This window comes from Streptomyces sp. NPDC058637 (assembly GCF_042717325.1).
GTDB lineage: Bacteria > Actinomycetota > Actinomycetes > Streptomycetales > Streptomycetaceae > Streptomyces.
On record NZ_JBHXRD010000009.1, the window covers coordinates 1 to 57,671 of the forward strand.

A 57,671-nucleotide genomic window follows, 5' to 3' on the forward strand; every position below is an offset into this window, starting at 1 on the left:
GCGCCGTGCGGCCGACGACGGCGGGTGCGGGCTGCCGGTACGCCGACGGGGCGATCAGGGACACCGGCAGGAGGAAGAACAGTCCACCTGCCGGAAACTCACGCGCATTGCTTAGGATTTTGAGTGATCCAGTCAATATTTTGCAGTGCCGAGGTGACAGGTTTCTAGCAGGTGACGCTTTTGTCAACGGTCCTCACACGGGCACCACCTGTGCGCCCGGTGTCCGCGCAGCTCAGCGCCGCCGACCGCGTCGCGGGACGGGACCGCGGGGCACGAGGGGCCCGCGTCCGGAGGCCGCAGGCCCGAGTCCGAGGCCACGGGCTCCGCGACCTCTACGAATCGGTCTCGATCCCGGCCGCCGACCGGGCGGTGGCGGCGGCCGGGTCATCATGAGGCCATGCACAGGCCGCCCCGCCCGCCCTCCCCCGACTGGTTCACAGCCGACGACTCGACCGTGAACGTCGCTCTCGTCTACCCGATGCGGGGCCCCCGGGATCTTCGGTCCCACCTGCCAGTCGTGCGCGCGGCCGGCCGCCGGGGAGGTCAACAGGGCGGGTGGCGTCCTGGGCAGGGAGCTGCGGCTCCTGGAGGTCGACGGTGGCGGTGGCACGGGACGTGGAGGCGCTCGTCTCGACGGGAACCGTGCACGCTGTCACCGGCTGGCACATCTCCTCCGTACGGGAGGCGCTGGCACCACGGATCGCGCACCGGGTGCCGTACGTGTACACAGCCCTGTACGAGGGCGGCGAGCGCACCGAGCTGGAGATCGACACCGTCCGGTCGGGCTACGACCGCGCCACCGTGCTGCACGGAGTCACCCTGACCGTCCCGGGGAACGGCGTCGCGGCCGTCCTCGGCCACAACGGCGCCGGCAAGAGCACGCTCCTGCGCACCGTGATGGGCCTGATCAAGCCCAGGAGCGGGAGCGTCCTGCTGGACGGCGAGGACATCACCCGCCTCGCCCCGCACCGGCGGGTGGCCCGTGGGATGGCGTACGTACCGCAGGGCCAGCAGTCCTTCCCGCACCTCACGACCGCCGAGAACCTGCGACTCGTCGCCGACGGCCGCCCCTACGGCAAGGAGGCCGTCGCGGAGGCGCTCGACCTCTTCCCCGTACTGCGCGAGCTGTCCGGCCGCCGTGCGGGACTGCTCTCCGGTGGCCAGCGCCAGCAACTGGCCATCGCGCGCGCCCTGGTCACGCGTCCGCGCCTGCTGCTGCTCGACGAGCCGACCGAGGGTATCCAGCCGTCCGTCGTCGCCGAGATCGAGGAGACGGTCCTGTCCCTCGCCCGGCGCGGCGGAATGTCCGTGCTCCTGGTCGAGCAGCACGTCGGCTTCGCCATGCGCGCCGCACAGCACTACCACGTGCTGGAGGCGGGCCGTGTGACGTCGTCCGGCGAGGGCGGGACGGGAGCGGAACGCACGGTCCGGGAGGCGCTCAGCGTGTGAGGGCGTGTGCCGTCGGCCGGCGCGCCCGGTTCCCGCGACGCCGGTTCCGCGCGGTGCGGGGAGGGCCGATCGCTTACGTTCCCGTGACGTGCCGCCGCGGAAGCGGGCGGGGCGCCTCCGAGCGGCCTACCGTGTGCCGCATGCGTGTACTGGTCACCGGCGGCGCCGGATTCATCGGTTCGGAAATCGTGCGGGCCCTCGTGTCGGCCGGCCACGAGGCGGTGGTGCTGGACGCCCTGCTCCCCTCGGCGCACGGCAGCGGCGCGGTACCGCACCGCGGCGACGGACTGATCGTGGCGGACGTGCGCGACCGGAAGGCAGTGGACGGTGCGCTGGCCGGCATCGACGCGGTGTGCCATCAGGCGGCGATGGTCGGTCTCGGCAAGGACTTCGCGGACGCCCCGGACTACGTGGGGTGCAACGACGTCGGGACGGCGGTGCTGCTCGCCGCGATGGCCTCGGCGGGGGTGCGGAGTCTGGTCCTCGCCGGATCGATGGTGGTCTACGGGGAGGGCCGGTACGACTGCCGGGACCACGGCCGGGTGAGGCCGGGGCCGCGCGCGGAGTCCGATCTCGCAGCGGGCAGGTTCGAGCCCCGCTGCCCCTCCTGCGACACGGCGCTGGTTCCCGGCCTCGTCGGTGAGGACGCCCCGGTGGACCCGCGCAACGTCTACGCGACGACGAAGCTCGCGCAGGAGCACCTCGCCTCGTCCTGGGCGCGCGCGACGGGCGGCCGCACGGTATCGCTGCGCTACCACAACGTGTACGGGCCGGGGATGCCCCGCGACACCCCGTACGCCGGAGTGGCCTCCTTCTTCCGTTCGGCCCTGGCCAGGGGCGAGTCGCCGCGGGTGTTCGAGGACGGGGGCCAGCGGCGCGACTTCGTCCACGTACGGGACGTGGCCGCCGCGAACGTCATGGCGCTGGAGGCGGTGGCCGGGCGTGGTCCGGGCACCTTCACCGCGTACAACACCGGGAGCGGACAGCCGCACACCATCGGGGAGATGGCCACCGCCCTGGCCGTGGCGCACGGCGGGAAGGCACCGGTGGTCACCGGCGAGTACCGGCTCGGGGACGTACGCCACGTCACGGCGGACTCGCGGCGGCTGCGCGAGGACCTGGGCTGGAGGCCCGGGGTGGGCTTCGCCGAGGGGATGGCGGAGTTCGCCCGGGCCCCGCTGCGGGATTCGTCCGCCGGCCTGCCCGTCTGAGGCTCAGACCGCCGGAAGGGTCACCTCGAAGCAGCAGCCGCCGGTGACGTTGCGGACCTCCGCCCGGCCGGAGTGCGCCTCGACGATCCCGCGCACGATGGCGAGTCCGAGACCGGCGCCCGCCGGGGGCGTACGCGCGTGGCTGCCCCGCCAGCCCGTGTCGAAGACCCTGGGCAGGTCCTCCTCGGGGATGCCGCCGCAGCCGTCGGTCACCGAGAGCACCACCCCGCCGTCCGCACGGTGTGCGGCCACCGCGACCGTGCCGTCGGCCGGGGTGCGGCGGATCGCGTTGATCAGGAGGTTGCCCAGGACCCGGCTCATCTCCTTGCCGTCGACCTCCACGGGCACGGCCTCGATCCGGTCGCCGACCAGCCGCACGCCGTGCTCACGGGCCAGTGGGTCGGCGACCGCGAGCGCGTCCCCCACCAGGTCGTACACGGAGATCCGGGTGGGGATGAGGGGGAGCGAACCCGCGTGGATGCGGGAGAGCTCGAAGAGATCGCCGACCATGTCGTTCATCCGCTCCACCTCGGTGCGTATCTGCCGCAGGTAGCGCCGCGAGTCGACGGCCATGCCGTCCTCCAGGGCCTCGGACATGGCCCGCAGACCGGCGAGCGGGGTCCGCAGGTCGTGCGAGATCCAGGCGACGAGCTCACGCCGCGAGGCCTCCAGGGCGCGCTCCCGCTCGCGTGAACTGTCGAGCTTGGCGCTGGTGACGGCCAGTTCGCGGGTGAGCGCGGCGAGTTCGGCGTTGGCCGGGGTCTCGGGGGCCGCGAAGCTGCCCCCGTCACCGAAGGACCGGGCGGCGAGCGTCAGCTCGCGGCTCCGTGCCGCCACCCAGCGACCGAGCAGCATCGCGGTGGCGAGCGAGACGACGGCGGCCATGGCGACCACGGTCGTGACCACCGTCAGGTCGTGCGGCGACAGGAACATCGCCCAGGCCACGGCCAGTGTCCCGGCGAGCATCGCGGTGACGGCCACGGCGGCCACGACGGTCACCGAGACGACGAGCGAGCGGTGCCGGGAGAGCCGGAGCACCAGTGCGCCGAGCAGTCCGGCCGCGGCGGCGCCCAGGAAGGCGAGGAGCGCGATGAGGAGGGTGTCGGTCATGACGGCGTTCCCGATCCGGCGTCGTGGGGCGCCGTCGTGCCCGCGCCGCGTTCCGGGGGGAGGTCCAGTCGGTAGCCGACGCCCCACACCGTGCGGATCAGCTCCGGGTGGGCCGGGTCGGCCTCCACCTTCCCGCGCAGGCGACGGATGTGGACGGTCACCGTCGACAGGTCTCCGAAATCCCAGCCCCAGACCTCGCGCATCAGTTCCTCCCGGGTGAAGACCCGGCCCGGACGGCCCAGGAAGAAGGCGAGCAGGTCGAACTCCCTGAGGGTGAGGGCCAGCACACCGCCCTGGCACGTCGCGCGCCTGGCCGCGAGGTCGAGGGTGATCCCGCCGCCTGCCAACGGGGCCGGACGGTCGGTGGGTACGGCGGCGGACCTGGCGCGGCGCAGTACGGAGCCGACGCGCAGGACGAGTTCGCGCGGGCTGAACGGCTTGGTGACGTAGTCGTCCGCCCCCGTCTCCAGACCGAGGACGCGGTCGTTCTCGTCGCCGCGCGCGGTCAGCATGATGACCGCCACCGGTCCGTGTGCCCGCATGCGGCGGCAGACCTCGAAGCCGTCCATGCCGGGGAGCATCAGGTCCAGGATTGCCAGGTCCGGGCGGCGGGCGGCGTACCGTTCCAGTGCGTCGGGGCCGTTCGTCGCCTGTGCCACGTCGTATCCGGCGCTGGTCAGGTATGTGGTGACCACCTCCGCGACGGTCGGGTCGTCGTCCACGACGAGGACGTGGCCCCGGGCGGGGCCGCCCGGACGCGTGCCGCGGGCCGAGGGCTCGCCGTGGGCAGTGGACTTCCCGGGGGCCGGGTCCGTGCCGTGTGCCGGGGACCGCCCCGGGGCCGGGGTCCCGGTTCCCCGGCGGTCGGCTCCACGTGCCGGGCGGGCCGGACGGTCGGGTCCGGCCGATGGCGCCCCGTCGGCGGAGGGCGAGGGGTCCGGGGTCATCTGCATGTCACCACCTTGGCACCAGCGGCGCCGCACGGCGGACCCACCTGTGCCGCCACCCGGCGACGTCCATATTTCGTAAGAACCCGGTACCCGAATTGTCGGTTTTCGCTCCGTAGGGTGAGCCGGGTGATCTCTCCTTCCGATACTTCCGCCCCCCGTGCCGACGTCGTCCTTCCGTGTCTGGACGAGGCCGCCGCACTGCCGGGTGTGCTGGCCTCGGTCCCCCGCGGCTGGCGTGCGATCGTCGTGGACAACGGCTCGACCGACGGCTCGGCGGAACTGGCGCGTTCCCTCGGCGCGACCGTGGTCCCCGAACCGCGGCGCGGCTTCGGAGCGGCCTGTCAGGCCGGGCTGCTCGCCTGCGAGGCGGATTTCGTGTGCTTCTGCGACTGTGACGGCTCCCTGGATCCCGGGCTGCTGCCCGGCTTCGTCCGCCGGGTCGCCGACGGCGAGACCGATCTGCTGCTCGGCCGCCGCCGTCCCGAGGGGCGTGGTGCCTGGCCGCTCCACGCGCGGGCGGGCAATGCGGCACTGGCCCGCATGCTGCGCCGCCGTACAGGACTGCGCCTGCACGACCTCGGGCCCATGCGGGCCGCGCGCCGGTCCGACCTGATGGCGCTCGATCTCACCGACCGGCGCAGCGGGTACCCGTTGCAGATGGTGGTGCGCGCGGCCGACGCGGGGCTGCGGGTCACGGAGACGGACGTCCCGTACCTCGCGCGGACCGGAAGGTCGAAGGTCACGGGCACATGGCTGGGAACCTGGCACGCGGTGCGCGACATGCGTGCCGTGCTCGGTGAGCCGCCTGTCCGGGCGGGGGCCTCGCTGTGAGTTCGCCCGGATCCGGCTGCGACCGGTCGGCCCCGACGGGCGCGACGGCGTTGCTCGTGATCGCCAAGGAGCCGCTGCCCGGCCGCGTCAAGACCCGGCTCACTCCGCCCTTCTCCCCCCGCGAGGCCGCACGACTGGCGGAGGCGGCCCTCGGCGACACCTTGCGGACCGTCCGCTCGCTGCCGGCCACCCGGCGCACGGTCGTCCTGGAGGGGGCGCCCGGGCCGTGGCTGCCGCCCGGCATCGAGGTGGTGGAGCAGGGCACGGGAGGTCTCGACGAGAGGCTCGCCGCCGCGTTCGGCGCCTGTTCGGGGCCGACGCTCCTCATCGGCATGGACACCCCGCAGGTCACCGCGGCCGACCTGGCCCCCGCCCTCTCCCCGGACGCCTGGGACGGCTGCGACGCCTGGTTCGGTCCCGCCGAGGACGGCGGCTTCTGGGCGCTGGGACTGGCCGACCCCGACCCGGAACTCCTGCGCGGCGTACCGATGTCCGTGCCGGAGACCGGCGCGGTGCAGCGACGGCGGCTGGTCGACGCGGGACTGACCGTGCGCGATCTGCCACGGCTGCGGGACGTGGACACGGCGGCGGACGCGGCGCATGTCGCCGCTCTCGCGCCGCACGGGCTGTTCGCCGCCGTTCTCGCCGGGCTGACCCGGGCGGCGGCTGCCCGGTGAGCCGAACGGTTCCGGAGCACGGGATGACAGGCTCCACGCAGGGGGACGCCTCTCCCTGGGGCACCGACCCGTACGCCGACGCCCTGCACAACGGGCACGGTCCGCTCTTCCTTCGCCGTACGGACGGCTGGCTGCTGCCACTGGACGTCGAGCGCTGGTGCGCCGGTGCGGACGCGACGGACCTGGCGGCGCTGCGCCGTTGCAGGGGATCCGTCCTGGACGTCGGGTGCGGGCCGGGTCGGCTGGTCGCCGCGCTGGCGGCCCGCGGTCACCGCGCGCTCGGCATCGACGTCAGTCGGGCGGCGGTCACCCGCACGCTGCGCCTCGGGGCTTCGGCCCTGCACCGTTCGGTCTTCGAGCCGCTTCCGGGCGAGGGGCGTTGGGGCACCGTCCTGCTCGTCGACGGCAACATCGGCATCGGCGGCGACCCGGGCCGGCTCCTTCGCCGCACAGCTGCCCTGGTCGCCCCCGGCGGGCTGCTCATCGCCGAGACCGCGCCCCAGGACATCGACGAACGCGCGGAGGTACGGCTGGACGACGGGCGGGCCGCCCCCGGGACCGATCCCACCCCTCATTTCCCCTGGGCGCGCCTCGGCACCCCGGCACTGCTGCGGTACGCGCAGCCGCTGGGCTGGCAGCCGGCCGATCAGTGGGAGGCCGGCGGGCGTCCGTTCGTGTCCCTGCGACGCGGCCGGGTCTCCCTGACCACCAGCGCGATTCCCGACACCGTGAACAGCACGGCCGTGATCAGCAGCCAGTTCCCGAGGAACACGTCCGGGGACAGCCCGCCGGACGGCTCGTAGCGCTCGGCCCGCCGGGTGATCAGCGGAAACCACACGAGCAGCAGGAGCCCGGAGAGGAAGGCGGGCACCCGGACGAAGTTCACCGCACCGCTGCGCCGGCCGGACCGTCGGCGCAGCAGCCGGTCGGCCGACGCGTACACGGGGACGAGCACCAGATCGTGCACGAGCGCGGCGCCGGCGAACCACACGATCACACCGAGGGTGTCACCCGCCAGCAGCCGCACACCCGCGTAGCCGGCCAGCGCGAAGGAGGCGGCCATCAACAGCAGGTGCAGGGGGCCTTCGCCGTACCGGCGCCGGACCATGGTGCGTGCTGCCGTCCTGTTCACAACTCTCCGAAGGTCAGCCGGGACACCCATTTGGTGTTGAGTACGCCGGGGGCTGCCGGGACGATGATCCGTGCCGGGTATCCGTGATCGGGTGACAGCGCCTCGCCGTTGACGCCCAACGCCAGCAAGGCGCGCGGATCGGCGACCTGGTTGTCGCGCAGCGCGGCCCGGCGGAACGACCCCCGTCGCTGTACGGACTCCACCAGCAGCCCCGGCGCGCCGTCCGGGTACCCGGCGAGCGCCGCCAGGTCCTTGAGCCGTACGCCGCGCCACCACTGGTCCGAGGTGGACCAGCCTTCCACGCACGCGATCGGGAGCGCCGCGCTGTGCTGCTCCATGGCCAGCAGTTGGCCGCGGGTGAACCGGAGGTCCCCGGCCGGCCCGCTGACCGTGAGCAGCCAGTCCGCTCCCGTATCGGCCGCCGTGACGCCGACCGAGGCGGCGGTCTTGTTGATCTGGAAGCCGTTGGGGCCGGAGCCCGGCTCGGCGGCGCCGTGCGGGGTGAGCACGGCGAGTCGCCGCAACGGCCCGTCGAAGCTCCGCCCGGCGGAGGTGATCAGCAGGACCAGTGAACCGGCGCCCACCATGGCCAGCGCTCCCCGGCGGGACAGCGTCGGCGCGGCAGGGGTGGGGGACTCCAGCGTGTCGCCCCGGACCGCCCCGTTCAGCCCGCCCGACCGCAACACCCGTACGGCCTGCGGCGCCCGGAGCACCGCATGGGCGAGGAACGCGGCGAAGAACACCCATGCCCCGTAGAAGTGCAGCGGGTAGAACGAGCCCGGGAACAGGTACTCCAGCTGGATGTTGAGGAGCCCGGTGACGAACTGGAACAGTGCCCCGCCCACCAGGAGCAGCAGGGACAGCCGCTCCAGCGCGTGTCCGACGGACCTGGCGGGCGGCAGCGCGAAGAGTCTGGGCACCACCGACCAGAGCTTGGCCAGCAGGACCGGGACGAGCACGATCCCGACGGTGACGTGCAGCCCCTGCGTCAGCCGGTACAGCCAGTGCGGCCGGGTCGGCCAGTCGAAGAGGTAGAGGCCGAGCAGCCCTTTGTCCGGCGTCTTGTCGTTGACCGGGTTCAGGTCGGGGTTGTAGGCCGCGTACGACAACAGACCCGTCACGAAGAGCAGCGTGATCCCGACGAGCAGGACCAGGCCGAGCACCGCGGTGAACCGCACCCCGCGCACCGGGCTGCGCCAGAAACCCGGCGCCGACGGAAACCGTTCGAGGACTGTCGTGGCACGTCCGGAGACGGCACGGAGACCGGTGGCTGGATGATGCGGATTTTCCTGATGGCTGTCGCCCATGTCCCGACGCTATGCCCGCGAAAGGGGAGTGGGACGGTTGCGACCCCTGACGAAACGGTGACGTCACCCCTCGCGGCGTACGCACCCGGCGCCCGGGCCGGCCGTTCCGGCGGAGACCGGAATCTGACGGTTCGGTGACGCGCCCCGCCGACAGCCGTCCCCAGGGGCTTGTCGTGCGTACGGTGCCTGCGTGAAGACCGTGGACCCCACCGAACACGCCACCGAATCGCTCCCCGCACAGCGCTCCGGGCACCGCCGCGACCTGGCCGCCGCCGGCGCGGGCGTCGTGCTGGTCGCGGCCGCCGTGCTCATCGGGCGGGCCGTCGAGAACGCCGACCACACCCTCTACGTACGCTGGCCGCCGCTGCTCGCGACCTGGTACCCGCACCTGGGACCGGGCACATGGGCGGCGCCCACCGTCGCCGTGGCCGTCATCGCCTACGGTCCCGTACTCGCCGACCGGCTGCGTCTGAGGGCGCTGCTCCTCAGCTGCTACGCCGCCTCCCTCGCCTGGGTGTTCTCCCTCGCGATGATCGACGGCTGGGACCGGGGCATCGCGCTGCGCCTCACCACCAAGCACGAGTACCTGAGAGTCGTCGGCCGCTTCGAGGACATCGGCGCCGCTCTCCACGGCTTCAACGACCACATCCTGGTCGGCCCGCCGGGCAACTGGCCAGCCCATGTGGCCGGGCACCCGCCGGGTGCCACCCTCACCTTCGTCCTGCTCGACCGCGTCGGGCTCGGCGGCGGTGCGTGGGCGGGGGTCTGGTGCGTCGTGACCGGCGCGTCCGCGGCGGTGGCCGTCCTGATCGCCGTCCGCGCCCTGGCGGGCGAGCACATCGCGCGGCGCGCCGCGCCGTTCGTCGTCCTCGCACCTGTCGCGGTCTGGGCCGGCACCTCGGCCGACGGCTACTTCACCGCGGTGGCCGCGTGGTCCGTCACCCTGCTGGCCCTGGCCGCGACCCGGACGGCCCGCAGCCCTGGGGCCGCCGCACTGGGCGCGGGCCTCCTGTTCGGGCTGACCTGCTACCTGAGTTACGGTCTGACGCTCATCGCGCTCCCGCTCCTCGCCGTACTCGTGCTCAGCCGCACGGCCCGGCCGCTCCCCCTCTTCGTGCTGGGAGCTCTGGTGGTGCCGGTGGCCTTCACACTCGCGGGCTTCAACTGGTGGGAGGCGTACCACCTGCTCGTCGAGCGCTACTACCAGGGGGCGGGAGGGCTGCGGCCCTACTCCTACTGGGTCTGGGCCAACCTCGCCTGCGCGGCGATCGCCGTCGGCCCGGCGACGCTCGCGGGACTGCGCCGGACCGCGGCTGCCTCGCCCCGAGCCGTACGCACCCTGCGGACCGGGACGACGACCGCGCCGCTGCGTCTGACCCTGCTCGTACTCGCGGCGTCCCTGGCCCTGTCGGCCGCGGACCTGTCCGGCATGAGCAAGGCGGAGACGGAACGGATCTGGCAGCCCTTCCTCCTCTGGCTGCTGCCCGCCGCCGCGCTCCTCCCCGCACCGCGGCCACGGGGCTGGCTGACCGCGCAGGCCGTTGTGGCCCTGGCGGTCAACCACCTGCTCTGGACGGGCTGGTAGCCGCGGTACGGACGGACCTTGCCGGGGCCGGCCACCCGATCGGGCTCAGGCACACCGGGACGGGGACCGGCGGAGCATCGCCCGAGCCGCGCGTTTCCGCGCACGGATCCTGTCCGATTCCGTCGTCGTACGGCGCGGCCGGCCGTGGGACACGCCGACGTCCGGCGTCGGCCGACAGCCACCGCGTCCGGCCCGACGGGCCCCGGCGCCCTTGGTGTACGGCGATTCCGCCGCCCCCGGCCCCGTGGGCAGGTGACCGCCGGAGCCGAACCCTGCGCTCTGCGGGACGCGTTGGCGATCGCGGCTGAATCAAGAGGGTACCCGGACAAACATCACGCGGCCGCGATCATCGTATCGAGTTAATGTCGGCTACTTCCCTTGGCCCTCAGGGCGATGCGGCCATTAGTGTTCTTCTCGATCTGGACGGGTTCCCGTTCATACACCCCGCTTCCCTCCTGTTGCCCCGTTGCGTCCGCATACGCGGTCCATCGCCCTGCCCAAGGAGAGCTTGTTCCGATGACTGTTGAATCCAGCCCGGAAGTGCAAACGGAGCTGCCCCGGCAATCAAGCCTGGGTACGGCGGCTGCCCGTAACCTCGCCACCACGGCCAAGTCCGCCCCTCAGATGCAGGAGATCACCTCCCGCTGGCTGCTGCGCATGCTCCCCTGGGTGGAGACCCAGGGCGGGGCGTACCGGGTGAACCGTCGCCTGACCTACACCGTCGGCGACGGAAGTGTGGAGTTCGTCCAGGAAGGCGCGGACGTCCGGGTGATCCCCCGTGAGCTCGGTGAACTGGGCCTGCTGCGGGGCTTCGACGGCGAGGAGGTGCTGACCGCCATCGCCGATCGGTGCGTCCAGCGCGACTTCCGCGCCGGCGAGACACTGGTCGAGCGCGGAGCACCCGCGGACAAGCTCCATCTGATCGCCCACGGCCGCATCGGTCAGACCTCCGTCGGCACCTACGGCGACGAGGTGACTCTGGACGTGCTCGCCGATGGCGACCACTTCGGAGAGAACGTCCTGCTGGACGAGGACGCCCGGTGGGAGCACACCGCGACCGCCGAGACCGCGGGGACGCTGCTCACCCTGTCACGCTCCGACTTCGCGGCCGTGCTGTCCACCGCGCCGAGCCTCCGTTCCCACGTCGAGGAGTTCTCGTCACTCTCCGGCCGACGGCAGAACCACCGCGGCGAGGCGGAGATCGCGATGTCGGCCGGCCACGTGGGTGAGCACGAGCTGCCCGGTGCGTTCGTCGACTACGAACTGAAGCCGCGTGAGTACGAACTCTCGGTCGCCCAGACCATTCTGCGGATCCACACGAGGGTCGCCGACCTCTACAACGGGCCGATGAACCAGACCAAGGAGCAGCTCAGGCTCACCATCGAGGCGCTGCGCGAGCGCCAGGAGCACGAGCTGATCAACAACCGGGAGTTCGGCCTGCTCCACAACGCCGACTTCAAGCAGCGCATCCAGACGCACTCCGGCCCGCCGACCCCGGACGACATGGACGAACTGCTGTGCCGTCGCCGGGGAACGAAGTTCTTCCTCGCGCATCCGCGGACGATCGCGGCGATCGGGCGTGGGTTCAACGCGTACGGGATCTACCCGGACCACGTCGACCTCGGCGGCCAGCAGGTACCGGCCTGGCGCGGAGTCCCGATCCTCCCGTGCAACAAGATCCCCGTCACGAAGGAGAGGACCAGCTCGATCCTCGCCATGCGTACCGGCCTGGAGAACCAGGGCGTCGTCGGCCTGCACCAGACCGGACTGCCGGACGAGTACGAACCGGGTCTGTCGGTCCGCTTCATGAGCCTCGACGAGAAGGCGATCACGTCCTACCTCGTCAGTACCTACTACTCCGCCGCCATCCTCGTGCCGGACGCGGTCGGCGTGCTGGAGAACGTGCAGATCGCCCGGCGACCCCGGTAACGGCCCCGGCCCGGAGGGCTTGGTGCGACACCCCGAAGCCCTCGGGGGGAGTCGTGCGTGCCCCGGAGGGCTTCGGGACAGCCGACCACCCCACCAAGGAGCCTTGGATGCCCGCGCCTGAGCTGCCACCGCCACAGTCCCGCCTGCCAGAGGCCGCCGCCCTCCTCGGGGTGCACGTACTCGATGCCGCCGCCCGCGCCCGTGACATCGGCGCCGCCACCGGGGGCCCACCCGGCGCGCCTCCCCTGCCCGCCCCGCCCGCGGTCTCCACGCCCGCTCCACCCCTTACCGCCCCACCCCTTCCCGCCGTGCCTCTTCCCGTCCCGCACCCTCCCGCCGTGCCCCTTTCCGCCGCGCCCGCGAAAGGCACCCCTGCGGGCGGGGTGCCGGCACCGGACGCCGACGTGGAACGGGTCCTGCGGGGGCCCAGCGGCCTGGGCACCGCGGGCCTGCGCCTGTTCCCGCGGGAGCGACCACCGGTGCCCGCGGTCCCGTCGGCGGACACTGCGGAGGGCACACCGGTCCCGGGCCTCTACTACCACCCAATCCCCGAGCCCGACCGCGTGCGGGTCCAGGAGGTCAGCCGGAGGATCAAGTCCTGGGCACTGGACGAGGTCTCCCTGTATCCCGACGACTGGGAGGAGGAGTTCGACGGGTTCTCCGTGGGCCGCTACATGGTCGCCTGCCATCCGGACGCGCCCACGGTCGACCACCTGATGCTCGCCACACGCCTGATGGTGGCCGAGAACGCCGTGGACGACTGCTACTGCGAGGACCACGGGGGCTCGCCCGTCGGCCTCGGCGAGCGTCTCCTGCTGGCGCACACCGCTCTCGATCCCCTGCACACCACGAAGGAGTACGAGCCGCAGTGGGCGGAGTCGCTCCACGCGGACGCGCCCCGGCGCGCGTACCGCTCCGCCATGGACTACTTCGTCCGAGCGGCCAGCCCCTCCCAGGCTGACCGTCTCCGGCACGACATGGCCCGGCTGCACCTGGGGTACCTGGCCGAAGCGGCCTGGGCGCAGCTGGACCACGTCCCGGAGGTGTGGGAGTACCTGGCGATGCGTCAGTTCAACAACTTCCGCCCCTGCCCGACCATCACCGACACGGTCGGCGGCTACGAACTCCCGGCGGACCTGCACGCGCGGGCCGCCATGCAGAGGGTCATCGCCCTCGCCGGGAACGCGACGACCATCGTGAACGACCTGTACTCGTACACCAAGGAACTCGACACACCGGGCCTGCACCTGAATCTGCCCGTCGTGATCGCCGCGCGTGAGGGCCTCTCCGACCGGGACGCCTATCTGAAGTCGGTCGAGGTCCACAACGACCTCATGCACGACTTCGAGACCGAGGCCTCGGCTCTGGCCGCCGTCTGCCCCGTCCCGGATGTGCGGCGCTTCCTGCGGGGCGTCGCCACCTGGGTCGACGGCAACCACTACTGGCACCGGTCCAATGTCTACCGCTACAGCCTGCCCGATTTCTGGTAAGAGAATGGATTCACCTGTGACACACACCGAACTCACCACGACCTCCACCGCCCTGCGTATCCCGGGCCCGACGACGCCCTACCAGGGGGACATCGCCCGCTACTGGGACGGTGAGGCCAGGCCCGTGAACCTGCGTCTCGGCGATGTGGACGGCCTCTACCACCACCACTACGGCATCGGCGACGTCGACCATGACGCCCTCGCCGACACCGAGGACGGCACGGGCGAGAAGAAGCTGATCGCCGAGCTCCACCGGCTGGAGTCGGCGCAGGCCAACTACCTCCTGGGGCACCTCGGCGACATCGGCGATGACGACACCCTGGTGGACGCCGGCTGTGGCCGCGGCGGATCGATGGTGATGGCGCACCAGCGCTTCGGCTGCAAGGTCGAAGGGGTCACGCTGTCGGCCAAGCAGGCGGACTTCGCCAACCGTCGTGCCCGCGAACTCCGCGTCCAGGACCGCGTCCGCGCGCGCGTCTGCAACATGCTCGACACGCCTTTCGAGACGGGGTCGGCGGCTGCCTCGTGGAACAACGAGTCCAGCATGTACGTGGACCTGCACGACCTCTTCGCCGAACATTCCCGCGTCCTCGAGGTCGGCGGTCGCTACGTGACCATCACCGGTTGCTGGAACCCGCGGTACGGCCAGCCCTCGAAGTGGGTCTCGCAGATCAACGCGCACTTCGAGTGCAACATCCACTCGCGCCGGGAGTACCTGCGCGCCATGGCCGACAATCGCCTCGTGCCGACGGCCGTCGTCGACCTCACGCCCGACACCCTGCCCTACTGGGAACTGCGGGCCACGTCTTCGCTGGTCACCGGAATCGAGGACGCGTTCATCAGTTCCTACCGGGACGGGTCCTTCCAGTACCTGCTCATCGCAGCGGACCGCGTCTGATCTGACGGCGTACGGGGAGGGTCCTTCTCGAAGGGACGGACCCCCGGGCTACGGGAAGCTCGCACACCGCTCGGGCCAGCCTGCCTTCGGCCGTTCCAGCGCGCCTTCGGCGGTTCTAGCCTGCCTTCGGCGGACTCTGCGCGTCGAAGGCGAAGAGGGTGTTCTCGGTCGCGGCCACGATCACAGCACGCCCCACAAGGGTCACGCGCGGGCTCGCGCCCTGGTCGCCCGACAGACCGTCGGCCTGCGGGTCCGTGCTCCACAGAGGTCTGCCGTCCTGCGCCGACAGCGCGACCACCCGGCCGGTGGCCGAGCTGAAGTACAACGCGTCCGCTCCCGCGACGGGACCCGACGCACCCTCCACGCCCATCTGCCGCGACCACTTCTTCCGTCCGGTCCCGGGGTCGAGCGCCGTGACGAGACCGGTCTGCCCGCTCACGTAGACGGTGCCGTCCGCCATGCCGGGCGTACCCTCGTACGCCTCTGCCAGACGGGAGTACGTGACCTTCCGGGACGCCGGGTCGACCCGCGCCACCCCGTCGTAGCCGGCTGGCGCCGGTCCCTGCATGTATTCCTGAAGAAGTACGAGCCTGCCCCCGGCGACACCCACCGGCACGACGGGGCCGTCGACCGCGATGGGCCTGCCCAGGGTCCCCGAGGCGAGGTCGACCGTGTACAGGGTGGGGTTGCGCACCTCCAGCGCGTCCAATTCCGCGTCCGCGGCGCACATCGCCAGGACCTGGGCGCCCATCGCGACGGGAGCGCACCGTGTGTCCACGGGGAACGACGTCGTCCAGATGACCTCGCCGCTGTGTGCGTCCCGGGCCTCGAAGCGGGAGTTGGAGGCGTCGACCGTCACGACGGCCGAGCCGGCCACGACGGCGTCCTGGGTCCGGCCGGTGACGGCCGTCGACCAGGCACGCGACGGCACGGACCACAGCTCGCGGCCGTTGTCCGCGTCGATGGCCACCACCTCGCTGGCCGGGTCCCCGGGGGCGTCCTCGGCGGCGAAGCGGTAACCGACCACCGTGTCGTCGGTGGCACCCACCAGGTGCATGCCCTGGACCGGGACGCCCGGGCTCTTCACCGTCCACACCCGTGAGCCGTCCACGGCCCTGATCCGGGTCGCGACGACACCGCCGCCCCCGCAGAACACCGCGTCGCCGCGCGCGACGCAACGCAGCTCGTCGGGGATGTCCTCGCGACCGCCCCGCACGGTCTTGCGCCACGGCTCGAAGCCATCCGGAAGCACGGCACCCGGCGCCGCGACGCTGTCGCCCTTGTCGCCACCGCCGGTCCCCCCGGAGCCGCCCGCCTGCAGCGCGGCGACTCCCCCGCCGATCGCCGCCACCGCGACCGCTGCCGCGAGCACAGGACGCCACCGGCGACGCGGCCGACGGCCGCCAGGGGTGTCGGCGCTCCCCGTGCGAGGGCTCTCGGCGTCGGTGCTCCCCGTGTCGGGGCTCTCGGCGTCGGGGACGCCCGGGGTGTGCGGTGCCGGGGTGTGCGGTGCCGGGGTGTGGTGCTGGGTGACCATGTCGCGGGTGCGGCTCGCGCCGACCCCGTCGGCCCCACCGAGGTCGGCCGGCAGGTCCCGCAACAGCACGAGGAGTTCGTCCGCCGAGGGGCGTCCGTCGGGCTCCTTTTCCAGACACGCCTCCACGACCGCGCGCAGAGCCGCCGGCACGGCACCCAGCGACGGCTCCTCGTGCACCACCTGATAGGCCGTCAGGTATGGGCTGTCCGCGTCGAAGGGCCCGCGGCCGGTCGCCGAGTACACCAGCAGCGTCCCCAGCGAGAAGACATCGGATCGCGGCCCCACACCACGCGGCGCCTGCAACTGCTCCGGCGACATGAAGGGCGGCGTACCGATGACCCGTCCGGTCATCGTCAAAGTCTGCTGGTCCACGGCGCGCGAGATACCGAAGTCGATGACCCGCGGGCCCTCGGGCGAGAGCACGACGTTCGAGGGCTTCAGGTCACGGTGGACGACCCCCACCCGATGGATGTCACGCAGCGCCTCCGCCAGCCCGATGGCGAGCCTTCTCAGCTCCGCCCCCTTCAGCGGACCCTCCGCGGCGATGCGCTGGGCGAGCGTGTGGCCCTGGATGTAGGTCGTCGCCATCCATGGCTGCTCGGCCTCAGGGGCGGCATCCACCACCGCGGCGGTGAACGCGCCACTCACCCGCCTCGCGGCCGCCACCTCCTGCCGGAAACGGATGCGGAATTCCTCGTCCGCCGCGAACTGCTGGTGGATCAGCTTGATCGCGACAGGCCGCCCCGAACTCGTACGGGCCAGAAAGACCGTGCCCATGCCACCCGAGCCGATCCGGGCCTCGAGCGGATAACCGCCGATCTCGGCTGGATCACCTGCGCGCAGCGACACTCTCCCCGACCTCCCGTCCCCCGTGCATCCCTGCCGCCACGGGCCCGTGTACCTGTCCCGCACACAAACTAGCCGCAGGGAGGTACGGCAGAGCGAAGCGGGTGATGAACAGAGCGTCAGGAGCCGCTCCCGTGCCAGGCGTGCGAATCCCACAGCGGCCCGTCGACCCAGGAGGCCTCAGCCTCACCTGGCGGTTGCGAACACCCCGATTCACCGGTCCGGTGAGCTGCGCAACGCACCTCACCGGACCTCTACGACAGGTCGGCGATCTGGCCTGACCCCCCGCCTCGACCGCGGGGAAACAGGCGGCGCGGCCTGGGTCCGGAGCTGTCCGGCGTGTGAACCGTCCCGGTTCCCTCGGTTTGGTACCTTTCACTGGACACGAAAATCGATCGAATGTTCGCTTTCGGGATCTTCGGCAGGTCTGTTGTCGGCAGTAGACGCTCGCGTTCTCCGACGTGCGCGTGCCACTCAATCGGACCGGGTGAAAGCTCATGGCAGGAACCGACCACGAGAAGGCGCTGGACACCGCGCTCGCACAGATCGAGCGGAAGTTCGGCAAGGGCGCGGTGATGCGCCTGGGTGAGCGGCCGAACGAGCCGATCGAGGTGATCCCCACCGGATCGACCGCGCTGGACGTGGCGCTCGGTGTCGGCGGTCTGCCGCGCGGCCGTGTGGTGGAGGTGTACGGGCCGGAGTCCTCCGGCAAGACGACGCTGACGCTGCACGCCGTGGCGAACGCGCAGAAGGCCGGCGGATCGGTGGCCTTCATCGACGCCGAGCACGCCCTCGACCCCGAGTACGCGAAGAAGCTCGGCGTCGACACCGACAACCTCATCCTCTCCCAGCCGGACAACGGCGAACAGGCTCTGGAGATCGTCGACATCCTGATCCGCTCCGGCGCGATCGACCTGATCGTCATCGACTCCGTCGCGGCACTGGTGCCCCGTGCGGAGATCGAGGGCGAGATGGGCGACTCCCACATGGGTCTGCAGGCCCGCCTGATGAGCCAGGCGCTCCGTAAGATCACCAGCGCGCTCAGCCAGACGAGGACGACGGCGATCTTCATCAACCAGCTCCGCGAGAAGATCGGTGTGATGTTCGGCTCGCCGGAGACCACGACCGGTGGCCGGGCGCTGAAGTTCTACGCGTCGGTGCGTCTGGACATCCGGCGTATCGAGACGCTGAAGGACGGTACCGACGCCGTCGGTAACCGCACCCGCGTCAAGGTCGTCAAGAACAAGGTCGCGCCGCCGTTCAAGCAGGCGGAGTTCGACATCCTCTACGGCCAGGGCATCAGCCGTGAGGGCGGCCTGATCGACATGGGCGTGGACCACGGCTTCGTCCGCAAGGCCGGCGCCTGGTACACGTACGAGGGCGACCAGCTCGGTCAGGGCAAGGAGAACGCCCGCAACTTCCTCAAGGACAATCCCGATCTCGCCGATGAGATCGAGAAGAAAATCCTGGAGAAGCTCGGCATCGGGGTTTCGGCGAAGGCCGTGGTCGCCGAGGACACGGGCACCGCCCCGGTCCCCGATGCCGCGCGGACCTCGACGGGAGAGGCCGCCTGACAGGCATGGGCACGGCCCGGGTGGAGTTCAGGCTTCCGACGCGTTCGGCATCACGGCGGGCTCCACGGCCTTGATCCGCTCGTGCTCCCTGTTCCGTGCCGGGAACCCGCTCGTGCGCGTCCGGTCGTCACCAGCCCTTGCGTGAAGTGCGGAGGACATCGCGCTCGGCAGGCAGATCGACGACCGCGTCAGGGTCCGGCTGGTCGGGAGCGGCCGGACAGGACGCCTTGGTCCCCTGCGCACCATAGGGCGCGGGGCGACGAAGCAAGCCCCGACCGAGAGCCGCGCACACACTCCCCCGGCCACCAGGCGGCCGTCACAGGCGCACAGCGACCGCGCCCGTGCGGCTATCTCAGCAGCGCACATCGGCCGACATCTTCTCGAGCACAGCGGTGCCGTGCGCCGGCCCACTCGGCCCCCCACTGCGCTCCGGTGAGCCGTCCGGGCCACCGGACCCTCCGGCATACGCTCCTGGACCGGCGATGGCAGGGACTACGGGTGCCGTGTCGATGAGCGACCGGAGGGCTGAAGCAGGGGCGGAGCCGCACACCAGGACCGGTAGGGCCTGGGGCCTTTCCGAGTTCCAAGCTGATCGGTCGACGGTTCCGGCGTCAGTCCGGAGTGCCTCTGCCGACGAGGAGGTGGGGGTACTCCACCTCTTGGCGGGTACCCGCGTACCCAGGCGCGTCGATCGCGGCTCGCCGGGGGCATCGGCCCTTCGATGCGGTGGGAGAGTAAATGAGGCTTCGTGACTTTGCTCAGGCCACAGCATCCTCGTGGTCCGCCGAGGTGCTGGGTGGCCGGTATCGTCTGGACGAGCTCCTCGGCTCAGGCGGTGCCGCGGATGTCCATCGAGGTTTCGATCTTCGGTTGCGTCGACCGGTAGCGGTCAAGGTCTTCCGTCCCGACGCCGGGGTCGGCATGGAGGAGACCTGGCACAGCGAAGCGGTGATCCTGGCCCGGCTGCACCATCCCGGGCTTGTCACCGCCTACGACACCGGGCAACACGATGGACGCGCCTTCCTGGTCATGCAACTGATCCAAGGTGACACGCTGAAGACCCGGATCACTGAGGGACCTCTGCCACCCGACGTGACTGCCGCAATCGGCGCGGACCTCGCGCACGCGTTGGCTCACGCCCACGAAACGGGAATCGTCCACCGAGACGTCAAGCCGTCCAACATTCTCCTGGATGCCAGGGGCCGCCCCCATCTCGCCGACTTCGGCATCTCCCGGCTGCTGGACACCACCGCGCGCACCGCGACCGGCACACTCATCGGCACCGCGGCCTACCTCGCCCCCGAGCAGGTCCTGGGCGAGCCGGTCGGCCGGCCCGCCGACATATACGCCCTCGGTCTGGTGCTCCTCGAATGCCTCAAGGGCAGGCTCGAGTACGATGGAGGCCCCCTTGAAGCCGCGATGGCGCGCCTGCACCGAAGCCCGGTCCTGCCTCCCTCTCTGCCGGAACAACTGAGCGTTCTGCTACGAGACATGACCGCCCTGGACGACCAGAACCGCCCAACGGCCCGTCACTGCGCGGATTCCCTGATGGCGCTGGTCGACGAGGCACACTTCGCACCCGGACCGTCGGCGCCCGCGACCAGCCTCATCGGCAGCAACGGGTCATCGCGGACGGCCGAGGACACGCGCACGAATCCGATGTCCCGTAGAGAACGGGCTGCTCCCCGGACCTCGCCTGCGCGGGGTCGCACCCTCATGGCGGGTGCGACCATCGCACTCGCCGCCGTCACGGCTACCGTCCTCTCCGTCACCGGCAGCTCCGCGCCCCATGAGGGTGATCGAAGCACGACCAGGGCTACCGGCGCCGCCACCGCAGGAGATCCCGCCGGCAGCGCGGGGCGGAAGAAGTCCGACACCACACCCACGGTTGCGCCGCCCTCTGCGCTCACCGACTCCGCCAACATGCCCCCTCGGCACACTGACGGACAAACCGTCCGCCCTGATTCGCAAGGCCCGAAAGGTAAATCCGCCGTCGACAAAGGCGCGAACAGCTCATCGGGCAAGGCGGCGCGAGCCACACCGAACACATCCGCAGCGGCAACACAGGGGGGCACGCCGACCGCCGCGCCACACAGGCCGCCTGGCCAAGCAAAGAAGACAGGAGAGGCCACGGACAGGGCTCAGCAGGAGAAGGCCGACAAGAAGGCGCCGTAACACCGAAAGTGCGATGCCCTGGAGAGCCCGGCCCCTTCGCCGTCTGGGACGGCCTGATCCCCGCCAACAGGCCCGCCCGTACCTACCGGGTTCGATTCCGTAACAGGCTGTGCTGGAAGATGAACCTCCGGAGGGTTCGTCGAGGCCCGTGTCCGATCCCGCGGCTGATGGATGCTCGGCTGCTGCGTGAGCTCGTCATCGTGTTCAGATCGTCCGTGGCGCCAGGGGCGTACGACCTGGCCCCTCCGGCCCCCCATCGCCTCGCGTAGTCGGAGCCGGTAGACGCGCCCAGGCGGCCGGGTCTGTGATGGGTAGCTGCGAGGACTCGACTGCGCCGCCCTCGGCGTACGGTCGCGGGCTTGTCACGGCCTGGGCGGGTCGTCTTCAGCGCTTCGCTCCGGCGCATCCTCGGTACCGGGGTCTGCCCAGGGGAGGGTCTGGGGGTGTTCTCTGTCCCGGGTGGCGACCGGAAGCGGTGTGCCGTACTTGCGTTCGGTATCTGTTCAGGGTTGTCTATGCCACAACCGGGGGCTGCAGTATTCGTCGACGTCTGGAGAAGAATTGCCGCTCGCCATTGCCCTTGTTGTTGCCGAGGGCGAACTGGACAGCGAGTCCGCCCGCCCGTTGCGGGAAGGTCTCGAACGGGCCGCGGCCGACCACGACGCCATCGTGCTCGAGGCGAGCGGGGTGACGTTCGCCGACTCCTCCTTTCTGAACCTGCTTCTGCGCGTCAACCAGGCCGCCCCCCTGCGTATCGCCGCAGCCTCCGCCCCGGTGCGCCGATTGCTCGAAATCACAGGGGCGGACCGGATACTGCGGGTGCACCCGGATGTCGACGCCGCCCGGGAAGCCCTGAGCCGCGGCGAGTAGGCCGCGGCCCGGCCTAGCCCTGCGATGCACGGCCACGCCAGGTGTGAGCCACGTGTTCACGCTGAGGGATTGGTCAGGGCCCTGACTGCCCCGGGCGGGTGCGCACGAGTGCGAGGACCACGATTGCGCAGCCCCCGTGCCCCCGTACCAGAGGGTTGTCAGCGCCGCGGGTTATGGTGCGGGCGCGGATGCCGGAGCGTATAGGCGGCCGGGCAACGGGCAGGCGAGATGCCATGGAAGAAGGCATTGATGATGGATGACATCCTTGCGGATCTGGCTGAGGACGACTACCCGCGTCCGCTGACAGCCGTCCTCGTGCTGAATGAGAACGGGGCCGGCATCTCTCAGGCCCGCCATTTCGCGGCCGGTTTCCTGAACACGTTGAGAGACCAGCACGAGGTCGATGTCACCACCGAGGCTCTGGAGATCACCCAACTGATCGTCAGTGAACTGGTGACCAACGCACGCAAGTACGCCCCTGGCCCAGCTCTCCTGAGACTCCAGATCGTCGGGCCGACCCTGCGTCTCGACGTCTGGGACAGCGCTCCCGTGCTGCCCGAGGCCCGAAGCGCGGATCCAGAGCGCGTCGGGCAGCACGGCTTGGAAATCATCACGGCGCTCGCCGAGACCATAAACGTACGCTCCGCCCCACCGGGAAAGTGGGTCACCGCCCACATCAGCCTCGGCACAGATCCACGAGACACCGCGACCTGATGCGCCTTCCAGCGTTCGGGACGCTCCGGCTCCATCGCGGAGCGCGGCCGAGCGACCGCCACCTCTGACCAGCCCGGCGTCGCCAACGGGCTGACCGTATTGCACTCGGGCCCCATGACCCAGCCCTGCCCATTGGCGAGCCGTCAGGGCGAAGTCGCCGGATACTACTTCCCTCGTACGGCCGCGGTTCAGCGAGGCCATCACGTCGCACGTCGTCGGCGGCGGGGCGTATCGGCTTCGGCGGGCGACCGTTCGGCAGGAGTGGTCTTTCGTGTCGGCAGCTCGCCCCGGGTGACGGCGAGGCCGGCCCCGACGAGCAGGACCACCGCACCCGCCCCCCTGCAGCCAGCCGAAGGATTCGCCCAGGAGCAGCGTGGAGCACGGCGGGGAAACCGCCGATCAGCACGACATTGCCCACCTTCTCCGGTCGCGCGTCGGCGGCCAGCCAAGCCAGGCTCGACACGGCGGAATGCCCCACCACCAGGGGCTTCCCATGCGCCGCGTCAACGGCGGCGACAACTGCTGCCAGCTGATCCTCGAGCGTCGCGAATATGGTTCGGTGGAACGAACGTCGACAATGTGGACCGGCAGGTGCGGTTGAGCTTCCTGGGCTGACCGAGATCGCTCCCAGAGGTTGTGCCGCCTCCGTATCATGCGTGCGCGAGCGGCCGTCTCATAGTTCGCAGCACGGGCGCTCGCCTGAACCCGCTGTCAGGGCCTCCCAGTAGCGTGCCGGCCACCAGATCCGACTCCTCTCCGGGAGAAAAACCTTCGGACAGGCTGTGGCGGGCAGGCGTCGGCGCCAGTTGGACGGTGGGCCGGATGTCGGGGTGGTCGAGCACGCGAAGGGCCCCGGCGCTTTCGCGCCGAGGCCCTGATGAGATGGGTGCGCCGATCCGGAACGGCGCACCGCGGGCTGGGTTTCGGCGGTCCGCCGTCCCTCTCTAGACGAGTGTCATCGCGTAGATCTCGACGCGGGAGTCGTCCGGCAGCGAGACCGAACGGACCGTCTTGCCCCCGTCGAGCTCGGCGGCCATACCGAAGAGCCGAATGGACGGCCCGTCGACACCGCTGCCACGCTTGATGCGGTGCGGCATGTCGAGGACGACCGTGCCGCCGTCCGGCGCGGAGCCCGCCCAGTCGCCGAACGTCACCGGTGCCTCCATGCTGCTGCCGTCCGTGTAGTGCACGGTCAGTGTGGTGGTCACAGGACCGTTGTGCGCCGAGCCGACCAGCCGCAGCGCACTGTGCTGTCCGGCGGGCAGCAGGAGGGCCTGCCCGCTTGCTTCGAGAAAGTTGTTCGCCGTGCCGGTGGGGTCCGGCGCGTGGTACGTCACCCCGTCCCACGTGACCGGCCCCGCCTTGGGCAGCAGGTCGCCGTCATAGCTCCAGCCATGCCCGTCGAAGTCGCCCTCGTCGGAGTTCGCCACCGTGGCCGTGCCGTCGTGGCCGAGGTCCGCGCGCAGGTCCACTGCGCACTGCCCGTTCGCCTCACTCGCGCAGGTCGTGGCGGCTCCCACCGCGACGGTGGCCTTGCGCGTGACCGAGTTCGTCCCTCGGCCCGCGACCTTCACCTCCACCGGGTAGGACCCGGCCGCGACGCCCGGCGGCACGGTGATGTCGAGCGACACCTTCTTCTGCACCGGGAGACGACCGGAATCGATCACAAGTGGTGAACGCTGTGCCGTCGTGACCTTCCAGCCGCTGGGCACCTTCGCCGTGACCGACACGTTCAGCTTGCCGGGTGCCTGCCCGAGGACGTCCAGCGTGAACTTCGCGATCTGTGCGGCGTCACCCGTGGGGACGACCGCCGAGGCGGGACGCAGCGACGCGTCGACGTGCTTGCGGCTGTCGGGGGACGCCTGGTTGACGGAGGGCGGCTGGGCGCCCTTGCCCGTGCCCCATGAGGAGGGGGAGGTCCCGAGCCGGTGGGCAAGGGTTCCGCCGTGCGCGAGCTTGTTCCAGCTCAGCCAGGTCTGGGGTACGTCCCGGCCGTTCAGGGCCACGCTCTGCACGTACCGCTTCGTGTCGCTCGCTCCGGGTGCCTCGATCGTCAGCGTGCCGCCCTGCCCCTTGGTGCCGGACGCCTTGGGGTAGCTGCCGATCCGGACGGTCGCCGACTCGAACTGCGGGCTGGACACGGCCAGGAAGTCGCCGCCGCTCATCGTCGGGTAGAGGCCGAGGGAGGAGAAGACGTACCAGGCCGACATGGTGCCCAGGTCGTCGTTGCCCGTCATCCCGTCCGGCCCGTTGGTGAACAGCGTCATCGCCGCACGCACCACGGTCGCGGTCTTCGCCGGGGCGCCGACCCAGTTGTACATGTACGGGGCGTGCAGGTCCGGCTCGTTGTTCGGGTTGTACGTCGGCTTGCCGTAGTAGTCGTACGGCTGCGAGATCCAGTCGTTCCGAGCGGTGCCCGCCGGGTCGGTGAGCAGTTTGTCGTGGACGAAGAAGGAGTCGAGCCGCTTCTCGGTGGCGCTCCGGCCGCCCATCAGGCTGACGAGACCAGCCGGGTCCTGCGGTACCAGCCACTGGTACTGGTACGCGCCGCCCTCATGGAACTGGTGCGCCGCCTCGACCGGGTCGTACGGCGTGAGCCAGGTGCCGTCGGCCGTCCGCGGCCGGAACTGCTGGATCGAGGAGTCCCACAGGTTCCGGTACCACTGCCCGCGCGCGGCGAACATCCGGGCGTCCGACTTGTGTCCGAGCTTGTCGGCCATCAGCGCGAGCGACGCATCGGCGGCGGAGTACTCCATCGTCGCCGACGCCGGGTGCTTGCAGTCGTTGTCGCCGCCCTTGTCCGCGCAGTCCTTGCCGAGCTCGAGTCCTGACGGGATGTAGCCGCGCTCGGTGTAGTGGTCCGATCCCGAGCGTCCGTTGTACGGCGAGTCGGCGGGCGGGGTGCTGGTCGCGTTCTTCTTCAGCAACGCGTAGGTCTCTGCCTCGTGTCCGGCGAGCAGCCCCTTCGACCAGGCCTCTACGAGGAAGGGCGTGACCGGGTCACCGGTCATGATGTTGGTCTCGCTGTTGGCGAGCGCCCAGCGGGGCAGCCAGCCGCCGTCCCGGCCGGCCGCGACGACCGACAGCGCGACGTCCCGGGCGACCTTCGGCTCCAGCATCTGCAGAAGCTGGTTCTGCGGCCGGTAGGTGTCCCAGAGCGAGAAGTTCTGATACGGCGTGTAGTCCTTCGCCGTGTGCGTCTTGTTGTCGAACCCCTGGTACATGCCGTCGACGTCACCGGCGAGGTTCGGGTGCAACTGGCTGTGGTAGAGCGCGGTGTAGAAGGCCTTCTGCCGGTCCGCCGCGCCTCCGCCGACCCGGATGGAATCCAGCTGCTTCTTCCAGGTGTCCTGCAACGCCTTGCGCGTGCCGTCGAAGTCGAAGGACTCCTTGGTCTCCGCGGCCAGGTTCTTTCGGGCGCCCTCCACACCGGTGTAGGACAGCCCCACCTTGAGGACGGCGTCCCGGTCGGTGGTCGCGTCGAAGGTCACCCAGGCGCCGTTCTGGCCGCCTCCCTCCGCGTCGCGGGTGCCGGGCTCGGGGTCTGCGCCGTCCCACGTGCCGTAGGCCTTGAAGGGCCGGTCGAAGGTGGCGCTGAAGTACACCGTGTGCTCGTCGTGCCCGGCGCAGAAGCCCCCGGCGTGCACCCGGCCCTCGATGGTGCGGTCGCCGACGACGTGCACCTCGGAGTCCAGCACGGACTGGTTGGCCTTGCCCGTGTTGAACAGGACGTTGGCCGAACCGGTGGAGGGGAAGGTGTAGCGCTGCCACCCGGTGCGCTCGGTGGCGGTGAGTTCCGCGTCGACGTCGTACTTCTTCAGTCCCACCCGGTAATAACCGGGACTGGCCTGCTCGTCGTCGTGGCTGTACGGGGAGCGGTAGGCGTTCGGGTCCACGGAGTCGACCGCGCCCGTGGTCGGCATGATGGGCAGCTCGCCCATGACGCCGCAGCCGACGCCGGACAGGTGCGTCTGGCTGAATCCGTAGATCGAGTCCTGCTTGTAGTCGTAGCCGCCCTGGCCGCCGGTGTCCGGACTGACCTGGACCATGCCGAACGGCGCGCTCGCCCCGGGGAAGGTGTTGCCGAAGTTCTGGGTTCCGACGAACGGATTGACCAGATCGATCGGTTCCGCCTCCGAGGCGGCGGCGGGCTGGGCGATGCCGACCACTCCACCACTCACGAGTACGGCGGCCATCAGACCGGCTGTTATACCGGAAGCACGGGGACGGAACGGTCTGAAAGCAAACCGCATGGGGTATTTCCCTTCGAGTCCTGACACGACTGACAACGTTGTCAACTCTGTTCGTTGGCACCGTAACCCCCGACCGCCCCGGATGTCACTGGTTGAGCGGGGGCAAATCCTGACGCGGTGAATCGATTCTGCAGAACGGGGCGTCGACAAGTGACCTGCCTGCCCTGGCGTGCGGCCGGCCTGCGGGGCGGATTCGCCACCCGACGGCACACGGAGGTGGGCGTAGCCCTCGCGGCCGGCGAGGAACCGCGCGTCGGCTTGGGCCGAGACCTCGTCGGGCACGTCGAGGTACAGGGTGGGATGGAATCCCCAGGCCGGGAGCGCCAACCGGTAGCCGCTGGCGAGCGGAACAATCACGTGACACCCGAGATCCGGCTCCGCCGGCTGCTGAAGGGTCGCCCGGTCCCATAGCCCCTCACGGAGCCTTACGGGAATTCCCGACCTTGCCGAGAACCGGCTTGTGCTGGTGCATCAGGTAGCCGAGCGTGGCTTCGGATATGAAGATGTTCCTCAGACTCTGCGGGGCCACGGCCGACCTCCGGACGGCTTTCCGTACATCGCGGCCAAGTGGTACGCAGGCGACGCTTCGCCTGCGCGGTTGAGGCGAGCCGCCTCACTGCTGGTGGTGACGTTCTCGGGATCGGCCAGGATGCGACGGGCGACATCTCGTAGCACCTCGGAGGCATGCGGATGCAGTTCCACGCGATGGTCCACGTCCAGAAGCCTGGGGCACTGCTGCGTCCTGTCCTCCTCGGAGTGGTTGTCGAAGTACCGACGGGTACTCAAGCCCGGTGCCCAGCCGCTAATGATCTTCCGGCCCCGTGGGCCCTACATGCTCGTGTACGACGTCGGGGACACCGAAGCCCTGCCCGACGCCCTGGCTCTGTCCAGGTCGATCACCGCTCCTGCGTCGGTGTCCCCTCGCGCCGGCGTGAAGGAACTCGTCGAGGTCTGGCACCACACCGAGACGAACCTCGCACCCCTAGGAATCCGGCTCACCCTGGTCGACCATGGAGCCTCCTCCTACGGGCGTGGGTACCCCGGCAGGTCCGGCGGGTTCGTCGAGCGTTCTGGCAGCGGGCCCGGGGACCTGCCGGAGACGTACCCGACTTTGCTCGAGATCGAGGTCAGCCGGAACCAGCCTCTGCTGGACCGGTACGCCACGCTTGCCCACGAGCTCGGCCACCTGTTCTGCGGGCACCTCGGCGCAGGCCCCGGGGAAACCTGGCCCGACCGGCAGTTGCAGCCCCTCTCGTATGAGGAACGCGTCAGCCAACGCAGCAGGAGGCGGTTTGGAGCCTCCCCCGCGTGGGCGACTCCGAGGGGCCAAAACACTCATCATCTGTGCAGCATCATCGGGTTGCTACCGGCCTACACCGGAAGCCCCTCTCCGTTCAGGACACACGAAGGCGGTCGCTTTTCCCAGCACCTCGATCGTGGCCTCCTGCTCGCGGACCTTCCGCCGCAGCCGGACCAGTTCCTCGCGCTCTGCAGTGGGCAAAGCCCCGGCGGGCCCCTCGCCGCGGTCGATCTTTGCCTGCTTCACCCACCCGCGCAGCCCTTCAGGACTGACGCCCAGATCCCTCGCGACCTCGGTGACCGTCTTCTCCGACGACAGCGCCAAAGCGACCGCGTCCCGCTTGAACTCGGCCGTATACCGCTTACTCATATTGCTCTTCTAACCCACAACCTGTGACTGCTTCCTCCGGGACCATCCGTCCCAGTATCAAGCTGTCCAGCCGACAGGGCTCCCTCCGCGCGATTCAGCGGGCGCAGTCGGTGCAGCAGTGCGGGGGCGGGCTGTGCGTGCAACGGGCCCAGGGCATCCGCCTCCCGGAACAGCTCGTCCCAGCGCTCGCGGATGAGCCGGGCGACCTCGTGATTGTGGCCGCCGGTGTCTGCGCCGCTGTCCGGGGTCGTGGCGAGTTCCCCCGTACGAACTGGTTGTCGGCGAACTCACTCCTTCTGGTAGCGGCGGTCTCCTCACCGTCACGCTTCTCCTGCTACGCGGTTACGTAGGAGCACTCATTGAGCCGAGTCCGGGGATCGACGGACCGCAGGAGACAGGTGACGGACATGCGAACTGAGGCCACCAAGAGGGTCGAGCTGATCTTCTCCCTCTTCGACGCCAACGGCAACGGGGTCCTCGACTCCGGCGACTTCGACCTCATGACGGGACGGGTTCTGGAAGCGGCGGTCGCATCGGACGACGGCGCCAAGGAGGCCATCCGGGCCGCGTTCCGCCGTTACTGGACCACGCTGGCCACGGAGCTGGACGCCAACGGCGACGGTGTGATCTCCGTCGACGAGTTCCGTCCGTTCGTGCTCGATCCCGAGCGCTTCGGTCCCACGATCGCCGAGTTCGCCGAGGCACTCGCCGTACTCGGCGACCCTGACGGGGACGGCCTGATCGAGCGCCCGCTCTTCGTATCGCTGATGACGGCGATCGGCTTCGCGGAGGCGAACATCCACGCGCTGTTCGACGCCTTCGGCCCGGACGCCGAGGACCGCATCACCGTGACCACGTGGGCCAGGGGCATCGAGGACTACTACGCGCCGGACATGGGAGGAATTCCGGCTGACCAGCTGGTGACTGTCCGGGCCGTCTGACACGGCCCGGGCCTGAGCGTTCCGTGGCGGCGCGAGCCGTCCCGGGACGCCGCCGGTCAGCACGCCCCGGCTCGCCCCCCACGCGCGCGGGCGTCGGCCCCCGTGCGGTCACGGCGGTGCCCGGCCCGTGCGGACGTCGTCGTGAGCGGACGTCAGGGCCGGGGCTTGTTCGCGAAGACCCACCGGTTCCCCTCCAGCGCGTCGTTCGGCTCGGGAAGGGGACCACGTCCCAGCAGGCGGGTGAAGTCGAAAGGCGTGTGCATCGAGATGGACCAACCCTTGGCCGCCAGATTACCCGCGGAGTCGGGGCGCGGCCCCCTGTCGAAGAGGTCGAGCAGATCGATGCCGATCTGTTCCCGCGTCGCCGTGTAGATCGGGCTGTCGCGGTACGCCAGTAGATCCTTCTCCAGCTTGGCCTCGAATGCCAGGGCGCTGCCCCCGGTGGTGAGCCGGTCCACCGTGTCGATGAGGTACGTCTCGGCGGGGCCCGGCAGGTAGAAGAGCAGTCCTTCGGCCAGCCAGACGCTCGGGGCGGCCGGGTCGAAGCCGACAGAGGTCAGCGCGGTGACCCAGTCGGCGCGCAGGTCGACCGGTACCGGGACCCGCTTCGTCTTCGGGGCGGCCGACAGGTCCGTAAGCACCTGTTGCTTGAAGGCCAGCACACCCTCCCTGTCGATCTCGAAGACGACGCAGTCGGCCGGCAGGTCCAGCCGGAAGGCGCGCGTGTCCAATCCCGCCCCCAGCAGGACCACTTGGCGGATGCCCGTACCGACCGACCGGTGGAGGAATTCGTCGAGGACCCTGGTCCGCAGACCGAAGTAGCGGGCGAACCTCCCCCACAACGGGTTGTCGTCCCCGTCCGGGACCTGTTGGATGCTCACCGGCCAGTCCGTGCACGCGAGGGCAGCGCGCACGAAGTGCTCCGCGTAGACGTCCCGGGCCAGGCTGTCGTGGCGGTGGGTCTCGATCGCCCGCGCGGCGGCGACCAGGAGAGCGGTCAGTCCCACACCCGCGTCCACGCCTTCCGCGCCGGTCCGCCGCGTCGCCGTTGTGGTCGTCTCCCCTTCTGTGGGAGCGAAAAACATGGAAGGGTCGCTGGTGGGATGGCGAGGGTCTCCGGTGGTGGACGTTTCACTCATCGGTCTCTTCTTTCCGGCAGCAGGACGGGCTTGATCACGCGTCCGGCGTCACAGTCGCGTTCGGCCTCGTTGATGTCGGCCAAGGGGTAGGTGCGGATCAGTTGGTCGAAGGGGAAGCGGCCGGCCTGCCACAGACCGATCAGCCGGGGTATCAGCAGTTCGGGTACGGCGTCCCCCTCGCAGATGTGCCGGATGCTGCGGCCTCCGTCGAGCGTGCCCGGTTCGAGCGGCAGTGCGGTGTGAAGGCGTGCCACGAGGCCGAGGGTGCCGGTGGGGCGCAGCGCGCGGAGCGCGTCGTTGATAAGCGGGGCCCAGGCCGTGGTGTCCAAGGCGTACTGCGCGCCGCCGTCGGTGTGCCGTCGGATGCGCTCGGCCAGTCCGGCCGTCACGGCGGGCAGCGGGACCGCGCCGAACCGCTCGGCCAGGTCCAGACGCCCCGGATGCCGGTCGACGGCCACGGTCCGTACGCCGGCGGCGGCGGCCGCCATGACCGCGGCCAGCCCCACCGCTCCCGCGCCGAGTACGACAAGGGTGTCACCAGGACCGGCACGGAAGGTGTTCAGCACGGCTCCGGCGCCGGTGAGGGCGCCGCAGCCGAGCGGACCGAGCAGTTCGAGCGGCAGGGCGGGGTCGACCCGGACGGCGTTGCGCGCCGGGACGAGGGCGTATTCGGCGAAGGAGGACTGGCCGAACCACCGGAAAGCCAGCGCTCCTCCGGCGGCGTCGGTGAGCCGTGAGGCGTCCTCCTCGCGTCCCCCGAAGAGGTTGAGTGAGGCGAAGGAGTCGCAGTAGGCGGGGGCGGCGCCGCGGCAGTTCCGGCAGTCTCCGCAGGAATCGAAGCTCAGCACGACGTGGTCACCGACGCCGATCGCGCTGTCCGGGCCATCGCCCGACGCCACCACGACTCCTGACCCCTCGTGGCCGAGGACCGCCGGCAGCGGGGTGCGGCCGGCTGATCGCCGGACCGCGAGATCGGTCCGGCACATTCCGCATCCCGCGATCTCGACAAGGATCTCACCGGCGGCCGGGCCGGTCCTCAGGACGACTTCCTCGATCGCGAACGGGGTCTCGTACGAGCGCAGCACCGCGGCTCGGAACCTCATCGCTCTTCCTCCTGCGGCCGGTGCACGACGAACGGACGGAGGTTGCCGTAGAGACCCCACGGTCCACCCGCGACACCGACCCCGCTGTCCTTGACGCCTGCGAAGGGCTGGACGAGGGAGAGTTCGGCGTGGTGGTTGATCCAGGCCGTGCCGCATTCGAGCCGGTCGGCTGTCGCCGCCGCCCGGTCGAGATCGGTGCCCCACACGGAGCCGCCCAGCCCGAAGCCGGTGCCGTTGGCCGCTTCGACGGCTTCGTCGAGATTTCGGTACGGCAGCACCGGCAGGACCGGTCCGAACTGTTCCTCGGTCACCACCGGGTCGTCGGGGGGGACGTCCGTGAGGATCGTGGGAGCGAAGAAGTAGCCCGGTCCGTTGAGCCGGTGACCGCCGGTCGCCGCCCGGGCTCCGGCCGCCAGGGCCCGTTGCGTGACCCGCTCGACCCGGGCCAGCTGAGGGGCGTTGTTGACCGGCCCGAGCCTGGTGTCCGAGTCCAGGCCGGGTCCGACGACGACGGACTTCGCGCGGTGTGCGAGGGCCTCGACCACCTCGGCGTGGAGCCGGGCCGGTGCGTAGACGCGTTTGACCGCCATGCAGACCTGCCCGCAGTTGCGGAAGGCGGCCCAGAACAGCCGGTCCGCGATCCGGTCCACATCGACGTCGTCCAGGAGGACGGCCGCGTCGTTGCCGCCCAGTTCCAGGGTGACACGGGCGAGGGAGGCCGCCGCAGCTGCGGCGACGGCCCGCCCGGTCGGCACCGAGCCGGTGAAGGTGACGTGGCGGATACCCGGGTGGGAGACAAGGTGGGCACCGAGGGGTTCCCGGCCGGTGATGACGGTCAAGACATCCTCGGGCAGGGCTGTGGCGAGGACGTCACCGAGCAGCCGGGTGGCGAGGGGGGTGTACGGGGACGGTTTGAGGACCACGGTGTTGCCGGCCGCGAGTGCGGGCGCGAACTTCGCCGACGCGAGCTGGAGGGGGAAGTTCCACGGCACGATCGCGGCAACGGGTCCGAGAGGGCGCCAGCGGATCTCGCTGTGTACGGGTCGGCCGTCGTCGATCCGGCGGGTGCGGGGAGCCAGATCGGCGAAGTACCGCAGCCGGGCCGCCGTACGGGCGACCTCGGCGTACGACTCGGCCAGGGGCTTGCCCTGTTCCCGGGTGAGCAACGGAGCGAGGTCGTCTCCGGCAGCCTCCACGGCCTCGGCGGCGGCGTTCAGCCCTGTGGTGCGGGCGGCCGGGTCGGCGCGCCATCCGGTCCAGGCGCGCCGGGCCCGGTCGATCGCGTCGTCCAGCTCGTCCGGCTGCTGGTCGGGGGTCTCGCCGAAGGTCTCCTCGGTGGCCGGGTCGATGACAGCGAGGCATGGGGCACGGTGTCGGTGTCCGGGGGCACGGCAGGCATCCGGCGTCGGCATCCCGGTGGTCAGTTCAGGGCCGGGACGTCGGCGGCGTACTCCCGGGCCTGCCGGTCCATCTCCGCCCGGAAGGCGGCCACCAGGTGCGGCTGGATCCGCCCGGCATTGCGGTCACCGCCTGAGCAAACCGCTCCCCGCACGCCCACGATGTCCGTGCCGATACGGGTCAGCGGACCGAGGTCGGCCTGCTTGACGCTGCCCGCGAGGGCGGCGAGCAGACCGGACGCGTGGGCGCGGCGGACGAACTCAGCGCAGACTTCCGGCGGAACGTGGTCGAACAGCCGCGTCCCGTCCTTGATCGCGGTGTCCAGCATCGCCGCGTCGGCACCGGCGCGGGCTGCGATGTCGGGCAGGGCGAGCGGATTGACGCAGCCGACGCGGTGGGCGTCGGCGTAGCCCGAGGCGACAACGAGCGCGTCCGGGCAGTGGTCCTTCACCGCCCGGACAACCGCCTGCATGACCTCGACGCCCTGCTCGGGAGTCGTGCATCCGTACAGGCCCACCTTGATGTACGTGGCGCCGGAGACGGCCGCGCCGAGCGCGGCCTGCGCCACGGTGCCGGGCTTGTACGGCACGTCGCCCACGGTGGCGGACACCGGTTTGTCCGCCGGTACCGCGTCGCGGATCTCCCGGATGACCCAAGGAAAGTTGGCGCCGAGAGAGCCCTCATCGGGCTTCTTGACGTCGACGATGTCGAGGTGCTCCGCCGCCTTCGCGCAGGCGAGCGCTTCCTCGACGCCGTCCGGGGAGATGAGAAGCAACACCGTGAACTCCTTCCGCCGCGAGTCCGCCCGGCCGGGGCACGGGAAACTGCGGATCACCTGGTTCATGTGCGGTGTACTCATCATTTCCATTTGCCGCGCGCACCGGTAGGGCGTGCGGAGTCCCCGGGGCGGCGCGTGTATTCACGCGTAGCACTCCGTGTGCACCGGCGCGAGCCAGAGCCTGTTGAGCCGTGCCGAAACCGACCGTACTCATGGGCGCGCCCCAGCGCGCTTACGTGCTCCAGTGCTCGTGTCCGTATCTTCGCAAGGTGGGTCTGCACAGCGATTGGTGTAACTCGTGGGTTGGTTTGCTGTGCTGCGATGAGCCGGCCTTCGAAGGCGATGACGAAGGCCTGGATGGAGCCTGAAAATCCGGAGACCTGATGAGTGGCCGCCTCACCAGGCTGACCACCGCCGCAAGGTCGGCCCGCTGCGTCAGCAGCTGCGGCCTGGAAGTGTGAGAGATCGCTGCCCTTCGACCTCTCCGGTCTGGCCAAGCAGCTCAACGGCACCCGCAAAGACTGGACTGTGCTGCACACCCTGCTGCACGCTGTCCCGACCGGATGGTGGACCACCTACGGCGACGTGCCGGCGGTGATCGGCAGCCATGCCGTTCCGGTCGGAAGACACCTGAGCGCCTGCGGCCAATGCCCAGCCCCTGGCACGTCCTCAACGCAGCAGCACGCGTCGGCGACGGATTCCAGTGGACGGACCAGACGCGAACGGACACCCCTACGGAGATCCTCAGGGCCGAGGGGGTCAGCGGGGCCGTCGCCGATGCGGACATGCGCTCGACCAGGACGCTCTCCGGCAACTACTCGGCATCTGAGCAGTGGCCATCCGGGCAGCACCGTGAGTACCCCACAGTTGTCTGAGTTGCTGGCCCTCGACTCCACCGGGCGGGTCCGGCGCTCACCCCGCCGGGCCCCGCCGGGGCGCGTTACTCGAGGTCAGGGCCGCGTGCGACCCGAAGAGCCTCCGCTCCTACTGCCGACCCGACGCCGTGCCGGAGCACTACGGAGCGACGGCGCGGATGTACGGGCCCGAAGCCCTGTGCCTTTCAGGGCTGTCGCAGCCTTCCGTGCTTGTACTGCGAAAGCTCCCTCGCATGTCCCTCCGACACAGCTGAAAGCCCCTGAAGTACCGTGCAAGATTCTCTCCGTTCGCCGCACGCATGATACGGAGAATCGGCGGCACGACCCCTGGGAGCGATCTTGGTCAGCCCAGAAAGCTCAGGCGCACCCGGCGGTCAGCATTATCGACGTTCGTGTCCACCAGGCACACCGACTGCCACGTCCCGAGCTCCAGCCGTCCCCCGATCACCGGCAGCGTCGCGTGCGGCGGCACGAAGGCGGGGAGTACGTGGTCGCGGCCGTGGCCGGGGCTGCCGTGGCGGTGCCGCCAACGGTCGTCTGCGGGGAGCAGCGTCCGCAGCGCGGCGAGGAGGTCGTCGTCGCTGCCGGCGCCGGTCTCCAGCACCGCGATTCCGGCGGTGGCGTGGGGCACGAAGACGTTGAGCAGGCCGTCCCTGCCGTGGGCGGTGCGGGCGAGGAACTCTTCGCAGTCCCCTGTCAGGTCCGTGACCGTTTCGGTCCGTCCGGTGGCGATGCTCAGCACGTGCGTGGTGAAGGAGTCGGGCATGGCCCCATTCTGTCGCCGCCGGCCCCCTTCGCGCGCCGGGAAGATCCAGGACCCCGTCACAGTTGGTAGAAGCGTGAACAACTTCGGGTCGCGTGAGCTGGACGTGGTCGTGATCGGCGCCGGGCAGGCGGGGCTGTCCGCCGCCTATCACCTGCGCCGCGCCGGGCTGGAGCCCGACCGGGACTTCGTCGTGCTCGACCACGCCCCACGGCCCGGCGGCGCCTGGCAGTTCCGGTGGCCGTCGCTCACCTACGGCAAGGTCCACGGCATGCACGCCCTGCCCGGGATGGAACTGACGGGCGCCGATGACAGCCGGCCCTCGTCCGCGGTGATCGGGGAGTACTTCGACGCGTACGAACGACGCTTCGGCCTGCGGGTGCGCCGCCCCGTCGAGGTGGGCGCCGTGCGCGAGGGGGAGGCCGGCCGGCTGCTGGTGGAGACGTCCGAGGGTCCGTACGCCCCGCGTGCGCTCATCAGCGCGACGGGCACTTGGGATCGGCCGTTCTGGCCGCGCTATCCGGGCCAGGACACCTTCCGGGGGCGGCAGTTGCACACCGCGAACTATCCGGGACCCGGGGAGTTCGCCGGGCGGAGGGTGGTCGTGGTCGGCGGTGGGGCCTCGGGGACCCAGCACCTGATGGAGATCGCCGAGGTGGCGGCCGCGACGTACTGGGTGACGCGCCGGCCCCCGGTGTTCCGGGAGGGCCCCTTCGGGCAGGAGCAGGGGCGGGCCGCGGTGGCCATGGTGGAGGAGCGCGTACGGCGCGGGCTCCCGCCGCAGAGCGTGGTGAGCGTGACCGGGCTGCCGGTGAACGACGCCATCCGGCGGGCGCGCGCGGAGGGGGTCCTCGACCGGCTCCCCATGTTCGAGCGGATCACGCCGGACGGGGTGGCCTGGGCCGACGGTCGTACGGTCGAGGCCGATGTGATCCTGTGGGCGACCGGATTCCGGGCCGCCGTCGACCATCTGGCCCCGTTGAGACTCCGCGAGCCGGGCGGTGGCATCCGTGTCGAGGACACCCGGGCGGTACGGGACGCACGTGTCCATCTCGTCGGGTACGGCCCGTCCGCCAGCACCATCGGCGCCAACCGTGCCGGGCGGGCAGCGGTCCGCTCGGTCATGGGGCTGCTGAATGGCTCAGGCGGCACGGGCGGCACAGCCCGCGCGGACAGCGAGGAAAGTGGCGACCTGGACCTGGTGGACAGCTCGACCGTCTGACCGGTGCCGGGCAGCACGCCGAGCGCAGATGGCGGGTGACGGGTGACGGGTGACGGGTGCAGCACGCGCACGACGACGACGTGTTGTGGACCGCGAGTCGCGCCGCCGCACCGTCCCGCTGAAGCGGCGGCGCGCCGCGTCAGCGCCCGGGGCCCGGAACGGCCGGTCCTGCGAACGGGGGCAGCGCCACGAACTCCGGGGCCACGGTGACCGCCTCCGCCAGCGCGTCGAGGGTCCGGCGTACACGGGTCAGCGGGTGGTCGGTGAACTCCGCGTCCCACCGGGCATGGTCCGCCGCGTGGAAGGGAAGACCGCCCTGGACGTCGGGGGCATAGGGATGCGGCCGGAAGTACTGGTCCGGGCCGGTCTTCGCCAGGACGACGGCCTCACGCATCCCGGTCGTCCCACGCTCCGCGGCCTGGATCTTCACCACGGTGCTGCACCCGGCGCGCGGCACCGTGAAGCTTCCGATGAACGCCTGGCCGCTGGGCTGCCGGGGCAGCGGCAGCTTGACCAGCTGCCGCAGGGCGGGCAGCCCGCCCAACGTCTTCACCGAGGCCTCTATCAGTCCGCCGCCGGCCCGAGCCGTCCCGTGGGTGAGTGCGTTCCGAAGGGCCGGGCCGTCATCGAGGCCGGCGGGCAGGTCGGGCGGCAGTCCGAAGTAGTACACGGACAGCACGTCGCCTACGTCGTTCGCCCAGGCCTCGGTGTCGGTGATTCCGTCGTTCTCCAGCTGCCGGTATCCGGGGAGTCCGACCCCGAGCAGTGCTCTCATGGACCGCGATCATGCCGTACGGGCCGCCGCCCTTCGCTGGGCCCGGGGAAACCTCAGGTGGCGGCCACCGGGGCCGGCAGGCCGTCACGGCGGACGAGCGCGGCATAGCGTCCGCCCTGCTCCAGCAGTTCGTCGTGGGGCCCGCGCTCGGCGACCCGGCCGCCGTCCAGGACGACGATCTCGTCCGCGTCCCGGACGGTCGAGAGCCGGTGCGCGATGGTGAGCGTGGTGCGGCCCTTCGACAGCGCGTCGATGGCCTGCTGCACGGCGTGTTCCGTCCGGGTGTCGAGGGCGCTGGTCGCCTCGTCGAGGATCAGCACGGGCGGGTCCCGGAGGATGGTGCGGGCGATCGCGAGCCGCTGCTTCTCGCCGCCCGAGAAGCGGTACCCGCGCTCGCCGACCAGGGTGTCGTAGCCGTCGGGCAGGGAGGCGATGTGGTCGTGGATCTGCGCCGTGCGGGCCGCGGCCTCGATCTCCTCGTCGGTGGCCTCCGGCTTGGCGAAGCGGAGGTTCTCGGCGACGGAGGCGTGGAAGAGGTACGTCTCCTGGGAGACCACGCCGACGGCCCGGGCGAGTGTGTCGAAGTCCAGGTCCCGCACATCGACCCCGTCGATGGTGACCCGGCCGCCGGTGACGTCGTACAGCCGCGGCACCAGATAGCTGAGCGTCGACTTGCCCGAGCCGGTGGGACCGACGACGGCGAGGCTGTGCCCGGCCGGAACGGTCACGTCGATGCCGCTCAGCGTAGGACCGCTCTTCTCGTCGTAGCCGAAGGTGACGTCCTCGAAGGCGACCTCGCCGCGGATCTTCTCCAGCCGGACGGGTTCCTCGGGCTCGGTGATGTCCACGTCGAGGTCGAGGTACTCGAAGATCCGCTGGAACAGCGCGAGGGACGTCTGCATCTGCACACCGGTGGAGAGCAGGCTCACGGCCGGCCGGAACAGGCCCTGCTGGAGCGAGACGAAGGCGACCAGCGTGCCGATGGAGACGGCTGTGGCTCCCGACTGGAGGGTGAGCCCGGCAGCCCAGTAGATGACGGCGGGCATCGCGGCCATCACGATGCCGATCGTCGACATCCGCCAGCGCCCTGCCATGTTGGACCGCACCTCGAGGTCCACCAGGCGCTCCGACTCCTCGGCGAAGCCCCGGGTGAGCGAGTCCGAGCGGCCCATGGTGCGGCCGAGCAGGATACCGCTGACCGAGAGCGACTCCGTGACCGTGGCCGCCATCGCGGCCATCTGCTTCTGGCGCTGGGTGGTGATCTTCTTCCGCTCACGGCCGACGCGGCGGCTGATCCAGACGAAGACGGGCAGCAGGAGCAGCGAGACGACGGTGAGCCGCCAGTCCAGCGCGAGCATGGCGACCACGGTGGCGATGACCGCGGTGAGGTTGGAGACCAGTGACGTCGCGGTGGAGGTGACCGTCGCCTGCATGCCGCCGATGTCGTTGGCGATGCGGGACTGGACCTCGCCCGTGCGCGTCCTGGTGAAGAAGGCGAGCGGCATCCGCTGCAGCTGGGTGTAGACGGCGGTGCGCAGATCGTGCATGACGCGCTGGCCCACCGTCGTGGAGATCAGGGTCTGCAGGACACCGAAGACGCTGGTCATCACGGCGGTGAGGATCATGCCCAGCGCGAGCAGCGTGAGCAGCCCCGTACGCCCCTGGGGGATCGCGGTGTCCAGGATCTCGCGGAGCAGGAAGGGGGAGGCGACCGACACCAGTGACGAGGCGCCGACCAGCAGCCCCACCACCGCGAGCCTGCCACGGTAGGGGCGGAAGAGGCGGAAGATGCGGCGCAGCTCGGCGGGCGGCTGTTCGGCGTCACCGGCAGGAGGTTCCCACCCGGGCTCGTCGGGTTTCATGAGCTCCTTCGACAGCGTGGGGCCGACAGGTCTCGGACGGAGGCGTGCGGCTGAGGGGACGGACGGATCTTGCGGATTACGGGATACGGGTATACGGATTACGGGTATACGGAATACGGCTACGGTTTACGGAGCCTAGCTCATTGTTACCCCTACTCACAATGAACAAGGTCCTGTTATTGTTCCCTCATGGACTCCCCCGATTCCGACGGCCAGGTGGCCGAGCAGCTGCTCCGGCTCACCCGCAGGCTCCATCGCATCCAGAGCCGGCAGCTGGAGCCGATCGGCATCACACCGGCCCAGTTCCGGCTGCTGCGCACGGTCGCGCACTACGACGGTCCGCCCCGGATGGCCGATCTCGCCCAGCGTCTGGACGTCGTCCCACGTGCGGTCACCACCCTGGTGGACGGCCTGGAGGCGAACGGCCGGGTGCGCCGCGCTCCTGATCCGACGAACCGCCGGGTGGTCCGCATCGAGATCACGGAGGAGGGTCGCGCCGTGCTCCGTTCGCTGCGCAGCGCGCGCAAGGCCGCCGCGGAGGAGATCCTGGCTCCGTTGACCGCCGACCAGCGCGAGGAGCTCGGCGGACTGCTGACCGCTCTGGTCAACGGGATGCCGGAGCGCCGCCGCTGCTGAGGCACGCGGTGCGGACACCGCACCGCGTCGTCGAAGGGACCCTGAGATGCCGCTGCTGGAGCCGAATCCGGAATCCCTGCGCCCTGGCACGGCGCGTGCGCCCTCCCCCGACCGGGTGCCCGGCTGGAAGGCTTCGGGTACGCCCGCGGCACTGCGGGCCGACCTGACCGCGTTGCTCGGTGCGGAGAAGGTGCTGTGGAAGGTCTCCGACCTCGTGCGGTACGCCTCCGATGCCAGCCCCTACCGCTTCCTGCCGCAGGTGGTGGTGGTCCCGGAGGACATCGACGACATCTCCGCGATCCTCTCCTACGCACACGGCAGGAGCCGCGACGTCGTCTTCCGGGCCGCGGGCACCAGCCTCAACGGCCAGGCGCAGGGGGAGGACATCCTCGTCGACGTACGCCGCCACTGGACGGGGATCGAGGTCCTGGACGGCGGGGCGCGGGCCCGGATCCGGCCGGGGACCACGGTCATGCGGGCGAACATCACGCTCGCCCGGCACGGCAGGCTGCTGGGTCCCGACCCGGCCAGTGCCATCGCGTGCACCGTGGGAGGTGTCGTCGCGAACAACGCCTCGGGGATGACCGCGGGGACGACGCGCAATTCGTACCGCACCGTCTCCTCGCTCACCTTCGTCCTGCCGAGCGGCACGGTGGTCGACACGGCCGAGCCCGACGCCGACGAGCTGCTGCGCCACGCGGAACCCCGCCTGTGCGACGGGCTGCTGGCGCTCAAGGCGGAGATCGAGGCGGACACCTCGCTGACGGCCCGGATCCGTGCCAAGTACGAGATCAAGAACACCAACGGCTACCGGCTCGACGCGTTTCTCGACGGCTCGACGCCCGTGCAGATCCTCCGGGGGCTGATGGTCGGCTCCGAGGGCACCTTCGGCTTCATCTCCGAGATCGTCTTCGACACCCTGCCCCTGGACCGGCACGTCTCCTCCGCGCTGTTGTTCTTCCCGTCCCTGACCTCGGCGGCGGCAGCGGTCCCCCGCTTCAACGAGGCGGGGGCGATCGCCGTGGAGCTGATGGACGGCAACACGCTGCGCGCCTCGGTGCGGGTCGAGGGGGTCCCGGCGGACTGGGCGGGTCTCCCGCGCGGGACGGCGGCGCTCCTGGTGGAGTTCCGGGCGCCGGACGAGGCCGCCCTGGAGGCGTACGAGCAGGCTGCGGCCTCGGCCGTCGCGGGTCTCGACCTCGTCACGCCGGCCGTCTCCGTCACCAATGAGTTCACCCGGGACGCGGGCACCGTCGCGGGGTACTGGAAGGCCCGGAAGGCGTTCGTCACCGCTGTCGGCGGCTCCCGTCCCTCGGGCACGACGCTGATCACGGAGGACTTCGCGGTTCCGCCGTCCCGGCTCGCGGAGGCCTGCGAGGCACTGCTCGCGCTCCAGGCGGTCCACGGCTTCGACGCCGCCGTCGCCGGCCACGCGGCCCACGGGAATCTGCACTTCCTGCTCGCCTTCGACGCCGCGAAGCCCACCGATGTCGAGCGGTACGCGGCGTTCATGGATGACTTCTGCTCACTCGTCGTCGACCGTTTCGACGGATCGCTGAAGGCGGAGCACGCCACCGGCCGGAACATCGCCCCGTTCCTGGAGCTGGAATGGGGCCCGAAGGCCACCGAGCTGATGTGGCGTACGAAGCAGGTCATCGACCCGGACGGGGTGCTGGCGCCGCGGATCGTCCTGGACCGCGACCCGAAGGCCCACCTGCGCGGTCTCAAGACGATCCCCACGGTCGAGCCGGTCGCAGACCCGTGCATCGAGTGCGGCTTCTGCGAACCGACCTGCCCCAGCGAGGACCTGACCACCACACCGCGCCAAAGGATCGTGCTGCGCCGGGAGATGATGCGCCAGCCCGACGGTTCCCCGGTGGAGGCCGGTCTGCTGGACGCCTACGGGTACGACGCCGTGGACACCTGCGCGGGCGACTCCACCTGCAAACTGGCCTGCCCGGTCGGCATCGACACCGGCGCGATGATGAAGGACTTCCGCCACCGCCGGCACTCTCCCCGCGAGGAGCGTGTCGCGACGCTCACCGCGAGGTACTTCAAGGCGGTGGAGGTCTCGGCCCGGCTCGCGGTCGGCGCCGCCCACGCCGTGTCCGGGCCCACCGGTGACCGGCTGCTCGGATCCGCGACCCGGCTCGCCCGCAGGGCCGTCCGTCCGGATCTGGTCCCGGAGTGGCTGCCGGAGATCCCCGGCGCCGCCGCCCGTAGGCTCCCTCCGACCGCACGGGCGGGGGCGAGCGCCGTCTACTACCCGGCGTGTGTGAACCGCATCTTCGCCGGACCCGAGGACGAGGGTGCGCTGTCGCTCGCCGACGCCGTGGTCTCCGTGTCCGCGCGCGCGGGCAAGCCCGTATGGATTCCGCAGGACGTCGCGGGGACCTGCTGCGCGACGATCTGGCACTCCAAGGGATACGACGCGGCCACTGCCGTCATGGCCAATCGCGTCGTGGAGGCCGCCTGGGGCTGGACCGCGGGCGGCAGGCTGCCGCTGGTGGTCGACGCCTCCTCGTGCACGCTGGGACTGGCCCATGAGGTGGTGCCGTATCTCACCGAGGCCAACCGGGAGTTGCACCGCGAGCTGACCGTCGTCGACTCGCTCGTCTGGGCGGCCGAGGAGTTGCTCCCCACCCTGACCGTATTCCGCAGGACAGGCTCCGCCGTCCTGCATCCGACCTGTTCCATGGAGCATCTCGGCGATGTGGCGCAGTTGCGTACGGTCGCGGAGGCCTGCGCCGAGGAGGTCGTCATCCCCGACGACGCCGGCTGCTGCGCCTTCGCGGGCGACCGCGGGATGCTGCACAAGGAGCTCACGGACTCGGCGACCGCCAAGGAGGCGGCCGAGGTGGGTGCCCGGGAGTACGACGCGTATCTGTCGGCCAACCGGATGTGCGAGATCGGGATGGACCGGGCCACCGGCCGTCCCTACCACTCGGCCCTGATCGCGCTGGAGAGGGCGACCCGGCCGGTCCTCTGAGCCCGCCGGGTCACCGACCGCCGGGTCACCGCCCACGGCCGGTCGCGCCGCCGGTTCCTGGCTCCCCACGCCTTCACGCCGGGTCCGTCGAGAGCGACCGGACGGTCAGTCCCGTCCAGACGGCGAAGGGCCGGGTGATCCGCCTGGAGCACGACGTGTCCTCACCCACCCGTACTCACGGATCAACAGCCTCGGCGGCACCAAGGGCGTCTTCGAGGACTATCCGACGCGCATCTATCTGGAGCCGGACCACGACGACCAGTGGAAGGACTTCTCCTCGTACGCCGGATGGGACCACTGGCTGTGGAGGGAACACGCGAATCCGCCCGGCGGTCACGGCGGGATGGACTACATGCTGGTCTCCCGGCTGATGCAGTGCATGCGCCTCGGGCTCGTCCCCGACTTCGACGTGTCCGACGCGGCCACCTGGACCGCGCCGGTCCCGCTGAGCCACCTCTCCATCAAGGCCGGGGGCGCCCCGCAGCAGATCCCGGACTTCACCCGCGGCGAGTGGAAGAAGGTCCGTTCGGGCATGGACTCCCAACAGCCCGCCGAACAAGGAGGATCGGGCCCCGGCACCGGGGCCCGGTCCGCCACCCCGGAATAATCGCTTGCCTCGGACGGGGGCAGGACGCGAACCTTGCACGGTTTGGTCCCCCACTGTTCCACGAGATCCCCCACGGATCTCCGCCCCTTCCGATTCTTGGGACGTCATGCAGATTCGCGATCTTCCGTACTCAGATCCCGGCGATCCCGATGTCCGGTCAGGCCCACGCTTCCTGTTCTGGCTCGGCCGCAGTCAGCTCACCGGCCAGCTCAAATCACTCTCCTGGGGCCTGCTGCACCAGTGTGCGATCGCCGGCCTCCCGCTCACCGTCGGGCTCGCGGTCCAGGCCGTCATCGAAGGCTCGGGTTGGGAGCTCGCGCAGGCGGGCGGGTTCATCGTGGTCCTCGGCATCCTCATCGCCGTGGGCGACACCATGCTCCACCGGACGGCGGTCACCAACTGGATCACCGCCGCCGCCCGGGTCCAGCAGCTGCTGGCACGCAAGACCGCGGAGCTCGGCTCGGCACTGACCAGGCGGGTCGCCGCGGGGGAGGTCGTCGCCGTCTCCACGGGTGACGTCGAGAAGATCGGCTGGTTCGTCGAGGCGCTGTCCCGCTTCGCCGCCGCCGCCACCGCGCTCGTACTGATCTGCGTCGGGCTCGTCCTCTACCTGCCCTCGCTCGGGGTGCTGGTCGCGATCGCCATGCCGATCCTCGCCCTGGCCGTCCTGCCCCTGCTCCCCCGGGCCACCCGGCGCGCGGACATCCAGCGGGAGAAGGCGGGCAGGGCCACCGAGCTGGCCTCGGACACAGTCGCCGGCCTGCGGGTACTGCGCGGCATCGGCGGTGAGGAGCTGTTCCTCGGCCGCTACCGACGTGCCTCCCAGGAAGTGCGCGAGGCCGCCGTCGGCAGTGCCCGGATGTGGGCGCTCATCTCGGCGATCCAGGTGTTCCTGCCGGGCGTCCTGCTGATCTCCCTGGTCTGGTACGGGGCCTCGCTGGCCCGGGACGGCCGGATCGACGTCGGTCAACTGGTCACCGTGTACAGCGCGGCGACGCTGATGCTCTTCCCCCTGCGGCACTTCGAGGAGATCGCCATGGCGTACTCCTTCTCCCGGCCTTCCGCACAACGCGCGGTCCGGGTCCTGTCCCTGCGGCGCAGTGCGCAGCCCTCGACGATCGACGCCATGGTGCCCGAGGGCGATCTGTACGACCCGGTCACCGGGCTGATGGCGGCGCGGGGGCAGTTCACCGCCGTGGTCTGCGGCGACCCCGACGAGGCCGGACGGCTGGCCGAACGCCTCGGCGGACACGCCGAGGCTGAGGCCACATCAGGCATCACGGACGCCGACGAAGGCACCACGACAGAAACCGCAGGCGCAGCGAAAACAGCGGGCACAGAAGACGCGGAGGGCACAGTGGACACCGGGAAGGACTCCGCTCCGGCACCGCTCCCCTCGGTGCTGCTCGGCGGTGTCCCGCTGGACGAGCTGCCGCTCGACTCGGCACGGACCGCGGTGCTGGTGCAGGACAAGGACCCGGTGCTGCTCTCCGGAACGCTGCGCGAACTGCTCGACGTACCGTCCTCCGGTGCGGTCTCGGCCGAGGACGCGCTGGACGCCGCCCAGTGCGGTGATGTGCTGGACGCGCTGGCCCAGGCATCCGTCGACACCGAGGGCGACCCCATGCGCACCCGGATCACCGAGCGTGGCCGGTCCCTGTCCGGCGGGCAGCGCCAGCGGCTCGCACTGGCGCGTTCGCTGGTCACCGACCCGGAGGCGCTCGTGCTCGACGAGCCGACGTCGGCCGTCGACTCGCACACGGAGGCGCGCGTCGCGGCGGGCATCAAGCGGCTGCGCCGCGGCCGTACGACGGTGGCGTTCGCCTCCTCCCCGCTCCTGCTGGACCTGGCCGACCGCGTGGTGCTGGTGCACCGGGGCACGGTCGTCGCGGCCGGGACGCACCGCGATCTGCTGCGGGACGAGCCGCTGTACCGGGCGGTCGTCACCCGTGAGACCGATGAGGACATCGCGGCGTCCGCCGCAGGGGCACAACTCGTGGAGATCGACGCGACGCCGTCGGTCGAAGCGATCGAGGAAATCGAGGAGCGGGCATGATCGGCATCGCACCACCGGCGTACGACCCGGCCGCCCCGCAGTCGGCGACGACGCTGCCGGTCGGCACCCCGACGACCGTACGGACCTACGTCCGCTCCCTGTTCCGGCGGCACCGCAGGCCGTTCGCCGTACTCATCGCCGTCAACGCGATCGCGGTGATCGCCTCGATCGCCGGACCGTACCTGCTGGGCGGTCTGGTCGAGGATCTGTCGAACGGGGTCACCGACCTCCATCTGGAGCGCACCGCCGCGGTGTTCGCGGTGGCGCTGATCGTGCAGACCGTGTTCACCCGGACGATGCGGCTGCGCGGCGCGATGCTGGGCGAGGAGATGCTGGCCGATCTGCGCGAGGACTTCCTCGTGCGGTCGGTCGGGCTGCCGCCGGGCGTCCTGGAGCGGGCCGGAACCGGTGACCTGCTGTCCCGTATCACGACGGACATCGACCGGCTGGCCAACGCGATGCGTGAGGCCGTCCCGCAGCTGGCGATCGGCGTGGTGTGGATCGCGCTGCTGCTGGGCGCGCTCACCGTCACCGCCCCGCCGCTGGCCCTGGCCGTGCTGATCGCCCTGCCGGTGCTGGTCGTCGGCTGCCGCTGGTACTTCCGGCGGGCGCCCTCCGCGTACCGCTCGGAGGCCGCCGGGTACGCGGCGGTCGCGGCGATGCTCGCGGAGACCGTGGACGCCGGGCGGACCGTGGAGGCCCACCGGCTGGGTACGGACCGCGTCGCGCTCTCCGACCTGCGGGTCAAGGAGTGGACGGCGTGGGAACGGTACACACTCTTCCTGCGTTCGGTGCTGTTCCCCGTCGTCAACGCCACGTACGTGACGATCCTGGGTGCCGTGCTCCTGCTCGGCGGCTGGTTCGTGATCGAGGGCTGGCTCACCGTCGGGCAGCTGACGACGGGAGCGCTGCTGGCCCAGATGATGGTCGACCCGCTCGGCCTGGTCCTGCGCTGGTACGACGAGTTGCAGGTCGCCCAGGTGTCCCTGGCCAGGCTGGTCGGCGTCCGGGAGATCGAGCCGGACGCGGGCGACGACGGGGTCGGTCCGGACGGCCGGGAGGTACGGGCCGCGGAGGTGCACTTCGGCTACCGCTCCGGTGTCGATGTCCTGCACAAGGTGTCGCTGGACATCGCCCCGGGTACGCGGCTGGCCCTGGTCGGGCCGTCCGGCGCGGGCAAGTCCACGCTGGGGCGCCTGCTGGCCGGGATCTACGCGCCCCGGACCGGTGAGGTCACGCTGGGCGGGGCCGAGCTGTCCCGGATGACGGCGGAGCGGGTACGGGCCCATGTGGCCCTGGTCAACCAGGAGCACCACGTCTTCGTGGGTTCGCTCCGGGACAACCTGCTGCTGGCCCGTGCGGGTGCCGAGGACGCTGAGCTGTGGGCCTCGCTCGCCGCGGTCGACGCGGACGGCTGGGCGAAGGCCCTGGCGGACGGTCTGGACGCGGAGGTCGGTTCGGGGGGCCTGTCCCTCACCCCGGCGCAGGCACAGCAGATCGCCCTGGCCCGGCTGGTCCTCGCGGACCCGCACACCCTGGTGCTGGACGAGGCGACCTCGCTCCTCGATCCGCGGGCCGCACGGCATCTGGAGCGTTCACTGGCCCGGGTGCTGGACGGCCGGACGGTGATCGCGATCGCGCACCGGCTGCACACGGCGCACGACGCGGATGTCATCGCGGTCGTCGAGGAGGGCCGGATCAGCGAGCTGGGCAGCCACGACGAGCTGGTGGCGGCGGACGGCGCGTACGCGGCGCTGTGGCGGTCCTGGCACGGGTGAGCCCGCGGGTCCGGTCCGGGGGGCCGGGCCCGCACACCCGGCCGTCGCCCGCGTCGCGCGGGAGGCGCGTCACACAGGAGGCGCGTCACACAAGAGGCGAAGCGCGGCCCCTCCGGTAAGGATGAAGGAGTGACTGGCTCCGGATACGGGGCAGGCGAGCGATGACCGCGTAAGCCCGAGAAGGGACGCACACCGTGGTACGACCCAGGATCCTCGTTGTCGGCGCAGGCTTCGCCGGAGTCGAGTGCGTGCGCCGACTGGAACGCAGCCTCTCCCCCGGTGAGGCGGACATCGCCCTCGTCACGCCGTTCTCGTACCAGCTCTATCTTCCGTTGCTTCCGCAGGTGGCGTCCGGGGTACTCACCCCGCAGTCGGTCGCCGTCTCCCTGCGCCGCAGCCGGCGTCACCGCACCCGGATCGTGCCGGGCGGCGCCATCGGCGTGGACACCGCGGCGAAGGTCTGTGTCATCCGCAAGATCACCGACGAGATCGTGAACGAGCCGTACGACCACCTCGTGCTGGCGGCCGGCAGCGTCACCCGGACGTTCGACATCCCCGGGCTGGTCGACAACGCGCGGGGCATGAAGACGCTTGCGGAGGCCGCCTACATCCGCGACCACGTCATCTCCCAGCTCGACCTGGCCGATGCCAGCCAGGACGAGGCGGAACGGGAGTCCCGGCTGCAGTTCGTGGTGGTCGGCGGCGGATACGCGGGTACGGAGACCGCCGCCTGCCTGCAGCGGCTGACCGCCAACGCCGTCCGGCACTACCCCCGGCTGGACCCGAGGCTCATCAAGTGGCATCTGATCGACATCGCGCCCAAGCTCATGCCGGAGCTCGGCGACAAGCTGGGGCTCACCGCGCTGGAGATCCTGCGCAAGCGGGGCATCGAGGTCTCGCTCGGTGTGTCGGTGGCCGAGGCGGCGCCGGACAAGGTGACCTTCACCGACGGCCGGGTGCTGCCCTGCCGCACGCTCATCTGGACCGCCGGGGTCGCGGCCAGCCCGCTCGTCGCCACCCTCGACGCGGAGACGGTCCGCGGCAGGCTCGCGGTGACACCGCAGATGCGGGTGCCCGGCGTGGACGGTGTGTTCGCCCTGGGCGACTCGGCGGCGGTGCCCGACCTGGCCAAGGGCGACGGGGCGATCTGCCCGCCCACCGCGCAGCACGCCATACGGCAGGGGCGGGTGCTGGCGGACAATCTCATCGCCTCGCTGCGCGGCCTTCCGCTGCGGCCGTACGTGCACAAGGACCTCGGTCTCGTCGTGGACCTCGGCGGCCGGGACGCGGTGTCCAAGCCGCTGGGTATCGAGCTGAAGGGCATGCCGGCCCAGCTGGTGGCCCGCGGCTACCACTGGTCGGGGCTGCGGACCAATGTCGCCAAGACCCGGGTCCTGACCAACTGGATGCTGAACGCGATCGCCGGCGACGACTTCGTGCGGACGGGATTCCAGGCCCGTAAGCCGGCCACCCTGCGCGACTTCGAGTACACCGACGCCTATCTCACGCCGGAACAGCTCCGCGCGCACACCGCGTCGACGACCGGCCGCGGCTGACCGGCGTCCGCGCGGGCGGCCGGGCGCGGCTCACCGGTGTCCGCGCGGGCGGCTGACCGGCGGCGCCGCGGCGCCTGCGCGCCGCTGACCCGCGACCGTCCTCGGGCCCCCGCCTCGGTCAGGGACGCGCGCCGAGGACCGTCTCGATCGTGTCCGCCTCCTGCGGCGACTTGTCCTCCCGGTGGCGCAGCACCCGGGCGAACCGCAGGGTGACGCCCGCCGGGTAGCGGGTGGAGCTCTGGAGTCCGTCGTAGGCGATCTCGACGACGAGCTCCGGCCGCACGGTGACGACGTGTCCGTCGTCACCGGTGGACAGTTCCCGGAGGCGTTCGGTCTGCCAGGCGAGCATCTGGTCGGTGAGCCCTTTGAAGGTCTTGCCGAGCATGACGAAGGAGCCGTCCCGCCGCCTCGCCCCCAGATGGAGGTTGGACAGTTTCCCGGTGCGCCTGCCGTGCCCCCACTCGGCGGCCAGCACCACGAGGTCCAGGGTGTGCACGGGCTTCACCTTCAGCCAGGACGCGCCCCGGCGGCCGGCGCTGTAGGGCGCGTCCAGGCCCTTGACCACCACGCCCTCGTGCCCGTGCGCCAGTGTGGCCTCGAAGAACGCCGCCGCGGCCTCGTGCGACGCTTCGTCGCCGGGGTCCGTCACGACGACGCGCCGCACCCGCATGGCCTCCGGGACCAGGGCGGCCAGCTCCGTGTGCCGTTCGGTGAGGGGGAGGTCCAGGAGCTCCCGCCCGTCGACGGACAGCACATCGAAGAAGACGGGGACCACCGGGACGGCCGCCGCCGCCGCGGCGACGTCGCGCCGGGATCCGATCCGGCCGGCGGTCTCCTGGAAGGGCCGCGGTCTGCCGTCGGGGCCGAGCGCGATCACCTCGCCGTCGAGGACGAACCGGTCGCCGCGGAAGTCTGCCACCGCCGCGACCAGTTCGGGCAGCCGGTCGGTGATGTCGTCGAGCGTGCGTGTGTACGCCCGCACCCGTGGGCCGTCGCGGTGCACCTGGACGCGGATGCCGTCGAGCTTCTCCTCCACGGCGCACGGCCCCAGTTTGTCCACGGCCTCGGTGACCGAGCGCGCGGTGTGCGCCAGCATCGGCTGGACCGGCCGGCCGACGGTGAGCCGGAAGTCCGCGAGTGCCCCGGGGCCGTCGGCCAGCAGCGTCCGGGCGACGGCCTGCAGTGATCCGGCGAGCATGACGGCGCGGCGTACGTCGGCGGGCGGCGCGTCGGTGGCCGCGGCCAGCGCGTCGACCGCGACGGCGTCCAGCGCCCCCTGCCGCACCTCGCCGGTGAGCAGGGCACGCAGGAAGTGCTGTTCGTCGGTGGTGGCCGCGCCGAGCAGCCGCCGGAGGCGTTCCTTGCGGGCTGCCTGGGAGCCGGGGCCGGAGAGCGCCCCGATCGCCGTCAGCTCCGCGTCGACGCCGGACACCGTCAGTGTCGGTGTGTCCGAGGCTGCCACCGGGTCGGCCAGGGCACGCCATCCGATACCGAGCCGCCCCTGCGGAAGGCGGCCGGCGAGGTAGGGGATGACGACCGGGACGTCGTCGGGACCGGTCTCCCGGAACAGGCCGGCGAGCAGGGCGACCTTCCGGGTCCGTGCCGACGTCGCGGCGACCTCCAGGGACACGTGGGCGAGCCGGGCGAGCAGCATGGGGTTCATGGTGCTACGGCACGGGGCGCGCCGCCCCCGGAACGGACCCGCGTCGGTCAGATGAAGTTGAGCGCCGCCGCCGCGCCCACTCCCCCGAGCACCATGAACGCGGGCATCAGGACCTTGATCTCCACCCAGCTGCCGGCCCGGAAGCGCATGAACTTCGGCGGTCCGAGCGGGTACCAGCGCCTGCGGCCGAGCGGGATCGGCCACAGGATCGGGCAGCCCGAGACGGTGAGCGCGTCGCCGACGCAGTGGACGAGGGACCCGAGGACTATGGGAAGCCCCAGCCACAGGTACTCCTGCCCGGGATCGGTGAACAGCCAGTCGGAACCGTTGCCCGGCTTGTCGAGCACACCGGCCAGGATCCACGCGCTGGTCGCGCCGAGCAGCCAGACGAGGATGTCGCTGGACACGCGCGCGGCCCGCCACAGCAAGCCTTCGACGGCGAGTACGAGGTGGACGAAGAGGATCGCCAGGACCGCCCAGCGGCCGCCTGTGATCGCCGCGACCGAGGCGCCGCCGCCGAGCAGCACCGCCCACGGCCAGGTGTGGGTGAGGGTACGGTGTCCCCCTGTCCTGCGCGGGTCGCCGGCCCCCTTGGTCGCCTTGTAGACGGAGTACGAGAGTTTGTCGACGATCTCGCAGAGGCCCTTGGAGACCGGGCCGAAGGCGCGCGAGATGGTGGCGGACTTGTGGTCGAGGTCCGGGGCGAGTGCGGCGCCCGCGCAGATCAGGGCACCCACGACGAGGACGGGCCAGGGCATCGTGTGGCCCGCGGCGGCGGCCGCGGCACCCACGCCCAGCCAGGCCGCCGCCCCTGACAGAGAGTGTGCCGGTCCCATCATGGCTGTTCCCGCCCCCGTAGTGATTCGGCCGTGCGCGGCCGGGCCGCCATTGCCTTTACCAGGCAGCCGAGTTGAGTGGGCAGCGTATCGTCCGTGATCTTCGCGTGGTCCTCCGGTTCCCGCATCCGGTCACAAGGCAGGCAAGATGGGGGCGTGACCCTTATCGATCAGCTGCCCCCGACCGCCGACCCGGACGCCCTCTTCGAGGCCTTCTCGTCATGGACCGAATCGCAGGGCATCACCCTCTATCCCGCTCAGGAGGAGGCGCTGATCGAGGTGGTCTCCGGGGCGAACGTCATCCTTTCCACCCCCACCGGCTCCGGAAAGAGCCTGGTCGCGGCGGGCGCGCACTTCACGGCGCTGGCCCAGGACAAGGTCACGTTCTACACCGCGCCGATCAAGGCGCTGGTCTCGGAGAAGTTCTTCGACCTGTGCAAGCTCTTCGGCACGGAGAACGTGGGCATGCTGACCGGCGACGCCTCGGTCAACGCCGACGCCCCGGTCATCTGCTGCACCGCCGAGGTCCTCGCCTCCATCGCGCTGCGTGACGGCAAGTACGCCGACATCGGCCAGGTCGTGATGGACGAGTTCCATTTCTACGCGGAGGCGGACCGCGGCTGGGCCTGGCAGATCCCGATCCTGGAGCTTCCGCAGGCCCAGTTCATCCTGATGTCCGCCACCCTCGGCGACGTCAGGATGTTCGAGGAGGACCTGACCCGCCGCACCGGCCGTCCCACCTCCGTGGTGCGCTCGGCGACGCGTCCGGTCCCGCTCAGCTACGAGTACCGGCTGACGCCGATCACGGAGACGCTCACGGAACTGCTGGACACCCGGCAGTCGCCCGTCTACATCGTGCACTTCACGCAGGCCGCGGCCGTGGAGCGCGCGCAGTCGCTGATGAGCATCAACATGTGCACGAAGGAGGAGAAGGAGAAGATCGCCGACCTGATCGGCAACTTCCGCTTCACCACCAAGTTCGGCCAGAACCTCTCCCGCTACGTGCGGCACGGCATCGGGGTGCACCACGCGGGCATGCTCCCCAAGTACCGCCGCCTGGTCGAGAAGCTGGCGCAGGCGGGTCTGCTGAAGGTGATCTGCGGTACGGACACGCTGGGTGTCGGCGTCAACGTGCCGATCCGTACGGTGCTGTTCACCGCTCTGACCAAGTACGACGGCACCCGGGTGCGCACGCTGCGCGCCCGCGAGTTCCACCAGATCGCGGGGCGGGCCGGCCGGGCGGGCTTCGACACGGCGGGCTTCGTCGTCGCCCAGGCCCCCGAGCACGTCATCGAGAACGAGAAGGCCGTCAAGAAGGCGGGCGACGACCCCAAGAAGAAGCGCAAGGTGGTCCGCAAGAAGGCCCCGGAGGGCTTCGTCGCCTGGTCGGAGACGACCTTCGACAAGCTGATCACCTCGGATCCCGAGCCGCTGACGTCGCGCTTCCGGGTCACGCACACGATGCTGCTCTCGGTCATCGCCCGTCCGGGCAACGCGTTCGAGGCGATGCGGCACCTGCTGGAGGACAACCACGAGCCGCGCAGGGCCCAGCTCCGGCACATCCGGCGGGCCATCGCGATCTACCGTTCGCTGCTCGACGGCGGTGTGGTGGAGCAGCTCGACACCCCGGACGCCGAGGGCCGGATCGTGCGCCTCACCGTCGATCTCCAGCAGGACTTCGCGCTGAACCAGCCGCTGTCCACCTTCGCGCTGGCCGCCTTCGACCTGCTGGACCCCGAGTCCCCTTCGTACGCCCTGGACATGGTCTCGGTCGTCGAGTCGACGCTGGACGATCCGCGGCAGATCCTCGCCGCGCAGCAGAACAAGGCGCGGGGCGAGGCCGTCGGGCAGATGAAGGCGGACGGCGTCGAGTACGAGGAGCGGATGGAGCGGCTCCAGGAGGTCACGTACCCCAAGCCGCTGAGCGAGCTGCTCTGGCACGCGTACGACGTGTACCGCACGAGCCATCCGTGGGTCGGCGACCATCCCGTGTCGCCGAAGTCGGTGATCCGGGACATGTACGAACGGGCCATGACGTTCACGGAGTTCACGTCGAACTACGAGCTGGCCCGCACCGAGGGCATCGTGCTGCGCTATCTGGCGAGTGCGTACAAGGCGCTGGAGCACACCATCCCGGACGACCTGAAGTCCGAGGACCTGGAGGACCTGATCGCCTGGCTCGGCGAGATGGTGCGTCAGGTGGACTCCAGTCTGCTGGACGAGTGGGAGCAGTTGGCCAACCCGGAGGTTGAGACCGCCGAGCAGGCTCAGGAGAGGGCCGACGAGGTCAAGCCGGTCACGGCCAACGCACGCGCCTTCCGGGTCCTGGTGCGCAACGCGATGTTCCGCCGGGTGGAGCTGGCCGCGCTGGACCGGGTCCGTGATCTGGGCGAGCTCGACGGCGACTCGGGCTGGGACGAGGACGCCTGGGGCGAGGCGATGGACGGTTACTGGGACGCGCACGAGGACCTGGGCACGGGTCCGGACGCGCGCGGCCCGAAGCTGCTGAAGATCGACGAGGAGCCGGAGCACGGTCTGTGGCGGGTGTGGCAGGCCTTTGCCGACCCGGCGGGGGATCACGACTGGGGCATCCGTGCGGAGGTCGATCTGGCGGCCTCCGACGAGGAGGGCCGGGCAGTCGTCCGGGTTACCGCCGTGGGTCAGCTGTGACGAAGGACAGGGCATCGGAAGTGGAGACGAACGGCATGACGACGAACCCCGCCGACCTCCTGGTCGATCTTCTCGACCTGGAGCGGATCGAGGTCGACATCTTCCGTGGGCGCAGCCCGGAGGAGTCCCTGCAACGGGTGTTCGGCGGCCAGGTCGCGGGGCAGGCGCTGGTCGCGGCCGGGCGCACCACGGACGGGGACCGTCCGGTGCATTCGCTGCACGCCTACTTCCTGCGGCCCGGCCGTCCCGGCGTGCCGATCGTGTACCAGGTCGAGCGGGTGCGGGACGGCCGGTCCTTCACGACCCGCCGGGTCACGGCCGTGCAGCAGGGCCGGACGATCTTCAACCTGACGGCTTCCTTCCACCGTCCCGAGGAGGCGGGCTTCGAGCACCAGTTGCCGCCCGCCCGCACGGTGCCGGACCCGGAAGAGCTGCCGACGGTCGCCGAAGAGGTGCGCGAGCACCTGGGCGGGCTGCCGGAGGCGCTGGAGCGGATGGCGCGGCGTCAGCCCTTCGACATCCGCTACGTCGACCGGCTGCGCTGGACGCGGGAGGAGATCAAGGACGCGGACCCCCGCAGCGCTGTGTGGATGCGGGCGGTCGGCCCGCTGGGCGACGACCCGCTCGTGCACACCTGCGCGCTGACGTACGCGAGCGACATGACGCTGCTGGACGCGGTCCGGATCCCGGTGGAGCCGTTGTGGGGACCGCGGGGCTTCGACATGGCGTCGCTGGACCACGCCATGTGGTTCCACCGGCCGTTCCGGGCGGACGAGTGGTTCCTGTACGACCAGGAGTCGCCGATCGCCACGGGCGGCCGGGGTCTGGCCCGGGGGCGGATCTACGACCGCCAGGGTCAGTTGCTGGTGTCGGTGGTCCAGGAGGGGCTGTTCCGCCGTCTCGACGGCGCGTAGACCTGTCGGGGGTCAGGTGCCGGGCAGCGGGTCCTGGTCGACCTCGTGCCGGCGGGTCCGGATGTCCGGGCCCGCCGGATGCAGTTTGGCGTCGCAGGCGGGGCCGAGTCCGGTGCGGCGGGACTCCACGCCGGTGAGGGGCCGTCCGCACAGGGCGCACCGCACCTGGCGGCGGGCCTCGCGGCGGCCGGCTTCCGGCTGCGGTCCGGGAAAGAGTTCGGGAAGGGGCTCGGAGGATTCCACGTACGGATCCTCTCAAGCCGGCAGGACATGTCACGGAGGGGCACAGCGGTGAGCAGCGTACTGAGGATGGGGCCGTCGGCGCGGGCGGAGGGGCAGGGGGCCGAGGGCGGTGTCCCCGCTCCGGTGCGGGACCTGGTGCTGTGCGTGGACGGTTCGGCGCCCGAGCGCGTGGCGGCGTACGTGGAGCGCGAGCTGCCGCCGGGAGGCATACCCGCCTACCGGGCGGCGCGGGGCGGCGGTGCGCGCTCCTTCGTGCTGTGGGCGGACGAGCACCGCCGGGAGCGGCTGGCCACCCTGGTGACCGTGTCGGCCGGAAACGGTGTCTCGACGTACCAGGTGCTCGGTGCGCACGGCGAGCCCATCGGCACGTTCGTCCGCGAGAAGGCGCTGCGTGGCAGGGGCCTGCGCACCCGGTGGACGGTGACTCCGGCGGGCGGACCTCAGGCGGTGGGCTTCAAGGGCCGGATCTTCTGGTGGTACGTGTGGTGGCTGTTCTCGCCGTTGCAGACGCTGATCATCGTGCTGAGCCTGCTCAGCGGCAGTGGTGACGCGGCGCGCGGTCCCCGTCGCATCGTGTGGCGTGCGGGCGGGCGGGCCGCGTTGGAGTTCACGTCGAAGGACGACTCGGTGCGGCTGCACGCGCAGGGGTACGACTGGCGGCTGGGCGCGGCGCTGGTGGCGCTCCTGCGCACCTTCGACAGCTGGCTGCTCGGCACGGAGTGGGACGACAGGAAGAAGTGACGGGGGTCAGTCACGCTGCCGGTCGAGTGCCTCGTCCTGGGTGCGCGCCGCGGTGATGAGGGAGAGGTGGGTGAACGCCTGCGGGAAGTTGCCCAGTTGCTCTCCGCTGGGGCGTACGGGGTGGGAGCCGCGGTAGCCGTCGAGGTGGCCGAGGATTCCTCCGTCAGGAGGGGTTCCCCGTCGACGCGGTACATGATCCGGAGTGCCTCGCCGTCGATGTCCTCGTCCCCAGGCGGGCGCCGAGCCGGTGGGTGAACGCGGTGGCCTCCTCCGCGAAGCCCAGGTCCAGCAGGGCACGCACCGACAGGGCACCGCCCCTGACGCAGGTGTGCCTGTGGTCCCGGTTGCGTTCGCCGCCGATCTGCTCGGGCAGGCCCAGGGTGGCGGCGGTGCCTCACTCGACGAGACCAGGGCGCCCGTCTGCAGGTCGCCCACCAGACCGTGTGCCGCTATGGGAGGGTGTCGGTCCATGACCGTCCAATCTCCGGCATATCACCATCCGGCCCACTGTCCGCCTCGCGGCACCCGGCCGTTCGCCCTGCCCGGCGGAGGTACGCGATGGACATGATCCATGTCCGCGCGGTGAGCCCGCCCGACCGCACCGACCGGGTCGTGGAGCTCCTCGCCGACGACCCGTACGTGCTGAACCTGATCGTGCAGCGGGGCGCCGCCCGCAAACCGGACGGTGACTCCGTCGCCTGCGACGTGCTGGCGGGGGCGGCGAACGAGGTGCTGCACGGTCTGCGGGACCTGCGGGTCGACATCCTCGGCTCGCTCGTCATCGAGCCGGTGGACATGGCGTTCGCGGGGCGGGCCTCGGACGCCGCGGTGCGCCGCCTCGGGGTACTGGCCGACGCGCCGGTGTGGGAGCAGGTGGAGGCGCGCATCAGGTCCGAGGGGAGGTACGCGCCGAGTTTCTACCTGTACCTGGTCATCGCGGGTCTCATCGGTTCGGTCGGCATCGTCACCAACTCACAGATCCTGATCGTCGCGGCGATGGTCGTCGGTCCCGAGTACGGGGCGATCGTCGCGGTGGCGCTGGGCATCGACGGGGGCGACCGGGGCATGGTGCGGCGAGGCCTGTCGGCCCTCTGTGTGGGGTTCCTGCTGACGATCCTGGTGACCTTCCTCTTCAGCCTCGTCATCCGCGGTTTCGGCTTTCAGTCGGAGGCCTTCGACGCGGGGCTGCGGCCGGTCTCCAACCTGATCAACACACCGAACTTCTTCTCGGTCGCCGTCGCGACCCTGGCCGGGATCGTGGGCATCGTGTCGCTCACCGAGGCCAGGACGAGCGCACTGCTCGGGGTGTTCATCTCCGTCACGACCATTCCCGCCGCCGCGGACATCAGTGTGTCCACGGCGTTCACCAGCTGGTCCGCGGCCGGGGGCTCGCTCGTCCAGCTGCTTGTCAACATCGCGGTGCTCGTCGTGGTCGGCGCCGCGGCGCTCAGGTGCCAGCGGGCGATCTGGCGGCGGGTGGCCCTGCGCCGGGACAGGAACGCACAGCAGGCCTGACGGGCGTACGAAGGCCGGAACGGGCCGGATTCCGGTCGAACCGGGATGATGGTGGGCAGGCTCCGCACGCCGCTCAGGCAGTCAGGAGGGTTTCCGATGGCCCAGGACGCCACCTCACCGCTCCGCGTCACGCCGGGCGCGACCCCCGGGGAGCGGGCCGCGCTCGGCAAGGCGGCCCGCCGTCGGACGCCCCGCTCCAGCCATGCCGTGTTCGAGCCGGCGGCGGACCGCGCGGACCCGCTGGACATCCTCCGGACCCAGTCGGCGGCGAGGGTGCCCGAACTCGTGCCGATCCGGTACGGGCGAATGGCCGAGTCCCCCTTCCGCTTCTACCGGGGGGCCGCCGCCGTGATGGCGTCCGACCTGGCGGGCACGCCGGATTCGGGGATCCGGGCCCAGCTGTG

Annotated in this window: 42 protein-coding genes and 3 pseudogenes (1 of these 45 running past the window's edge); 27 read left to right on the forward strand and 18 right to left on the reverse strand. The window is 71.0% G+C overall.

Annotated features, from left to right (window positions below; translation table 11 throughout):
- Positions 1-732 precede the first annotated feature (732 nt).
- Both urtE and ACFWVP_RS10975 read left to right on the forward strand, forming a co-directional pair.
- Positions 733-1,449: an urea ABC transporter ATP-binding subunit UrtE gene (gene urtE / locus ACFWVP_RS10970; RefSeq protein ID WP_384495867.1), complete on the forward strand. Its 717-nt coding sequence runs from the start codon at positions 733-735 to the stop codon at positions 1,447-1,449.
- 140 nt (positions 1,450-1,589) lie between these two features.
- On the forward strand, positions 1,590-2,660 hold the full coding sequence (locus ACFWVP_RS10975) for an NAD-dependent epimerase/dehydratase family protein (protein WP_384495528.1): 1,071 nt from the start codon (positions 1,590-1,592) through the stop codon (positions 2,658-2,660).
- A 3-nt stretch (positions 2,661-2,663) separates the two neighbouring features.
- Here the strand turns inward: ACFWVP_RS10975 and ACFWVP_RS10980 are convergent, their stop codons facing one another.
- Positions 2,664-3,770 carry a sensor histidine kinase gene (locus ACFWVP_RS10980; RefSeq protein ID WP_384495530.1) on the reverse strand — a complete coding sequence of 369 codons (1,107 nt, stop codon included), beginning with the start codon at positions 3,768-3,770 and terminating at the stop codon, positions 2,664-2,666.
- On the reverse strand, positions 3,767-4,717 hold the full coding sequence (locus tag ACFWVP_RS10985) for a response regulator (RefSeq protein ID WP_384495869.1): 951 nt from the start codon (positions 4,715-4,717) through the stop codon (positions 3,767-3,769). The genes ACFWVP_RS10980 and ACFWVP_RS10985 overlap by 4 nt, the downstream gene beginning before the upstream one ends.
- A gap of 129 nt (positions 4,718-4,846) precedes the next feature.
- Here ACFWVP_RS10985 and ACFWVP_RS10990 point away from each other — a divergent pair, with 129 nt between their 5' ends.
- Genes ACFWVP_RS10990 through ACFWVP_RS11000 form a run of 3 tightly spaced genes read left to right on the forward strand, consistent with a single transcriptional unit; the run spans position 4,847 to position 7,031 of the window.
- Positions 4,847-5,551, forward strand: coding sequence for a glycosyltransferase family 2 protein (locus ACFWVP_RS10990; protein ID WP_384495532.1), 705 nt, complete (start codon positions 4,847-4,849; stop codon positions 5,549-5,551).
- A complete protein-coding gene (locus ACFWVP_RS10995) occupies positions 5,548-6,228 on the forward strand; it encodes a DUF2064 domain-containing protein (protein ID WP_384495533.1) in 681 nt (226 codons plus the stop codon). The genes ACFWVP_RS10990 and ACFWVP_RS10995 overlap by 4 nt, the downstream gene beginning before the upstream one ends.
- Before the next feature lie 23 nt (positions 6,229-6,251).
- Entirely contained in the window at positions 6,252-7,031 is a 780-nt protein-coding gene (locus ACFWVP_RS11000; RefSeq protein ID WP_384495535.1) for a class I SAM-dependent methyltransferase, read from the forward strand.
- 325 nt (positions 7,032-7,356) lie between these two features.
- On the opposite strand, the gene ACFWVP_RS11005 is transcribed toward ACFWVP_RS11000, so the two are convergent.
- Positions 7,357-8,667, reverse strand: a complete 1,311-nt coding sequence (locus tag ACFWVP_RS11005) for a molybdopterin-dependent oxidoreductase (RefSeq protein WP_384495537.1) — start codon at positions 8,665-8,667, stop codon at positions 7,357-7,359.
- Positions 8,668-8,857: 190 nt separating this feature from the next.
- Here ACFWVP_RS11005 and ACFWVP_RS11010 point away from each other — a divergent pair, with 190 nt between their 5' ends.
- The 4 genes from ACFWVP_RS11010 to ACFWVP_RS11025 all read left to right on the forward strand — a co-directional run bounded on the left by ACFWVP_RS11010 (position 8,858) and on the right by ACFWVP_RS11025 (position 14,569).
- On the forward strand, positions 8,858-10,252 hold the full coding sequence (locus ACFWVP_RS11010) for a hypothetical protein (protein ID WP_384495539.1): 1,395 nt from the start codon (positions 8,858-8,860) through the stop codon (positions 10,250-10,252).
- A 516-nt stretch (positions 10,253-10,768) separates the two neighbouring features.
- Positions 10,769-12,181: a family 2B encapsulin nanocompartment shell protein gene (locus ACFWVP_RS11015; protein ID WP_384495541.1), complete on the forward strand. Its 1,413-nt coding sequence runs from the start codon at positions 10,769-10,771 to the stop codon at positions 12,179-12,181.
- Between the two features lie 107 nt (positions 12,182-12,288).
- Positions 12,289-13,671, forward strand: coding sequence for a family 2 encapsulin nanocompartment cargo protein terpene cyclase (locus ACFWVP_RS11020; RefSeq protein ID WP_384495542.1), 1,383 nt, complete (start codon positions 12,289-12,291; stop codon positions 13,669-13,671).
- Positions 13,672-13,687: 16 nt separating this feature from the next.
- Positions 13,688-14,569, forward strand: a complete 882-nt coding sequence (locus ACFWVP_RS11025; protein WP_384495544.1) for a geranyl diphosphate 2-C-methyltransferase — start codon at positions 13,688-13,690, stop codon at positions 14,567-14,569.
- A 115-nt stretch (positions 14,570-14,684) separates the two neighbouring features.
- Here the strand turns inward: ACFWVP_RS11025 and ACFWVP_RS11030 are convergent, their stop codons facing one another.
- Positions 14,685-16,955, reverse strand: coding sequence for a PQQ-binding-like beta-propeller repeat protein (locus ACFWVP_RS11030; protein ID WP_384495546.1), 2,271 nt, complete (start codon positions 16,953-16,955; stop codon positions 14,685-14,687).
- Positions 16,956-17,449: 494 nt separating this feature from the next.
- Between ACFWVP_RS11030 and recA the strand changes: the two genes are divergently transcribed.
- From recA to ACFWVP_RS11050, 4 genes are all read left to right on the forward strand, one after another.
- Complete coding sequence (gene recA / locus ACFWVP_RS11035; RefSeq protein ID WP_384495548.1) at positions 17,450-18,526, forward strand: recombinase RecA; 1,077 nt, start codon at positions 17,450-17,452, stop codon at positions 18,524-18,526.
- A 738-nt stretch (positions 18,527-19,264) separates the two neighbouring features.
- Entirely contained in the window at positions 19,265-20,701 is a 1,437-nt protein-coding gene (locus tag ACFWVP_RS11040; protein WP_384495550.1) for a protein kinase, read from the forward strand.
- Positions 20,702-21,262: 561 nt separating this feature from the next.
- On the forward strand, positions 21,263-21,571 hold the full coding sequence (locus ACFWVP_RS11045; protein WP_384495552.1) for an STAS domain-containing protein: 309 nt from the start codon (positions 21,263-21,265) through the stop codon (positions 21,569-21,571).
- Positions 21,572-21,820: 249 nt separating this feature from the next.
- Complete coding sequence (locus ACFWVP_RS11050; protein ID WP_384495553.1) at positions 21,821-22,285, forward strand: ATP-binding protein; 465 nt, start codon at positions 21,821-21,823, stop codon at positions 22,283-22,285.
- A gap of 382 nt (positions 22,286-22,667) precedes the next feature.
- Here the strand turns inward: ACFWVP_RS11050 and ACFWVP_RS11055 are convergent.
- The 3 genes and pseudogenes from ACFWVP_RS11055 to ACFWVP_RS11065 form a co-directional block, all read right to left on the reverse strand.
- Positions 22,668-22,832 (reverse strand): annotated as a pseudogene (locus ACFWVP_RS11055) (alpha/beta hydrolase); the annotation flags it as partial.
- A gap of 397 nt (positions 22,833-23,229) precedes the next feature.
- Positions 23,230-26,481: a GH92 family glycosyl hydrolase gene (locus ACFWVP_RS11060; protein ID WP_384495555.1), complete on the reverse strand. Its 3,252-nt coding sequence runs from the start codon at positions 26,479-26,481 to the stop codon at positions 23,230-23,232.
- A gap of 1,420 nt (positions 26,482-27,901) precedes the next feature.
- A complete protein-coding gene (locus ACFWVP_RS11065) occupies positions 27,902-28,207 on the reverse strand; it encodes a transposase (protein WP_384495557.1) in 306 nt (101 codons plus the stop codon).
- A gap of 407 nt (positions 28,208-28,614) precedes the next feature.
- On the opposite strand from ACFWVP_RS11065, the gene ACFWVP_RS11070 reads away from it, so the two are divergent.
- Complete coding sequence (locus ACFWVP_RS11070; protein WP_384495559.1) at positions 28,615-29,148, forward strand: EF-hand domain-containing protein; 534 nt, start codon at positions 28,615-28,617, stop codon at positions 29,146-29,148.
- A 152-nt stretch (positions 29,149-29,300) separates the two neighbouring features.
- Here the strand turns inward: ACFWVP_RS11070 and ACFWVP_RS11075 are convergent, their stop codons facing one another.
- The 4 genes from ACFWVP_RS11075 to ACFWVP_RS11090 are packed head-to-tail and all read right to left on the reverse strand — an operon-like array spanning position 29,301 to position 33,566.
- Complete coding sequence (locus tag ACFWVP_RS11075; protein WP_384495870.1) at positions 29,301-30,233, reverse strand: class I SAM-dependent methyltransferase; 933 nt, start codon at positions 30,231-30,233, stop codon at positions 29,301-29,303.
- A 50-nt stretch (positions 30,234-30,283) separates the two neighbouring features.
- On the reverse strand, positions 30,284-31,390 hold the full coding sequence (locus ACFWVP_RS11080; protein WP_384495561.1) for an NAD(P)-dependent alcohol dehydrogenase: 1,107 nt from the start codon (positions 31,388-31,390) through the stop codon (positions 30,284-30,286).
- Positions 31,387-32,802, reverse strand: a complete 1,416-nt coding sequence (locus ACFWVP_RS11085; protein ID WP_384495562.1) for an aldehyde dehydrogenase family protein — start codon at positions 32,800-32,802, stop codon at positions 31,387-31,389. The genes ACFWVP_RS11080 and ACFWVP_RS11085 overlap by 4 nt, the downstream gene beginning before the upstream one ends.
- A gap of 8 nt (positions 32,803-32,810) precedes the next feature.
- Positions 32,811-33,566, reverse strand: a complete 756-nt coding sequence (locus ACFWVP_RS11090) for a (5-formylfuran-3-yl)methyl phosphate synthase (RefSeq protein WP_384495564.1) — start codon at positions 33,564-33,566, stop codon at positions 32,811-32,813.
- Between the two features lie 647 nt (positions 33,567-34,213).
- Between ACFWVP_RS11090 and ACFWVP_RS11095 the strand changes: the two genes are divergently transcribed.
- Entirely contained in the window at positions 34,214-34,441 is a 228-nt protein-coding gene (locus tag ACFWVP_RS11095; RefSeq protein ID WP_384495565.1) for a hypothetical protein, read from the forward strand.
- Between the two features lie 343 nt (positions 34,442-34,784).
- Here ACFWVP_RS11095 and ACFWVP_RS11100 read toward each other — a convergent pair whose 3' ends face one another.
- Positions 34,785-35,207: a YjbQ family protein gene (locus ACFWVP_RS11100; protein WP_384495567.1), complete on the reverse strand. Its 423-nt coding sequence runs from the start codon at positions 35,205-35,207 to the stop codon at positions 34,785-34,787.
- 73 nt (positions 35,208-35,280) lie between these two features.
- Between ACFWVP_RS11100 and ACFWVP_RS11105 the strand changes: the two genes are divergently transcribed.
- Entirely contained in the window at positions 35,281-36,426 is a 1,146-nt protein-coding gene (locus ACFWVP_RS11105; RefSeq protein WP_384495568.1) for an NAD(P)-binding domain-containing protein, read from the forward strand.
- 139 nt (positions 36,427-36,565) lie between these two features.
- Here ACFWVP_RS11105 and ACFWVP_RS11110 read toward each other — a convergent pair whose 3' ends face one another.
- On the reverse strand, positions 36,566-37,201 hold the full coding sequence (locus tag ACFWVP_RS11110; RefSeq protein ID WP_384495570.1) for a hypothetical protein: 636 nt from the start codon (positions 37,199-37,201) through the stop codon (positions 36,566-36,568).
- A gap of 53 nt (positions 37,202-37,254) precedes the next feature.
- Entirely contained in the window at positions 37,255-39,063 is a 1,809-nt protein-coding gene (locus ACFWVP_RS11115; protein ID WP_384495572.1) for an ABC transporter ATP-binding protein, read from the reverse strand.
- A 189-nt stretch (positions 39,064-39,252) separates the two neighbouring features.
- Between ACFWVP_RS11115 and ACFWVP_RS11120 the strand changes: the two genes are divergently transcribed.
- The 6 genes and pseudogenes from ACFWVP_RS11120 (at position 39,253) to ACFWVP_RS11145 (ending at position 48,685) form a co-directional block, all read left to right on the forward strand.
- Positions 39,253-39,699: a MarR family winged helix-turn-helix transcriptional regulator gene (locus ACFWVP_RS11120; RefSeq protein WP_384495574.1), complete on the forward strand. Its 447-nt coding sequence runs from the start codon at positions 39,253-39,255 to the stop codon at positions 39,697-39,699.
- Between the two features lie 46 nt (positions 39,700-39,745).
- Positions 39,746-42,688: an FAD-binding and (Fe-S)-binding domain-containing protein gene (locus ACFWVP_RS11125; protein WP_384495575.1), complete on the forward strand. Its 2,943-nt coding sequence runs from the start codon at positions 39,746-39,748 to the stop codon at positions 42,686-42,688.
- Positions 42,689-42,780: 92 nt separating this feature from the next.
- A pseudogene (locus tag ACFWVP_RS11130) lies at positions 42,781-43,295 on the forward strand (gfo/Idh/MocA family oxidoreductase); the annotation flags it as partial.
- 106 nt (positions 43,296-43,401) lie between these two features.
- A complete protein-coding gene (locus ACFWVP_RS11135) occupies positions 43,402-45,351 on the forward strand; it encodes an ABC transporter transmembrane domain-containing protein (protein WP_384495577.1) in 1,950 nt (649 codons plus the stop codon).
- Entirely contained in the window at positions 45,348-47,129 is a 1,782-nt protein-coding gene (locus tag ACFWVP_RS11140) for an ABC transporter ATP-binding protein (protein ID WP_384495579.1), read from the forward strand. Before ACFWVP_RS11135 ends, ACFWVP_RS11140 begins: the two co-directional genes overlap by 4 nt.
- A 194-nt stretch (positions 47,130-47,323) precedes the next feature.
- A complete protein-coding gene (locus ACFWVP_RS11145) occupies positions 47,324-48,685 on the forward strand; it encodes an NAD(P)/FAD-dependent oxidoreductase (protein WP_384495581.1) in 1,362 nt (453 codons plus the stop codon).
- Between the two features lie 118 nt (positions 48,686-48,803).
- Here the strand turns inward: ACFWVP_RS11145 and ACFWVP_RS11150 are convergent, their stop codons facing one another.
- Positions 48,804-50,339: an ATP-dependent DNA ligase gene (locus tag ACFWVP_RS11150; RefSeq protein ID WP_384495871.1), complete on the reverse strand. Its 1,536-nt coding sequence runs from the start codon at positions 50,337-50,339 to the stop codon at positions 48,804-48,806.
- A gap of 56 nt (positions 50,340-50,395) precedes the next feature.
- Entirely contained in the window at positions 50,396-51,187 is a 792-nt protein-coding gene (locus tag ACFWVP_RS11155) for a metal-dependent hydrolase (protein ID WP_384495583.1), read from the reverse strand.
- Positions 51,188-51,340: 153 nt separating this feature from the next.
- On the opposite strand from ACFWVP_RS11155, the gene ACFWVP_RS11160 reads away from it, so the two are divergent.
- Both ACFWVP_RS11160 and ACFWVP_RS11165 read left to right on the forward strand, forming a co-directional pair.
- The gene (locus tag ACFWVP_RS11160; RefSeq protein ID WP_384495585.1) at positions 51,341-53,854 is read left to right on the forward strand and encodes a DEAD/DEAH box helicase; all 2,514 of its coding nucleotides are present in this window, start codon (positions 51,341-51,343) and stop codon (positions 53,852-53,854) included.
- A gap of 35 nt (positions 53,855-53,889) precedes the next feature.
- A complete protein-coding gene (locus ACFWVP_RS11165; protein ID WP_384495586.1) occupies positions 53,890-54,768 on the forward strand; it encodes an acyl-CoA thioesterase in 879 nt (292 codons plus the stop codon).
- Positions 54,769-54,780: 12 nt separating this feature from the next.
- Here the strand turns inward: ACFWVP_RS11165 and ACFWVP_RS11170 are convergent, their stop codons facing one another.
- Positions 54,781-55,011, reverse strand: coding sequence for a DUF6011 domain-containing protein (locus ACFWVP_RS11170; protein WP_384495588.1), 231 nt, complete (start codon positions 55,009-55,011; stop codon positions 54,781-54,783).
- Positions 55,012-55,059: 48 nt separating this feature from the next.
- On the opposite strand from ACFWVP_RS11170, the gene ACFWVP_RS11175 reads away from it, so the two are divergent.
- Positions 55,060-55,752, forward strand: coding sequence for a hypothetical protein (locus ACFWVP_RS11175; RefSeq protein WP_384495590.1), 693 nt, complete (start codon positions 55,060-55,062; stop codon positions 55,750-55,752).
- A gap of 6 nt (positions 55,753-55,758) precedes the next feature.
- Here the strand turns inward: ACFWVP_RS11175 and ACFWVP_RS11180 are convergent.
- Positions 55,759-56,140, reverse strand: a pseudogene (locus tag ACFWVP_RS11180) (hypothetical protein); the annotation flags it as partial.
- Between the two features lie 170 nt (positions 56,141-56,310).
- Here ACFWVP_RS11180 and ACFWVP_RS11185 point away from each other — a divergent pair.
- Both ACFWVP_RS11185 and ACFWVP_RS11190 read left to right on the forward strand, forming a co-directional pair.
- A complete protein-coding gene (locus ACFWVP_RS11185; protein ID WP_384495591.1) occupies positions 56,311-57,267 on the forward strand; it encodes a DUF389 domain-containing protein in 957 nt (318 codons plus the stop codon).
- 96 nt (positions 57,268-57,363) lie between these two features.
- Positions 57,364-57,671: the beginning of a DUF2252 domain-containing protein gene (locus ACFWVP_RS11190; protein ID WP_384495593.1), read on the forward strand. The gene runs 1,123 nt beyond the window's last position; the window shows 308 of its 1,431 coding nt (coding positions 1-308); its start codon is at positions 57,364-57,366; its stop codon lies off the right edge, out of view.

Excerpts from the sequence above, each read along its gene's own strand:
- ACFWVP_RS10975 (WP_384495528.1), top strand. The coding sequence starts at position 1,590 with ATGCGTGTACTGGTCACCGGCGGCGCCGGATTCATCGGTTCGGAAATC.
- ACFWVP_RS10980 (WP_384495530.1), bottom strand. The coding sequence starts at position 3,770 with ATGACCGACACCCTCCTCATCGCGCTCCTCGCCTTCCTGGGCGCCGCC.
- ACFWVP_RS10985 (WP_384495869.1), bottom strand. The coding sequence starts at position 4,717 with ATGACCCCGGACCCCTCGCCCTCCGCCGACGGGGCGCCATCGGCCGGA.
- ACFWVP_RS11000 (WP_384495535.1), top strand. The coding sequence starts at position 6,252 with ATGACAGGCTCCACGCAGGGGGACGCCTCTCCCTGGGGCACCGACCCG.
- ACFWVP_RS11005 (WP_384495537.1), bottom strand. The coding sequence starts at position 8,667 with ATGGGCGACAGCCATCAGGAAAATCCGCATCATCCAGCCACCGGTCTC.
- ACFWVP_RS11015 (WP_384495541.1), top strand. The coding sequence starts at position 10,769 with ATGACTGTTGAATCCAGCCCGGAAGTGCAAACGGAGCTGCCCCGGCAA.
- ACFWVP_RS11020 (WP_384495542.1), top strand. The coding sequence starts at position 12,289 with ATGCCCGCGCCTGAGCTGCCACCGCCACAGTCCCGCCTGCCAGAGGCC.
- recA (WP_384495548.1), top strand. The coding sequence starts at position 17,450 with ATGGCAGGAACCGACCACGAGAAGGCGCTGGACACCGCGCTCGCACAG.
- ACFWVP_RS11040 (WP_384495550.1), top strand. The coding sequence starts at position 19,265 with ATGAGGCTTCGTGACTTTGCTCAGGCCACAGCATCCTCGTGGTCCGCC.
- ACFWVP_RS11050 (WP_384495553.1), top strand. The coding sequence starts at position 21,821 with ATGATGGATGACATCCTTGCGGATCTGGCTGAGGACGACTACCCGCGT.
- ACFWVP_RS11060 (WP_384495555.1), bottom strand. The coding sequence starts at position 26,481 with ATGGCCGCCGTACTCGTGAGTGGTGGAGTGGTCGGCATCGCCCAGCCC.
- ACFWVP_RS11065 (WP_384495557.1), bottom strand. The coding sequence starts at position 28,207 with ATGAGTAAGCGGTATACGGCCGAGTTCAAGCGGGACGCGGTCGCTTTG.
- ACFWVP_RS11070 (WP_384495559.1), top strand. The coding sequence starts at position 28,615 with ATGCGAACTGAGGCCACCAAGAGGGTCGAGCTGATCTTCTCCCTCTTC.
- ACFWVP_RS11075 (WP_384495870.1), bottom strand. The coding sequence starts at position 30,233 with ATGTTTTTCGCTCCCACAGAAGGGGAGACGACCACAACGGCGACGCGG.
- ACFWVP_RS11080 (WP_384495561.1), bottom strand. The coding sequence starts at position 31,390 with ATGAGGTTCCGAGCCGCGGTGCTGCGCTCGTACGAGACCCCGTTCGCG.
- ACFWVP_RS11085 (WP_384495562.1), bottom strand. The coding sequence starts at position 32,802 with ATGCCGACGCCGGATGCCTGCCGTGCCCCCGGACACCGACACCGTGCC.
- ACFWVP_RS11095 (WP_384495565.1), top strand. The coding sequence starts at position 34,214 with ATGCCCAGCCCCTGGCACGTCCTCAACGCAGCAGCACGCGTCGGCGAC.
- ACFWVP_RS11100 (WP_384495567.1), bottom strand. The coding sequence starts at position 35,207 with ATGCCCGACTCCTTCACCACGCACGTGCTGAGCATCGCCACCGGACGG.
- ACFWVP_RS11110 (WP_384495570.1), bottom strand. The coding sequence starts at position 37,201 with ATGAGAGCACTGCTCGGGGTCGGACTCCCCGGATACCGGCAGCTGGAG.
- ACFWVP_RS11115 (WP_384495572.1), bottom strand. The coding sequence starts at position 39,063 with ATGAAACCCGACGAGCCCGGGTGGGAACCTCCTGCCGGTGACGCCGAA.
- ACFWVP_RS11120 (WP_384495574.1), top strand. The coding sequence starts at position 39,253 with ATGGACTCCCCCGATTCCGACGGCCAGGTGGCCGAGCAGCTGCTCCGG.
- ACFWVP_RS11125 (WP_384495575.1), top strand. The coding sequence starts at position 39,746 with ATGCCGCTGCTGGAGCCGAATCCGGAATCCCTGCGCCCTGGCACGGCG.
- ACFWVP_RS11135 (WP_384495577.1), top strand. The coding sequence starts at position 43,402 with ATGCAGATTCGCGATCTTCCGTACTCAGATCCCGGCGATCCCGATGTC.
- ACFWVP_RS11140 (WP_384495579.1), top strand. The coding sequence starts at position 45,348 with ATGATCGGCATCGCACCACCGGCGTACGACCCGGCCGCCCCGCAGTCG.
- ACFWVP_RS11150 (WP_384495871.1), bottom strand. The coding sequence starts at position 50,339 with ATGCTGCTCGCCCGGCTCGCCCACGTGTCCCTGGAGGTCGCCGCGACG.
- ACFWVP_RS11155 (WP_384495583.1), bottom strand. The coding sequence starts at position 51,187 with ATGATGGGACCGGCACACTCTCTGTCAGGGGCGGCGGCCTGGCTGGGC.
- ACFWVP_RS11165 (WP_384495586.1), top strand. The coding sequence starts at position 53,890 with ATGACGACGAACCCCGCCGACCTCCTGGTCGATCTTCTCGACCTGGAG.
- ACFWVP_RS11185 (WP_384495591.1), top strand. The coding sequence starts at position 56,311 with ATGGACATGATCCATGTCCGCGCGGTGAGCCCGCCCGACCGCACCGAC.